The sequence below is a fragment of the Rheinheimera sp. SA_1 genome (genome assembly GCF_001669775.1).
GTDB lineage: Bacteria > Pseudomonadota > Gammaproteobacteria > Enterobacterales > Alteromonadaceae > Pararheinheimera.
In genome coordinates, this window is sequence record NZ_LXWK01000018.1 from 1 (window position 1) to 57,671 (window position 57,671).

The 57,671-nt window shown below is 50.5% G+C and carries 53 protein-coding genes (1 of these 53 running past the window's edge); 28 read left to right on the forward strand and 25 right to left on the reverse strand.

Features of this window, described 5'->3' with window-relative positions; genetic code table 11:
• Window positions 1–729 (forward strand): ImmA/IrrE family metallo-endopeptidase (locus A5320_RS17760; RefSeq protein WP_068068219.1); only part of this gene is annotated, 729 nt, incomplete at its 5' end.
• Window positions 730–948: 219 nt separating this feature from the next.
• On the opposite strand, the gene A5320_RS17765 is transcribed toward A5320_RS17760, so the two are convergent.
• Window positions 949–2,301 (reverse strand): DUF1501 domain-containing protein, encoded by a 1,353-nt coding sequence (locus A5320_RS17765; protein WP_068068221.1) that lies wholly within the window; start codon window positions 2,299–2,301, stop codon window positions 949–951.
• Window positions 2,302–2,314: 13 nt separating this feature from the next.
• On the reverse strand, window positions 2,315–4,255 hold the full coding sequence (locus A5320_RS17770) for a DUF1800 domain-containing protein (protein WP_197490174.1): 1,941 nt from the start codon (window positions 4,253–4,255) through the stop codon (window positions 2,315–2,317).
• Between the two features lie 254 nt (window positions 4,256–4,509).
• Between A5320_RS17770 and A5320_RS17775 the strand changes: the two genes are divergently transcribed.
• Window positions 4,510–5,211: a VC0807 family protein gene (locus A5320_RS17775; protein WP_068068223.1), complete on the forward strand. Its 702-nt coding sequence runs from the start codon at window positions 4,510–4,512 to the stop codon at window positions 5,209–5,211.
• Window positions 5,212–5,400: 189 nt separating this feature from the next.
• A complete protein-coding gene (gene aqpZ / locus A5320_RS17780) occupies window positions 5,401–6,096 on the forward strand; it encodes an aquaporin Z (protein WP_068068226.1) in 696 nt (231 codons plus the stop codon).
• Between the two features lie 54 nt (window positions 6,097–6,150).
• On the opposite strand, the gene A5320_RS17785 is transcribed toward aqpZ, so the two are convergent.
• On the reverse strand, window positions 6,151–6,906 hold the full coding sequence (locus tag A5320_RS17785) for a substrate-binding periplasmic protein (RefSeq protein WP_082971872.1): 756 nt from the start codon (window positions 6,904–6,906) through the stop codon (window positions 6,151–6,153).
• A gap of 65 nt (window positions 6,907–6,971) precedes the next feature.
• Window positions 6,972–8,153 carry a cystathionine beta-lyase gene (locus tag A5320_RS17790; RefSeq protein WP_068068233.1) on the reverse strand — a complete coding sequence of 394 codons (1,182 nt, stop codon included), beginning with the start codon at window positions 8,151–8,153 and terminating at the stop codon, window positions 6,972–6,974.
• Window positions 8,154–8,343: 190 nt separating this feature from the next.
• On the opposite strand from A5320_RS17790, the gene A5320_RS17795 reads away from it, so the two are divergent.
• Window positions 8,344–9,099 carry a class I SAM-dependent DNA methyltransferase gene (locus A5320_RS17795; RefSeq protein ID WP_068068236.1) on the forward strand — a complete coding sequence of 252 codons (756 nt, stop codon included), beginning with the start codon at window positions 8,344–8,346 and terminating at the stop codon, window positions 9,097–9,099.
• A gap of 136 nt (window positions 9,100–9,235) precedes the next feature.
• Here A5320_RS17795 and A5320_RS17800 read toward each other — a convergent pair whose 3' ends face one another.
• Entirely contained in the window at window positions 9,236–10,018 is a 783-nt protein-coding gene (locus tag A5320_RS17800) for an EAL domain-containing protein (protein WP_068068239.1), read from the reverse strand.
• A 266-nt stretch (window positions 10,019–10,284) separates the two neighbouring features.
• Here A5320_RS17800 and A5320_RS17805 point away from each other — a divergent pair, with 266 nt between their 5' ends.
• The 8 genes from A5320_RS17805 (at window position 10,285) to A5320_RS17840 (ending at window position 17,320) form a co-directional block, all read left to right on the forward strand.
• Entirely contained in the window at window positions 10,285–10,821 is a 537-nt protein-coding gene (locus A5320_RS17805; RefSeq protein ID WP_197490175.1) for a YgjV family protein, read from the forward strand.
• A 106-nt stretch (window positions 10,822–10,927) separates the two neighbouring features.
• The gene (locus A5320_RS17810) at window positions 10,928–12,244 is read left to right on the forward strand and encodes a sphingomyelin phosphodiesterase (protein ID WP_082971874.1); all 1,317 of its coding nucleotides are present in this window, start codon (window positions 10,928–10,930) and stop codon (window positions 12,242–12,244) included.
• An 8-nt stretch (window positions 12,245–12,252) separates the two neighbouring features.
• Window positions 12,253–13,263, forward strand: coding sequence for a lipase secretion chaperone (locus A5320_RS17815; RefSeq protein WP_068068243.1), 1,011 nt, complete (start codon window positions 12,253–12,255; stop codon window positions 13,261–13,263).
• Window positions 13,264–13,498: 235 nt separating this feature from the next.
• Window positions 13,499–14,995 carry a 4-hydroxy-3-polyprenylbenzoate decarboxylase gene (gene ubiD, locus A5320_RS17820; protein WP_068068244.1) on the forward strand — a complete coding sequence of 499 codons (1,497 nt, stop codon included), beginning with the start codon at window positions 13,499–13,501 and terminating at the stop codon, window positions 14,993–14,995.
• On the forward strand, window positions 14,992–15,273 hold the full coding sequence (locus A5320_RS17825) for a 2Fe-2S iron-sulfur cluster-binding protein (protein ID WP_068068245.1): 282 nt from the start codon (window positions 14,992–14,994) through the stop codon (window positions 15,271–15,273). Before ubiD ends, A5320_RS17825 begins: the two co-directional genes overlap by 4 nt.
• 25 nt (window positions 15,274–15,298) lie before the next feature.
• Window positions 15,299–16,048 carry an NAD(P)H-flavin reductase gene (gene fre, locus A5320_RS17830; protein ID WP_068068250.1) on the forward strand — a complete coding sequence of 250 codons (750 nt, stop codon included), beginning with the start codon at window positions 15,299–15,301 and terminating at the stop codon, window positions 16,046–16,048.
• A gap of 152 nt (window positions 16,049–16,200) precedes the next feature.
• The gene (locus A5320_RS17835) at window positions 16,201–16,848 is read left to right on the forward strand and encodes an energy-coupling factor ABC transporter permease (protein ID WP_068068256.1); all 648 of its coding nucleotides are present in this window, start codon (window positions 16,201–16,203) and stop codon (window positions 16,846–16,848) included.
• Window positions 16,849–16,912: 64 nt separating this feature from the next.
• The gene (locus A5320_RS17840; RefSeq protein WP_068068259.1) at window positions 16,913–17,320 is read left to right on the forward strand and encodes an acyl-CoA thioesterase; all 408 of its coding nucleotides are present in this window, start codon (window positions 16,913–16,915) and stop codon (window positions 17,318–17,320) included.
• A 15-nt stretch (window positions 17,321–17,335) separates the two neighbouring features.
• Here the strand turns inward: A5320_RS17840 and A5320_RS17845 are convergent, their stop codons facing one another.
• On the reverse strand, window positions 17,336–17,731 hold the full coding sequence (locus A5320_RS17845) for a DUF1761 domain-containing protein (RefSeq protein WP_068068262.1): 396 nt from the start codon (window positions 17,729–17,731) through the stop codon (window positions 17,336–17,338).
• 127 nt (window positions 17,732–17,858) lie between these two features.
• Window positions 17,859–19,253: a pre-peptidase C-terminal domain-containing protein gene (locus A5320_RS17850; protein WP_068068268.1), complete on the reverse strand. Its 1,395-nt coding sequence runs from the start codon at window positions 19,251–19,253 to the stop codon at window positions 17,859–17,861.
• Window positions 19,254–19,845: 592 nt separating this feature from the next.
• Here A5320_RS17850 and A5320_RS17855 point away from each other — a divergent pair.
• The gene (locus A5320_RS17855) at window positions 19,846–21,159 is read left to right on the forward strand and encodes an energy transducer TonB (protein WP_068068271.1); all 1,314 of its coding nucleotides are present in this window, start codon (window positions 19,846–19,848) and stop codon (window positions 21,157–21,159) included.
• A 108-nt stretch (window positions 21,160–21,267) separates the two neighbouring features.
• On the opposite strand, the gene A5320_RS17860 is transcribed toward A5320_RS17855, so the two are convergent.
• The 8 genes from A5320_RS17860 to cyaY form a co-directional block, all read right to left on the reverse strand.
• The gene (locus tag A5320_RS17860; RefSeq protein ID WP_082971875.1) at window positions 21,268–21,816 is read right to left on the reverse strand and encodes a DNA-deoxyinosine glycosylase; all 549 of its coding nucleotides are present in this window, start codon (window positions 21,814–21,816) and stop codon (window positions 21,268–21,270) included.
• 4 nt (window positions 21,817–21,820) lie between these two features.
• The gene (locus A5320_RS17865; protein WP_068068274.1) at window positions 21,821–22,924 is read right to left on the reverse strand and encodes a heme biosynthesis HemY N-terminal domain-containing protein; all 1,104 of its coding nucleotides are present in this window, start codon (window positions 22,922–22,924) and stop codon (window positions 21,821–21,823) included.
• Window positions 22,921–24,042: a uroporphyrinogen-III C-methyltransferase gene (locus tag A5320_RS17870; RefSeq protein WP_068068277.1), complete on the reverse strand. Its 1,122-nt coding sequence runs from the start codon at window positions 24,040–24,042 to the stop codon at window positions 22,921–22,923. The genes A5320_RS17865 and A5320_RS17870 overlap by 4 nt, the downstream gene beginning before the upstream one ends.
• Window positions 24,014–24,799, reverse strand: a complete 786-nt coding sequence (locus A5320_RS17875; protein ID WP_068068280.1) for a uroporphyrinogen-III synthase — start codon at window positions 24,797–24,799, stop codon at window positions 24,014–24,016. Before A5320_RS17875 ends, A5320_RS17870 begins: the two co-directional genes overlap by 29 nt.
• Before the next feature lie 3 nt (window positions 24,800–24,802).
• Window positions 24,803–25,735 carry a hydroxymethylbilane synthase gene (hemC, locus tag A5320_RS17880; RefSeq protein WP_068068283.1) on the reverse strand — a complete coding sequence of 311 codons (933 nt, stop codon included), beginning with the start codon at window positions 25,733–25,735 and terminating at the stop codon, window positions 24,803–24,805.
• Between the two features lie 273 nt (window positions 25,736–26,008).
• A complete protein-coding gene (locus A5320_RS17885) occupies window positions 26,009–26,785 on the reverse strand; it encodes a DUF2914 domain-containing protein (protein ID WP_068068285.1) in 777 nt (258 codons plus the stop codon).
• Between the two features lie 111 nt (window positions 26,786–26,896).
• On the reverse strand, window positions 26,897–27,577 hold the full coding sequence (locus A5320_RS17890; protein ID WP_068068287.1) for an alpha/beta hydrolase: 681 nt from the start codon (window positions 27,575–27,577) through the stop codon (window positions 26,897–26,899).
• 103 nt (window positions 27,578–27,680) lie between these two features.
• Window positions 27,681–27,998, reverse strand: coding sequence for an iron donor protein CyaY (cyaY, locus tag A5320_RS17895; RefSeq protein WP_068068289.1), 318 nt, complete (start codon window positions 27,996–27,998; stop codon window positions 27,681–27,683).
• 84 nt (window positions 27,999–28,082) lie between these two features.
• On the opposite strand from cyaY, the gene lptM reads away from it, so the two are divergent.
• From lptM to A5320_RS17945, 11 genes are all read left to right on the forward strand, one after another.
• Entirely contained in the window at window positions 28,083–28,337 is a 255-nt protein-coding gene (gene lptM / locus A5320_RS17900) for an LPS translocon maturation chaperone LptM (RefSeq protein WP_197490176.1), read from the forward strand.
• A 5-nt stretch (window positions 28,338–28,342) separates the two neighbouring features.
• Window positions 28,343–29,596 carry a diaminopimelate decarboxylase gene (lysA, locus tag A5320_RS17905; RefSeq protein ID WP_068068293.1) on the forward strand — a complete coding sequence of 418 codons (1,254 nt, stop codon included), beginning with the start codon at window positions 28,343–28,345 and terminating at the stop codon, window positions 29,594–29,596.
• Window positions 29,597–29,617: 21 nt separating this feature from the next.
• Window positions 29,618–30,448: a diaminopimelate epimerase gene (gene dapF, locus A5320_RS17910; RefSeq protein ID WP_068068296.1), complete on the forward strand. Its 831-nt coding sequence runs from the start codon at window positions 29,618–29,620 to the stop codon at window positions 30,446–30,448.
• 182 nt (window positions 30,449–30,630) lie between these two features.
• On the forward strand, window positions 30,631–31,320 hold the full coding sequence (locus tag A5320_RS17915) for a DUF484 family protein (RefSeq protein WP_231916775.1): 690 nt from the start codon (window positions 30,631–30,633) through the stop codon (window positions 31,318–31,320).
• Window positions 31,307–32,242 carry a tyrosine recombinase XerC gene (gene xerC, locus A5320_RS17920; RefSeq protein WP_068068299.1) on the forward strand — a complete coding sequence of 312 codons (936 nt, stop codon included), beginning with the start codon at window positions 31,307–31,309 and terminating at the stop codon, window positions 32,240–32,242. Before A5320_RS17915 ends, xerC begins: the two co-directional genes overlap by 14 nt.
• Window positions 32,243–32,349: 107 nt before the next feature.
• The gene (locus A5320_RS17925; RefSeq protein ID WP_082971876.1) at window positions 32,350–34,332 is read left to right on the forward strand and encodes an alpha/beta hydrolase family protein; all 1,983 of its coding nucleotides are present in this window, start codon (window positions 32,350–32,352) and stop codon (window positions 34,330–34,332) included.
• 203 nt (window positions 34,333–34,535) lie between these two features.
• A complete protein-coding gene (locus tag A5320_RS17930; protein ID WP_082971877.1) occupies window positions 34,536–35,603 on the forward strand; it encodes an alpha/beta hydrolase family protein in 1,068 nt (355 codons plus the stop codon).
• 269 nt (window positions 35,604–35,872) lie between these two features.
• The gene (locus A5320_RS22175; protein WP_197490177.1) at window positions 35,873–36,049 is read left to right on the forward strand and encodes a hypothetical protein; all 177 of its coding nucleotides are present in this window, start codon (window positions 35,873–35,875) and stop codon (window positions 36,047–36,049) included.
• Window positions 36,036–37,121, forward strand: a complete 1,086-nt coding sequence (locus A5320_RS17935) for a UDP-glucose--hexose-1-phosphate uridylyltransferase (RefSeq protein ID WP_068068302.1) — start codon at window positions 36,036–36,038, stop codon at window positions 37,119–37,121. Before A5320_RS22175 ends, A5320_RS17935 begins: the two co-directional genes overlap by 14 nt.
• Window positions 37,111–38,253 (forward strand): galactokinase, encoded by a 1,143-nt coding sequence (gene galK, locus A5320_RS17940; RefSeq protein ID WP_068068305.1) that lies wholly within the window; start codon window positions 37,111–37,113, stop codon window positions 38,251–38,253. Before A5320_RS17935 ends, galK begins: the two co-directional genes overlap by 11 nt.
• A gap of 88 nt (window positions 38,254–38,341) precedes the next feature.
• The gene (locus A5320_RS17945; protein ID WP_068068307.1) at window positions 38,342–39,715 is read left to right on the forward strand and encodes an alpha/beta hydrolase family protein; all 1,374 of its coding nucleotides are present in this window, start codon (window positions 38,342–38,344) and stop codon (window positions 39,713–39,715) included.
• 109 nt (window positions 39,716–39,824) lie between these two features.
• On the opposite strand, the gene A5320_RS17950 is transcribed toward A5320_RS17945, so the two are convergent.
• A complete protein-coding gene (locus A5320_RS17950; RefSeq protein WP_068068310.1) occupies window positions 39,825–40,751 on the reverse strand; it encodes an SMP-30/gluconolactonase/LRE family protein in 927 nt (308 codons plus the stop codon).
• A 219-nt stretch (window positions 40,752–40,970) separates the two neighbouring features.
• On the opposite strand from A5320_RS17950, the gene glpK reads away from it, so the two are divergent.
• The gene (gene glpK, locus A5320_RS17955; protein ID WP_068068314.1) at window positions 40,971–42,452 is read left to right on the forward strand and encodes a glycerol kinase GlpK; all 1,482 of its coding nucleotides are present in this window, start codon (window positions 40,971–40,973) and stop codon (window positions 42,450–42,452) included.
• A gap of 181 nt (window positions 42,453–42,633) precedes the next feature.
• Here glpK and A5320_RS17960 read toward each other — a convergent pair whose 3' ends face one another.
• Both A5320_RS17960 and A5320_RS17965 read right to left on the reverse strand, forming a co-directional pair.
• On the reverse strand, window positions 42,634–43,128 hold the full coding sequence (locus A5320_RS17960; protein ID WP_068068315.1) for a hypothetical protein: 495 nt from the start codon (window positions 43,126–43,128) through the stop codon (window positions 42,634–42,636).
• A 31-nt stretch (window positions 43,129–43,159) separates the two neighbouring features.
• Window positions 43,160–43,867, reverse strand: a complete 708-nt coding sequence (locus A5320_RS17965) for a hypothetical protein (RefSeq protein WP_157606026.1) — start codon at window positions 43,865–43,867, stop codon at window positions 43,160–43,162.
• 426 nt (window positions 43,868–44,293) lie between these two features.
• On the opposite strand from A5320_RS17965, the gene glpD reads away from it, so the two are divergent.
• A complete protein-coding gene (gene glpD, locus A5320_RS17970) occupies window positions 44,294–45,892 on the forward strand; it encodes a glycerol-3-phosphate dehydrogenase (RefSeq protein WP_082971878.1) in 1,599 nt (532 codons plus the stop codon).
• A gap of 43 nt (window positions 45,893–45,935) precedes the next feature.
• Here glpD and A5320_RS17975 read toward each other — a convergent pair whose 3' ends face one another.
• Both A5320_RS17975 and A5320_RS17980 read right to left on the reverse strand, forming a co-directional pair.
• Complete coding sequence (locus A5320_RS17975) at window positions 45,936–46,949, reverse strand: 2-dehydro-3-deoxygalactonokinase (RefSeq protein ID WP_068068319.1); 1,014 nt, start codon at window positions 46,947–46,949, stop codon at window positions 45,936–45,938.
• Between the two features lie 3 nt (window positions 46,950–46,952).
• Window positions 46,953–47,711 (reverse strand): SDR family NAD(P)-dependent oxidoreductase, encoded by a 759-nt coding sequence (locus tag A5320_RS17980; protein WP_068068321.1) that lies wholly within the window; start codon window positions 47,709–47,711, stop codon window positions 46,953–46,955.
• A gap of 214 nt (window positions 47,712–47,925) precedes the next feature.
• Here A5320_RS17980 and A5320_RS17985 point away from each other — a divergent pair, with 214 nt between their 5' ends.
• Window positions 47,926–48,627: a FadR/GntR family transcriptional regulator gene (locus A5320_RS17985; RefSeq protein WP_068068324.1), complete on the forward strand. Its 702-nt coding sequence runs from the start codon at window positions 47,926–47,928 to the stop codon at window positions 48,625–48,627.
• 85 nt (window positions 48,628–48,712) lie between these two features.
• Here A5320_RS17985 and A5320_RS17990 read toward each other — a convergent pair whose 3' ends face one another.
• Complete coding sequence (locus A5320_RS17990; protein WP_068068326.1) at window positions 48,713–50,851, reverse strand: alpha-galactosidase; 2,139 nt, start codon at window positions 50,849–50,851, stop codon at window positions 48,713–48,715.
• Between the two features lie 212 nt (window positions 50,852–51,063).
• Here A5320_RS17990 and A5320_RS17995 point away from each other — a divergent pair, with 212 nt between their 5' ends.
• Window positions 51,064–53,055, forward strand: a complete 1,992-nt coding sequence (locus A5320_RS17995; protein WP_068068330.1) for a beta-galactosidase — start codon at window positions 51,064–51,066, stop codon at window positions 53,053–53,055.
• A gap of 89 nt (window positions 53,056–53,144) precedes the next feature.
• Here A5320_RS17995 and A5320_RS18000 read toward each other — a convergent pair whose 3' ends face one another.
• The 4 genes from A5320_RS18000 to A5320_RS18015 all read right to left on the reverse strand — a co-directional run.
• Complete coding sequence (locus A5320_RS18000) at window positions 53,145–53,879, reverse strand: hypothetical protein (RefSeq protein WP_068068333.1); 735 nt, start codon at window positions 53,877–53,879, stop codon at window positions 53,145–53,147.
• A gap of 173 nt (window positions 53,880–54,052) precedes the next feature.
• Window positions 54,053–55,507, reverse strand: coding sequence for an SLC5 family protein (locus tag A5320_RS18005; protein WP_068068335.1), 1,455 nt, complete (start codon window positions 55,505–55,507; stop codon window positions 54,053–54,055).
• Window positions 55,508–55,545: 38 nt separating this feature from the next.
• Window positions 55,546–56,331 (reverse strand): SapC family protein, encoded by a 786-nt coding sequence (locus A5320_RS18010; protein WP_082971880.1) that lies wholly within the window; start codon window positions 56,329–56,331, stop codon window positions 55,546–55,548.
• A gap of 3 nt (window positions 56,332–56,334) precedes the next feature.
• Window positions 56,335–57,671, reverse strand: partial view of a tryptophan halogenase family protein gene (locus tag A5320_RS18015; RefSeq protein WP_068068337.1) — the 3' portion only. The gene runs 232 nt beyond the window's last position; the window shows 1,337 of its 1,569 coding nt (coding positions 233–1,569); its start codon lies beyond the right edge, outside the window — the gene reads right to left on this strand; the stop codon is at window positions 56,335–56,337.

The window sequence follows — 57,671 nt, forward strand, 5'->3', positions numbered from 1 at the left end:
CCTCATATAGTAGCTCCGGTTCCTGTAGAGGAAATTGCTCTAAGTACTGGTATTTTAAAAATCCAGCCCTTGCCGGATGTTTGCGAAAATATTGAAGGGATACTCCTGCCTGATAAAGAAAAGTCTTGTGGAGTAATATTTTTTAACGATAAACGTCCGATAGGACGGCAAAGATTTAGTATCGGACATGAATTGGGTCATTTTCTTATACCTAGCCATGCCGGTGAGCAACGAGAGTGTTCATCAGTTGACCTCAGCAGGTATGACGGTAATGAGGAATCTGAAGCTAATGAGTTTGCGAAAAGACTACTCTTGCCAGAACATCTTTTACTCCCCGAACTTAAAGATAAAGTGCTCGATATAACTTTGCTCAATCAACTTGCAGATCTATTCCAGATGAGTTTTGAGGCAACGGCTAATGCAGTTATTCCGCTGAGTAATGAGGCCGTCGCAATAGTTTTTATCAAAGACCGAAAAGTTAGATACAATTGGCGAAACTTCAGACACTTCAAACATAAGCTAAAGGTAAATAAAAACGATGATTTGCCCGAAAGCTACCAAGTATTTGCTTTAAAGCAAAACTCTACTTCCGATTTTGTTGAATTGGCGGTTCATGATTGGCTAAACGTTAATATGGGACTCCAATCGACATATTCACTTCATGGGCAAACTTTTGTTCAAGAAAATGGCTTCTCAACAATTTTGCTGAAGATAACTTCGCCAAGCTAATCCACGACAACATTTTGTGACTCTAACTCCTGAACTTGCTATCTAACGGATTCGGAGAAAGTTTGCTGTTCATTTTATAGATTCTGAGAATACTCCGTGAATCACCAATTCTCATAATTCACGGAGCAGCTTAGATTAAGAGTCCAACTGATTTCACCATTTACGAGATCCCACAGCCACCTCATCCGCAGCACCACTGGTTTTTCCAAAGGTCAAAAGTTATCTGAAAAGCGGCAACACCGAAGCATCAAAAGCCGACAACGCCGGAAAAATTTGCCGGCGTTGGCTGTCCGACAAGCCAAACCAGCTGGCTAAACTGGCAAACAGCTGCACATTGGCGGTGGTTGGGATCATCCGCCCACCACCAACATCGAAATCGGAGCCGAGCCGCTGCTGCAGTAACTGACCGTAGATATCGCCACCTTGCACTGCGCCGCCCAGCACCAGCTGATTGCCGGCCCAGCCGTGATCGGTGCCATCGCCATTGGACGATAAAGTGCGGCCAAAATCGGACATGGTAAAAGTTGTGACTTGATCGGCGACCCCTAACTCAGAGGTCGCGGCGGCAAAGCTGGCCAATGCAGCACTTAGCTGACTAAGCAGCGCCGGATGCACGGTATTTTGATCATCGTGTGTATCAAAACCGCCCATACCGACAAAAAACACCTGCCGGCCGACGCCAAGTGTCGCCTGAACACTGATCAGCCTCGCCACCATCTGGAGCTGCTGCGCCAGATTGTTGTCCGGGGCAAATACCGTTTGCAGTGTTGGCGCCTGCGTCAGCGCATCCGCGATGATCAAACTACGTGCCTGCGCCGCACTGTTCGACTGCGCATACAGGTTCGCCAGCGGCTGCGTTTGTGGTGCCAGTAACGCCGTTTGCAGATTTTTCAACAGCGTTGCCCGGCTGCCGGCGCCATTATGCGCAGTTAAACCGGACACACCTTTGGCCGACATGCCAAAGGGCTGAAGTAACTGGCCACGTTGCCATAAGTTGGTGCCGGATAAACTGATGCAGCTGCTGAACTCAGGATTGGTCTGCAGCAATTCCAGCATCTGTGCGCCCCAGCCACGATCGAGACTTAGCGGCTCCTGCCCGCGCATCCAGGTCGCTTGTTGATCATTATGCGAATACAGATTTTTCGGCAATAGCGCTTTGCCTTGCTGAACTTCCAACTTACTGGTGGGTTGCTGCAGCGCACCAACGCCACTGATCAGCGCCAATTGTTGGGTGGCAAAAAGTGGCTGCAACGGCGCCAGTGCCGGATGGAAACCAATGCCATCGGCCACTGCGGTTAGCGGACTGATCGGCAAAGCCCCTGTCACCGCCAGACTTTGCCGCGCTTGTACATAAGCCGTCAGGCTATCGCCAGCCAGCGGCACCAGCATATTGGCCGAATCATTTCCGCCAAACAAAAATACACAAACCAATGCTTTATAACCGCTCACTGGTGTCGATTGTGCCGCCAGCGCTTTGCTCATCGCCGTCAATTGCAATGTCGACAGCGCCGCCAGTCCGAGGCCGCCCTGCAGTGCCCGTTTTAATAAGTCGCGTCTGGATAGTTGATCCATATCGGGTTCCGCCTTAACGCTGCACCGCGTATTGCGGCGAAATCAGGATGAAATACAACAGAGCAGCCGCTTGTTGCTCAGCACTTTGGTTGCTGAGCCCGGCAGCCAGTTCAGTCAGGATTTGCCGTAATTGTAATGGCATATCGCCAGCCAGTAACAACAAGGCATAGTGGTCCAGCAGCGCTGTCAGCCCTTGCTGGCGCAGCAGATCGGCATAAGGTTTAAACCGTCCCAACATCTGGTATTGCCCGGGCGTGGTCACCGCTTCAAAAATGCTTTGGTAGGTTTGGTTGTACAGATGGTTTTGCAGATTCAGCGCGTTGCTGTCGGTGACAATTTGCTGCTCTGGCGCCACTAAAGCCAGCTGCTGTAAATCGGTGGTCGGCGCATAGTCCGGGCGAAAGAAATTAAAGACTGACGGCGATTGCAGCGGCGCCTGCGCATGGCTGTCGGCCAGATTAAACGTGAACACTCGCCCGCTTGGCGCTGCGGACTGTAATAACCGCCAGAGGTGGCTGGTTTTAAGCAGCGGCTCGCGTAATTTACCAAAACTGCTGTTTTGCAACGAATCGGCGCTGCGCGCTTCTTCATCGAGCAAAATGGCGGTCACCACCGCCGTTAAATCGCCACGCTGCCCCTGGCCATTATCGGCAAATACTGCGCTGACCCGCCCGACATAAGCGGGCGTTGGGTTGGAAGTGACCAGCCGCTGGATCAGCTGTTTACTGATAAAAGGCCCGACATTGGCATGCCCGGCCAGATTATCCAGCGCCTGGGTTAAATCTTGTTGTGCACTTTGTCCTGCCGGTAAAACTGTGTTATTCAGCAGTTTTTTCTCGCCGGTGGCATGGAAGTCAGCAAAAGCGATCATTGGGTTGATGTAATCCGGCCGCGGCCGGTCAAACCGCACTGTACCAGCGCTGGTCCAGCCGGTGAACACATGGGCAAAACCTTCAATAATGCTTTGATCGTAACTTGGGATAGTTTGGCCGTTGTTGTCGAGTCTGGGTTTACCGTCCGGTTCCAGCTGCACCAGGCCGATGGTAAACAGCTGCATCACTTCGCGGGCATAGTTTTCATCGGGTCTGATATTACGCGTTACATCTGGTTTTTCGTTGCCAAGGTGGCTTAGATACACCCCCATCACCGGCGATAACGTGACTTGCTCCAATAACTGCCGGTAGCTGCTATTGGTGCCGCTGCCATAGCGCAGTAACAGGTCGTAATAATTTGCCAGTCCAACCGGCTGATTATTCAGGCCATTGCCTTGATCCGACACTACCATTATTTCCGACCAGGCAAACGCCAGTCTTTGCCGTAATTGATCCGGTGCCGTCAGGGCGATACGCCACCAGGCCTCCAGTCTGCTGATTGGTGCCGGCCGGTCCTGGCCTGGTGGGTTTTGCAGCTTGTCGGCATGGGTTGTGATTGGCAGCGCTAGTTGTTGCGCTATCCATTGCTCAGCGCTGATGTTGCTGGCCTGGGTGATATCGGCGGCTGTTGGTCCGAAACTGGCTTGTTGCAGCAATCTGGCCGCTTCAGATGCGGTCATCGGCAAGGGCTTTATTGTGACCTGCACCGTATCGCGGGCGCTCAAGCCTGCAGCATCGGTGACTTCCAGCTGAAAACTAAAAATGGTACTGCGAAAAAGCTCGGGGGCGGTAAACTCAGCGCCGGCCAGTGTGCTATTGCTGATACTGACCACAGGCCCGCTTTGTTGGCTCCAGCGATATTGTAAAACGCCAGCATCAATCGCACTGCCGTTCAGCTGTATTTTTGCTTTGGCAATGGTCTGAATATCAGCCCCAGCTGAGACAACGGGCGGCTGATTAGCCGTCACCGGCGAAGCTGCTATCGGCGCTGCTTCGCCACCACAAGCGGTTAACACCAGTAGCAACGGCCACCAAGATCTGCTGCGTCTGTGCTTCCGGGCGCTATTTATCTGCATGGACATAGTCACTCCACTGTCGATTACCACTGCTGTCACCAATTGCTGCTGCCATTAACCCCTGCTGTCATTAACCATAGTGAAGTTGCCGCACAATCTCCAAACACCGAGAGTAAAGGTTTGGTAAAGTTGCCGTCAGTAACAAAATTGGCCGAGATAAATTCATCGCCTTTCTGGCCAGCTGCAATCGCATTATGGTAAAACTAGCGGTATCAACGAGGGCGAAATGTCAGCTGTTATTGGCCTGACCCAGGAAAAAGATGAATACCACCACACAACCTGCCGAGAAAAAATCCAACGGTTTACTTGGCAATCTACTTTTTAACATTGTGCTGCCAGTTATTATTCTTAGTAAATTCAGTACTGAAGAGTACCTTGGCCCAGTTTGGGGCTTAGTGGTCGCTTTGGCTTTTCCGGTCGGTTTTGGTCTGTGGGAGCTACTCAAATCCGGCAAAGTGAATTTCTTTTCTGTGGTCGGTATTATCAGCGTGCTGCTGACCGGCGGTATGAGTTTGCTGCAACTCGACCCCAAATATATCGCGATTAAAGAAGCGGCGGTGCCAGGCATTATTGGTTTATTGGTGTGGTTTAGTCAGCACAGTAAATTTCATCTGATTAAAACCTTATTGGAAAACGCCCAGCTGCTGAATATGGCAAAACTGCAGCAGGTGCTGGAAAGCAAACAGTTGGTGCCGCAATTCGAGCATAAATTAGATGTCACTAACCAAATGTTGGCCGGATCGTTTTTTCTGTCATCAGTGCTGAATTATTTACTGGCGAAATGGATTTTAGTCAGTCCGCCCGGTACCCCGGCTTACAACGAAGAACTGGGCACCATGACTGCTCTCAGTTACCCGGTGATCGCCCTGCCCAGTATGGTGCTGATGATGGCGGCGATGTGGTATTTATTCACGCAAATCAGCAAGCTCACCGGCGAAGATATCGACAATTTCCTGCAATAAAATAATCGGGGTCAGAGTCAATTGTTAACAGAAATCTGTTAACAATTGACTCTGACCCCGAATGTTATTCTCTGACCTCAATTATTCCATTCATTTAAGCTCCGCCCCCTTTTTTATTCATAATTTTCTGCTTCACTGAAATTGCACACAACAGTGGTGTGTTTCATAAAAAAGCTGAAGGAATCAATAATGAATAAATATGGCGCTGAGTTTTTTGGGACTTTCTGGTTAGTGTTAGGCGGTTGTGGTAGTGCAGTGTTGGCCGCGGCCTTTCCGGAACTAGGCATTGGTTTACTTGGGGTATCACTGGCGTTTGGTCTGACTGTGTTAACGATGGCTTATGCGATTGGCCATATTTCCGGTTGTCATTTAAACCCGGCCGTTTCGATTGGTTTATGGGCCGGCGGTCGGTTTGAAGCGAAAGAATTGCTGCCTTATATCGTGTCGCAAGTGCTGGGCGGTTTGGCCGCCGGTGCCGTGTTGTACATGATTGCCAGCGGTAAAGCTGGTTTTGATGTCAGTGCCGGTTTTGCCTCAAATGGTTTTGGTGAACATTCGCCTGGCGGTTACAGCATGCAGGCAGCGCTGATTTGCGAAGTGGTGATGACAATGATGTTTCTGGTAGTCATTTTAGGCTCCACCGATAAACGTGCCCCAAAAGGCATGGCACCTATAGCCATCGGTTTATGTTTAACCCTGATCCACCTGATCAGCATTCCAGTCACTAACACTTCTGTTAACCCGGCGCGTAGTACCGGTGTGGCAATGTTTGTCGGTGACTGGGCGGTGGCGCAACTCTGGTTGTTCTGGGTTGCACCTATCGTTGGTGCCGTACTTGGGGCCGTGGTGTATCGGGTGATTGGCAAAGAAACGACATCAACATAATGAACGGCTGAGGCTGTGGTCAGAGTGCAATTCTGACCGCAGCCTCAACATAGGTCAGGGCTGTCGCTGATTACGCAGACTTTGATTGATCTGCTCAACACAAGCTGCATCAACGGTTTTTTTACTTAGCATCAGATGAATATCTGCCCGGTATAACTCAAACGGCAACACGACCAGTTGCTGATACATTGGCTGCTCCTCAAACCTTAACCGCACTGAAACCTGGTCGGCCAGGGTAAAATCCGCCCTTTGATTTAACACTAATGCCATCCGCTGCTCAGCATCAAAAATGGGCACAGAACGCTGCTGCACCGGTTGCTGTAATTTAAGCTGTTCGAATTCGGCGCCATAAAAACCTTTTGGATTAAAAGTGCCAATCAGTTTGCGGCGGGCTAAATCAAAAAATGCCGTTTTGGTGGTGACTTCAGGATAACGTTGCACCACCAAAGGGTGCACAATCACCACATTGGCTTCATGGCGGTAGGGTTTACTGAACCAGGCGAATTTGGCGCGTTCATCGGTATAAGAAGCGCCAAATAACAAATCAACTTTGCCAGATGCTAAATCATTGAGTGCCCGCGATTCCGGCATGCTGAGCAATTGCAGCTCACTGCCAAGATCCTTCAGTACCTTGCGGATTAACTCAATATCTGTGCCGGTGACCCCCTCATCGGTCACCACAATATAGGGTAACCAGCTGCTGTTATAAGGCAATCGGATCTGCGCCGGACACTGCGCCAACAAGGCAGAACTGCCGCAGCAGCACAGCAGCAATCCGCATCTTAACAACCACTTCCTGCCTGATCCCATGCTTTTTCACCTTGGTAACCCACTGTGGATCACTATAGCTGAAGCATTGGCTTGCTGCAGCAGGCTTATTGCGCAGCCAAAGCCTGGTTAAAACGGCTAAATGCCAGCGCTAAATCAGCGATTAAATCGGCCGGATCTTCCAGACCAATATGCAAGCGGATCAACGGGCCACTATATGGCCAAACTGTCGCGGTGCGAAGCGCCTGCACATTCAGATTGGCGATGATCAAACTCTCATAACCGCCCCAGGAAAAGCCCATTTTAAAATGCTGCATGCCTTCGATAAAAGCGGCAACTGCGTTGGCATCGCCCTGATGTAACACAAAAGAAAACAAACCATTGCTGCCGGAAAAATCACGGACAAATTCGGCATGGCCCGGGTTTTCGGCTAAAGCCGGATGACGGATATGCGCCACTTCCGGCCGTTGTTGCAGCCACTGCACCACTTCCAGCGCGTTCTGCTGATGTTGTTTTAACCGCACGCCAAGCGTACGTAGGCCACGGGCTGCCAGATAAACATCGTCGGCAGAGGCACAATACCCCATCAGATAACCGGCTTCGCGAAGCGTAGGCCAATGTTTGGCATTGGCGCTGGCGGTACCCAGCATTGCATCCGAATGGCCAACGATGTATTTAGTCGCGGCCTGAATCGAGATATCCACGCCATGCTCAAACGGCCGGAACAACAACGGCGACGCCCAGGTGTTATCGAGCATCACCACGATATCGTGTTGTTTCGCCACAGCGCAAATGGCCGGGACGTCCTGCACTTCCATGGTGAGCGAACCTGGTGATTCAAGGAAAATTACTTTGGTATTGGGTTTGATCAGTGCAGCAATACCAGCGCCGATCAGCGGGTCGTAATAAGTGGTTTCAATACCGAGTTTTTTCAAAAGCTTATCGCAGAGACCGCGGGTCGGTTCATAAGCATTGTCGACCATCAGCAAATGATCACCAGTTTTCAGAAATGCCAGCAAAGCACCGCTGATCGCCGCCGCACCACAAGGATACAAAGCGCAACCACTGCCGCCTTCGAGCTCACAAATAGCATCGCTGAACGCAAAATGGGTCTGAGTGCCACGCCGGCCATAATAAGGCACCTGATCACCACGATGAATAGTGGCGTGTTTCAGCTCGGCCATGGTGTCAAACACAATAGTCGATGCCCGCACCACCGGCACGTTGACGCTGTAACCGGTCCATTTTTTACTACGACCGGCATGGATAATTTTACTTGCGATTTTCATGGGTAAACCTCAGACATCCAGATGGCTTTATTCTAGCGAGACTCGACAACGTTGTCGCCTGTTATAACAGCAATCAAGCACATCATTCTGCAGCTTATTAGACTTAAAGTATCTCCAGGCTTCGTTTGTACATCAGCCTCAGTTAAAATACCTGCCCGGCGTCAACCCCCCCCCCCAAAGAGCGGCACTCATGTCTTTTAATGCCTTATACACTGATTTATCAAGTTATTACGATTTGATGTGTGCCGACATCGATTACCAGACCCAAAGCCAGGGCGCGATCCGGCTGCAGCAGTTTTTTGGCAATGGCGGAATTCAGCATCTGGATTTAGCCTGTGGCACCGGCCCGCATATTGAACATTTTCTGGCAGCGGGTTTTCAGTGTACCGGGCTGGATCTGAACCAACCGATGCTGGATTTAGCCCAGCAACGTTGCCCACAAGCCCGGTTTTTACAGCAAAACATCTGCGATTTTCAGCTCGAACAGGCGGTCGATTTCATCACTTGTTTTTTATATTCGCTGCATTATGCCGGTGATACCTCAGGCTTAACATCTTGTATTCGACAGGTGCTGGCCGCGTTAAAACCTGGCGGCGTGTTTTGCTTTAATGCAGTGGATAAAGACCTGATTGATAACAACGCCAAAGTCCGTCACAGCACCAGACAGATAACCAAAGATGAGCAACACGACTTTATCTTTGAATCGGGCTGGTTTTATTCTGGCCATGGTGACAAGCAATCACTCAATCTGAGCATTGCCAAAACCAGCCAGGGCGTAACGCAACAGTGGCAGGATCAACATCCGATGGTCGCGGTCAATTTTGCGCAGCTGCGGGCACTATTGGAACCGGCTTTTGAAGTGATTATGCTGGAGCATGATTATGAAAAAATAGTGCCCTGGGACCAGACATCCGGTAATGCATTATTTGTTTGTATTAAAAGGTGATGAGTTTTTACTTTAAATATCAACATGCAACGGGCATCAACAGCCTATACGCTTCTACCAACACCAGCAGCCAAAAATTGCGCGAAGGTATTCACCGCTTACTCGGATGGGATACTGGCTTTTTACTAAAACGCCCTCATTCAATCGGTTCATTCAGACACAACATCGTGGCTGCTGTTGCCAGATATTCGAGTTGTGGTTTGGCAAAATAATACCCCTGAAAAAACCGGATCCCCATCGCTGCCAGGTAATCCAGCTCGGCGCGGGTTTCAACCCCTTCAGCCAGCACCTGGGTATTCACTTCCAGACACAACTGCAAAATGTCCTGCACTACTTTTTGTTTGGCCGGGAATTGTTCAATATCGCGGATCAGCGCCATGTCCAGTTTCAACACTTGCGGTTTTAACGCATCCAGCCAGGATAAATCGGCATAACCAGCGCCAAAATCGTCGATAGCAGTTATAAAACCACGTTTGGCGTAACTGTCAAAAATCCGCATTAACTTCACCCGATCGACAATTTGCTCGGTCTCGGTCACTTCAAACATGATTTTATGAATATCAAAACCGAACATATCAGCCGCTTCAATGGTGGCACGGATACAGGTTTCCGGGTTGTACACAGCATTGGGCATAAAATTGATGCTGAGCATTTTATCCAGCCCAAGTTTGGCGGCGGTTTCGATGGCTTTGACCCGGCACGACTGATCAAAAAAGTACTTGTTCTGATCGTTAATCCGCTCAAACACCCAACCGGCACCTTCACCATTCGGGCCGCGCACCAGGGCTTCATAACCGACAATCTGTCGGCTCTGCCAGTTGATAATCGGCTGAAACGCCATTCTGATGTCAAAACCAAGCGCCTGACCACTCAGACAATCCATACAACTTTGTTGTTTGATCCGATCTGGAAATTCCATGCTGAACCTCTTGTTACCGACAATGGTAGTGTGGCGAATGTACAGTGACATTGCCAGCACAACAGGGACAAAGGCTAGAGAAAAATTGTCAGTTCGCAGCAAAGATGTCGCCAAAATTGCATAGCAGTGCAACGCATGCCACCACAAGGCGCCGTGCCACAGCACCAACTACGGAACAAACCGGCAATCGGCTGCCTTAGCGCTGGGTTTGTCGCCGATAGTTGCTTACACTCGACATCTGCTTGTCTACGGATTGGTTTCGCACAGTGCCAGAACTGACTTTGCCTTTTGTGTTATCACAGCTGCTGGCTTTATCCGCCTTCGCCGCTGGCATTTGTGCTTTTCAACTGAAACAACGCCAGCCGATGTTGTTGTGCTGGTTTTTATCCGCAGCACTGAACGCCAGTCATTTTTTGGTGTTAGGCCAACTTGCTGCCGGGCTGTTTGTTGGTGTTACCGCCATCCGTTTTTTGGTTGCAGCTTATTATCCTAAACCGATATTGATGTGGTTGTTTTTGGTGCTGTCGACGCTACTGCTGTGGCTGGCCTACCAAACTCCGCTGCAACTGCTGCCCTTTCTGGCCGCCATCGTCGGCACCATTGGCAGCTTTCAGAAAAAAGTGCTGCTGGTGCGAAGTTGCATGGCCATCGGCGCTTGCGCCTGGATTTGCCACAATATTCTGGTGGGTTCGCCAGTTGCGGTAATAATGGAACTGGCGTTTTTAGCGAGTAATCTGGTCGGATTTTTGCGCCAAAGGCGAAAGGATCAAGCGCAGCAACCAGCTCAGTCAAACCCAAAGTAGTCGTAAGCACAGCATAAAATTCTGCTAAAAGTTCATCTTAAACAAATAAATCTGAAACAAAAAAAAACCATAAATAACAAGTATTTTCTGGCTGATGGTGTTTGTGATGAAAAAAATAATTTTGGGGATGGTCGCGTTGCTGCTGGTATCCAAAGCGGCTCAGGCAGACAGTTATGTCTATATTACCAATTCAACGGCAGAACATGTGGCGGTTGATGTGAAGCATTTCAGCAGTGGCTCATTATTGACGGCAGGTAGCCAATGGCGACAGGAAGCCACTGCGATCCCACCTTATGCCACACGCCGGGTCCTGGCGTTTAACCGCAATCAGGGCGTGAAACGCAATCAGAGTTATACCTTTGAAACAGCGCTGACCGCCAATGGTTCGACCGTGGTTGCTATGCAAAAAATGGTCGGCACCTGGGTTGGCAGCAACATTGATCATAGTGCGCGTGCTGACGATTTTCAGGCCCCATGGCGCAACGACCGGCAAATTGCCCGCCACCAGACCAGTTATCAGTTAAAACCCACCACCGTTGGTTTTAAAGCCAGTTACACCGGTGGTTATGACGATTTTTACTACACCATTAGTCACAACACCCAATCGGAAACTCTGGCCAGCGCCAATGCGCTAAAAGTATTGTCCTATAACATTTATGCGCTGCCGCTGGTGGCCTCGGATATCGAAGCACGATTGCAGGAATTACCTGCCCACTTGCGGGGTTATGATGTGATCCTGTTACAAGAAGCGTTCTCGGCCGATTCGCCGGCGATGCTGCGTGCGCTGCTTAGCGAATACCCTTATCAGACCACTATTTTGCGCAAACCACTGGATGGCGTGAATGTTTACAATGGCGGAGTTGCTATTGTCAGCCGTTATCCAATTGGCCGTACTGAGCAGGTGGTGTTCCCGGATTGTACCGGCACCGACTGTTTTGCCGACAAAGGCTTTGTCTACGCCGAAGTGATTAAACAAGGCCGTGCTTATCAGGTGCTGGCAACGCATGCCGCCAGTTTTGATTCCGACGAAGCCCGGCAAATGCGCCAGTCGCAGTTCCGGCTGATGCGGCAGTTTGTAGAGCAGAAGAACTTTTCCATCGCCGATACCGTACTTTATGGCGGCGATTTTAACGTGAATAAGCTGAAATTTGCCGACGATTATCAGGCAATGCAGCAAAACCTCAATGCCACAGTACCTGTTGCCACCGGTTATACCGCCTCAACTTTTGATCCCAGAGTCAATTACTACGCAGCGAAATATGACACGGTGGAATATCTCGATTATGTGGTGTTTAGCAAAGCGCACCGGCAACCTTCATTCAGCCGGAACGAGGTCAGAGTGCCAAGAACCACCGTCGATGCGCTGTGGCAGCGCTGGGATTTATCCGACCATTTTCCGGTACTAGGTGAGTTTCGCGAGTAATTGCTTTGATGAAAAATAAACTTGTGGTGGCCGGACTGACGCTGCTGGCGGTGAGCGCGATGTTCTGGTGGCAACCGCCGGCAGCCGGTGACCTGGCAACGGACGTTCAGGTGCTGGCTCCCGCTCCTGCACCTGCTCCCGCCGCGCAGCATCAACCAGCCACAACGGTTACTCCAGTCGCAGGTCAGATGCAGGGCGCAGCCACAATGGCCTTATTGCCAGAAGAGGAATCCTTGGTTTCAACCCGGGAACGCAAGGCGGAACAACTGCGGCAGCAAGTCAGCGAGTACCGCCGCCTGCGTCAGGCACAACCTGGTAATCTGCAAGCCTGGCTCGACCGCTTGTGGCAACAATGTCAGGATATCGACGTCAGCCAATGCCAGCCATTGGCCGATTTAGCCAGCGAACTAAGTAGCGCAGAACTGGCTGAATTACAGCGATTGCTGAAAAATTATCAACAGTATCAACAACAACTTAGCCAGCTGACGATGTCCTCCGATTTAAACTCATTACAACGTTTTGAGCAGGTAAAAACCTTACGTCAGCAGCTGTTCGGCGCATTGACAGAAACCCTGTTTGGCCAGGAACATCAGTACGCTGCTTATCAGTTTGCGGTACAGGATCTGCAAGTCAACGAAGCGCCAAATTTATCGGTTTCGCAGCGTCTGGACAAACTGGCACAACTGCAACAACAACTTCGCGGCGCTGAACCTGGCTTGATCAGTCCGGATTCGGCCTATCAGCAAGCATTGTTGTTACTGAAGGATTTACCACCAAGCGAGCGCGCCGATTGGCAACAACAATTGCGTACCCGTTACTTTGGCAAAGATGCCGCTGCGGTGGAGGCTTTTGAAGCGCTGCAGCAACAGCAACAAGTCCAGATGCAGGCCTATCAGGCAGAACTACAGCAACTGGAGCGGCACTTCGCGATGCTGAAAACGCAACAAGACGACGCCAGCTGGCAACAACAATATGCGCAGGCTCTGACGGTGCTGCGCTTGAAGCATTTTACTAATTGATGGTGTTGCGATTGCAGCCTGCGTAACCTGAAGCAATACAATGCCAAGCGGGTTGACGATTAACAACCATGCAGCACACCCAGACAACAACAGTTATTCAGCAGTACCGATCGCTTCCGCTCCCTCAACCGTACAGAGCAGCATGGCAAGCGCTGGCTGGCCATGTATAATGCCAGCATTCTACCCAATTCAAGTTTGCTGCAGGCTGACAGTCGTCAAAAAACTTTGGAAGCTCATGAAATATAAAGATTTGCGTGATTTTATCGCCCAGCTGGAACAACGGGGTTTATTGACCCGCATCAAGCAGGAAATCGACCCGGTGCTGGAAATGACCGAAATTGCCGATCGCACGCTGCGTGCCGGTGGCCCTGCCTTATTATTCGAAAATCCAAAAGGTTTTGATATTCCGGTACTGGCCAATTTATTTGGTACGCCGGAGCGGGTGGCGCTGGGCATGGGTCAACCTGATGTCAGTGCTTTGCGCGAAGTGGGTAAATTGCTGGCTTTTTTAAAAGAGCCGGAGCCACCAAAAGGCTTAAAAGATGCCTGGGACAAATTACCGATTTTTAAGCAAGTGCTGAATATGGCGGCCAAAGTGGTGAAAAAGGCCCCTTGCCAGCAAATCGTATTACAAGGCGACCAGGTTGATTTAACCAAACTGCCGGTGATGACCTGCTGGCCGGGCGATGCCGCGCCGCTGATCACCTGGGGTTTAACTGTGACTCGTGGCCCCCATAAAGAACGGCAAAACCTCGGTATTTACCGCCAGCAGGTGCTGGGTAAAAACAAAGTCATAATGCGTTGGTTGTCGCATCGCGGCGGTGCTTTAGATTTTCTGGAATGGCAAAAAGCCCATCCGGGCGAGCGCTTCCCGGTGGCGGTGGCTTTAGGTGCTGACCCGGCGACGATTTTGGGCGCAGTCACGCCGGTGCCGGATACCTTATCTGAATACGCTTTTGCCGGTTTACTGCGTGGTGATAACACCGAAGTGGTGAAATGTTTAAGCAACGACTTACAAGTACCGGCCAGCGCTGAATTTGTACTGGAAGGTTATCTGGAACCGGGCGAAATGGCGCCGGAAGGCCCCTACGGCGACCACACTGGTTATTACAACGAAGTCGATTCGTTCCCGGTGTTGACGGTAACCCACATTACCCATCGCGAAAACCCAATTTATCACAGCACTTACACCGGCCGACCGCCAGATGAGCCTGCTATTTTGGGTGTGGCGCTGAATGAAGTCTTTGTGCCGATTTTGCAAAAACAATTTCCGGAAATTGTCGATTTTTATCTGCCGCCTGAAGGTTGTTCGTACCGGCTTGCGGTCGTGACCATGAAAAAACAATATCCGGGTCATGCCAAACGGGTGATGATGGGTGTCTGGTCGTTCTTGCGCCAGTTTATGTATACCAAGTTTGTGATTGTCTGCGACGATGACGTCAATGCCCGTGACTGGCAAGACGTGATTTGGGCGATCACCACCCGGATGGATCCGGCGCGCGATACCACTTTAATTGAAAACACGCCGATTGATTATCTGGATTTTGCTTCGCCGGTGTCGGGTTTAGGCTCCAAAATGGGCATGGACGCGACCAATAAATGGCCAGGCGAAACCAGCCGCGAATGGGGTGTGCCGATAGAAATGACGCCGGCGGTGAAACAAAAAATTGATGACATCTGGGATGAACTGGGTATCGAACTGCCTATTTCAAGCAAAGGCTTATTAAGATGAGCAGCCATCGGGTGACAGTTTTGCCAAGTGGCGTTACCTTTGAGGTGACCGCCGGCCAAACTATCCTCGATGCAGCCCTGGCGCAGGGCATCGACTTTCCTTTTCGCTGCCGACAAGGGGTTTGTACCTCGTGCGTCTGCAAACTGAAAAGTGGCACTGTGCACTATCTGCCACCAGAGCCAGTCGCAGATATCGACAAAACTATGAATTTTACCTACTGTTGTCTGGCGTATCCGGATAGCGATTTGGTATTACAGCATCCATTTATTCGCGGCTGATGCCGCCAGCACAAGAACTGAACTCATGACTGAAGCTCAACAAAAAGCCGCCTCGAACAAAGTATTATGTACTGTCAGTCGCATCGTGCCTTTGACGCCAACTGTGCAGCAAGTCATTCTGACCCCCAAAGCACCGGTGGAATTTAAAGCCGGGCAATATCTGCAAATTTACTTGTCCGATACCGATAAAAGACCCTTTTCTATCGCCTGCGCACCGGGTTTTACCTTTGAAGGTCAGCCAGCACTGGAATTACAAATTGGCGGAGCCGTGACCGACGCTTACGCTAGTCAGGCGCTGGCGCATTTAACCGAGCATTTGAATGCTGGCTCTGAAGTGCTGGTACAAGTGGGCTTAGGCGAAGCATTCTGGCGCGAAGAAAGCCCAAGACCGATTATTCTGCTGGCCGGAGGCACCGGATTTTCATATGTGCACAGTATCGCCAGCGCTATTGCCAATGCTGACGTGAAAAGGCCGGTGCAACTGTACTGGGGTTTACGCCATCCACAGGCCGGTTATGCCGAAGCGGAACTGGCTGCCTGGCAAGCCGCCCATCCGGAATATCAGCTGCACATTGTAGTGCAGGAACCCGGCGCTGACTGGCAAGGCCGCACCGGTTTTGTCCATCAGGCGGTACTGGACGATCATGCTGATTTGGCAGGGTTTGATATTTATATCGCTGGACCATTTGCCATGGTCGGTGTGGTGCGGGATGCGTTTCTGGAGAAAGGTGCGGTGCGGGTACAGATGTATGCGGATGCATTTGCCTGGTTATAGCCGGGTCATGTCTCGGTGATGTGGTTTAGTTGTGCTGGATCTCGCCATCGTCAGCCTGAATGACGCTGGTGATCCCCACGCCAAAATGGCGTGTTTGGCAATGCGATGCCCGATGTAATATTCAAACCGACCGCAGATGAAGGTTTTATCTCATGTCGATGCTGCAACTCATTTGCTTTAGCAGTTGGGTCCTGCTGCTGTTCTGGCAGTTTCCCCGCAATTTTTGGCCAAAACTTCGTGTCGAAAGTGGCTATCAGCACCTGGTATTTGCCACCACCTTATTACTCGGGATCCTCTGGAGCATTCAAGCCGGCATCCATGATGGACTAAAACTGCATTTCCTGCTGCTGACCACTTTAGTGCTGTGCCATGGCTGGCGTATTGCTATCTGGTTATGTCTGCTGCCGACGCTGTTTCTGGTATTTATCGGTAAACTGGCGCTGGCCGATGCAGGTTTATTTGCCATTAGTCATTATGTCGTACCAGGGCTTTTTAGTTACCTGGTGTTTTTACTCAGTTACCGCTACCTGCAACGCCATTTGTTTGTATACATTTTTGTCGCTGGCTTTTTGGCCGCAGCCCTGACCATTTGCCTGCAGTTACTGCTCAGTTCTGTGTTGTTTTATCTGGATGGTCGGTATGACTGGCAGACTATCAACGCCAACTATCTGCTTTTTTCTCTGTTGATTTGGTTCCCGGAAGCCTTACTGAATGGCGCGGCGATCACCCTGATGGCGATTTACCGCCCCGACTGGCTACGTACCTTTTATGATCGGGAATATCTGTCGCCGGAGCGTTGAACCTTGCTGCTGCTCCTGATTTCGGTCACAATCAATGAAACAGGTCTTACCAGAGAGAACAGTCATGCCGCATCTGACCCAGATTAAAGTCCGTGGTTACCATTTAGATATATATCAACACGTCAACAACGCCCGTTATCTGGAATTTCTGGAAGAGGCGCGCTGGAGCTATCTGGAAGATGGTGGTGATGTGGAGTTTTTCGCCAAAATGCGGCTGGCCTGGGTGATTGTGAACATCAATATCAATTACCGCCACGCAGCGACCAATGGCCAGACACTACAAATTGCTACCCAGTTCAGCAAAGTGGGTGGCAAAAGCGCCGTGATCCATCAGGTGATTAGTGTGGCAGGCAGCGACACTGTGGTCGCTGACGCCGATATTACCTTTGTTTGCCTGGACCAAAAAACCGGCAAAGCGGTCCCTATTGAAGGTGAACTACAGCAGCGCTTGGCCAAACATCTGACCGACTAATATCTATGTCTGAAATTAGTGCCAAAGCCCAAAGATCAAGCCATACAAGGTAAATTGCACTGTGCAGTAACCGCCGTTGATCCAGAATAACGTCATGGAACGACGTTCAAACAAATAACAAACGCCAAAACTGGCGGCGATCCAACAGAACCCGGCGGCAAAACCGGCACCAACCCCCAGCATTAAACTGGGCGCGGGGCCTAAAAACAGCGCAAACACCGCAGCGCTCAACAAATTTAACAACAGCGCACCGCCAAAAATCACTTTCATATTGCCTTGCTGCAGCTGTTGCTCGGTGAGCCCAACTTCCTGCATCCATCGATTGCCGAACAACACCGGGCTGTACCACAAACCGCCGAGCATAAATGCCGAAATTGCCGCAACCACGACTGCTAAATAATTGATGTCCATCTGGTTATCCTTCGAGTTATGTCAAATGACCCAAAGAATATAGCTAAGGATTTATCGAAATAAAACTGCCGAAAAATTCAGCAGCAGACCAATCCTGGCCTACTGCTGCGTTCAACTAAAGCGGTGTTCAGTAAGGGGAAGCCGGAATGTAAAAACTCGTACTGCGGCCATCAATACTTAAGCGGGTTGGCGCGATGCTCGTGGTATTGTTGGAAAGGTTATAGCTGTCGCCTGGCAGCAATTTGTAACGCAGTAAATCGGTGATCCGTACCGGTTGACCGCAGACAATCTGGGTGTATTGCGTTTGTGCATCAGCGCGCAATACATAGACTTCGCTGGCACCGTCAACGACGCCAACACCGTTTGCTGTGACAAACAACGACGTCGCTTCAGACACCGCAATCACCCGGCCACTGGCACCTAATTTAGCCTGGAATACTGCTGAACGGCCCATCCGATCGCGTTGGCGGAAATGGGTGTCGGTGATGGTATTGGCCAGCAGCGGGAAGTTGAGGAAGTTGGTGCTGATATTGATGGTGTTATGGCAATAATTGGTCACCACTTCACTACTGACCGCGCCTGCCACGCCATCCGGATCATACACAAACTTACCCAGTACATGGTTACCGGCCGAGGTTCCGCCCACCACACCACCTTTGCCGTAGACATGCTCCAGCGCCGTAGCCACTTTGGTCCCTTGCCAGGCGTTTAAATACGCCGACTGGTCACCACCGGCAATAAACACCGCTTCCGCCGCTTTAATTGCCCATTCCACATAAGCGGAATTAGCTTTGGTGGTGGTATCGATAATTAAGGTTTCGACCGATGCAGCATTGGTCAGTCCTTGCAGATAACTGTTGTAGGCATTGGTGCCAGAGGTACGTAGCACAACGACATTACCGCCTTTAATTTGCGGGCTGACACGCAGACTAAATGCCGCGTCCACATCAGCACCACCGCCCATCAATAACAATGAACCTTGCCCGGACGTTAACGTCGGGCAATTGTCAGTGCTGGCACCGGTTAAATAAGTAGTTAAACCAGAAGGTTTGGCAGGTCGGCTGCCATAACTGCAACTGGTGGTTGGCGGCGGTTCAGTGCCACCACCGCCGGTCGCGCCCTGGAATGTCACTTTGAGTTGATAATTGCCAGTGCCGCTGTAGCGGCTGACTTTGACATAGTGCTTACCAGCTGCCGCCGCATTGTAAGTAGCGGTTTCCGGATTACTGCTGCTTTGGCCAGACAAGATATAACTACCGCTGCTGCGATACAGATAAAAATCAAAATCGGCATTACTGCCGTGACTTAATTGCACTGTGATATTACCGGTGCTGGTACTGTCAAAACTGTACCAATCAACATCACTGCTACTGCCAATGGCGCCAGTGACTTGCTGATTACTGCAAAGGCCGCTATCAGCGGTGCCTTCAGTGTTGTTGCTCTCGGATTCTTGTAACAGACAGGCCTGCGCATTGCTTGACAGCAATAACGCAACAGCGCCTAAAAGGATGTTTGCTTTCATTTTTGTGATCCTGCTTTATTGTAGTTTTAAAAGTTTTTTAAATGTTGGTGGCATTCATCCGTCATCCTTGAAGCTGCAGAAACTGCGGTTTCAGGGACATGGGTTATAGCCAGTGTGGTCACATCACGTCCGGGTGATACAAAAAGCATCCTGCAAGTTTTTTAGTAGTCAGACCCGCAAAAGCCTGAACACCAAAATTGGGGAATGTCGAAGGGGAAGCTACTCGTCGAACCACTCAGAGAGGTGGTAATCGGCAGCAACACAATGCAGATTGGCAGGCTTGGGTGACTGCGCTAATGATTTGTCGATGTGCTGATTACTCAGAATCGTCATTTCAAACCTGCATAAAATTGCTGAATTAGTGAACATTAATATGATGCGGAGGCGGTGCGCTGTCAATCAGGCAAATTCGGAAAAAATGTAAACATAAAAATAATTATTTGCAATAAAATGGCAATTTATTTAGGCTATTCATCTCATCACGCTAATGGAACCCGCGTTTTCGATACGCATGTTCGATCACCCCAAGCGTCAAACAATGGGTTCGATACCCAAATATCTTTGAGTTGTCAGCTATCTAAAAGGGATTTTTATGCTTCGCAAAATACTACTCACTGCATTGGTACTCCATCACACTGCCGCTTGCGCCAACTTTCTAACCGGATTGCAGGCGTACGAGAAAAAAGACTACGCCACGGCGCAATATGAGTTCTCAGCATTACTGCCCATCGCCAATGAGCAGGCGGCATTTAATCTGGCGGCAATGGCTTTTAACGGCGAAGGCCAAGTGGAGAATAAGGCCAAAGCGCTGGCTTATTTTGAACTGGCCGCCACTCTTGGTCATCCGGACGCTGCAGCGATGGTCGCCAAAATGAAACCGGCTCTAAACGCTGAACAAGCCGCGACTGCTGCAGGATTACTCGCGAAATTACAGCAAAGCGTCGTGATCAGTGACGTTGAACCAGAAACAGAAAATAAACCGGACCTACAAGCGATAGAACGGGTTTCACCAAAGTATCCCCAGAATGCAGCCCGCAAAGGACAATTTGGTTATGTAAATATCCGTTATGTGGTCGACGAGCAAGGTGGAGTGATCGCTGTCGATACCTTAGATTCGTTCCCCGAAAATGTATTTGAAAAAGAAGCGATGGCAGCAGTAAAGCAGTGGCGTTATCAACCGACGGGTAAAAAACAGCTTGGTTCGGTAAAAATGACTTTTACCATGGGGCCACTCCAGCAAAAATCACTGGAAAGATGGCTGAAAAAATATCAGATCTGGGCATATGCTGCAGCGGGATCTCCGCAGCACCAGGAAGCGCTTGGTAGTCTGTTACATTTGGCATACAACAATTCAAATGTCGGCTTAGATAATGATGAACAAGCCGCTTTTGATGCCAATAAATTGCCTGCTGTACTCTTTGCCAAAAATTCAAATATTCCCAGTGCAACGATTGAACACTTTCATGGTTATGCCAAAGTCGAAGTTAATGACGAAGGAATTGTCACCAAAATTCTCGAAGCTAAGTATCAGCGAAGCAAATCAGCCGAGGAAATTTTGCTGAATAAACCACTGCCTAATACACGAAAGGCTGGGGTATACGGCTTGAGCAGTCAGATAGATGAAAAAGTATCGATCCATCAATTTGTTCCAGCCAACCCACTCTACCAATACAAATATTGGTGGAAAACAGCCGCCAAAAATGGGGATTTAAGAGCACAGCGCTTCTTGGCCGCGACGAATAAACAATGGGAAGACTACCTACTGAGCAAAGACGATCCCCAGGTACAAACCTGGGTTGGCGCCCGCATGCTGCTCGATGGCGACGCGGCATCCGGCAGAGCATTACTGGCAAAAGCTCAACAACAAAATTATCCGCTGGCACTGGAATTAAAAGATACGTTGTAAGAACCAGCGCAATCCTAGTTAACAACAGCCAGCTGCTATTCAGGCCTGGCTGTTATTTTTCCAAAAAACTATTCGCAGCCAATTCGAATTTGGGATCTGTTATCAGCACTATGCTTCCCAAAGCGCCAGCTTCTCAGCAAAACTGAGGCTGGCATGCGCCGGGCTGGTCGAAGGTAATTCGCGAATGAGGATCTTCGGATCGGGCCAGCAGTCTGGCAACTGCCGCTGATATTGCCGGAAACTTTGTGCAGCTTTGCCGCCATTAAGCCAGATTTGTTGTAAATCAGGGAGTTGCTGACAAAGTTCCAGCAACGGATTAAAACGAATACTACTGCCGACAATGGCGCTGTCGAGACTGCCCGCACGCTGGCAGCTGCCGATCACATCCCACATCGCCACCTGTGCCGCCAGCGCCTGCTGACAACGGCTAGGGTAAGCCAGACTGGCATCAATACCAAACAGCTGCTCGAGTAGTGGCCAGAACTGATTGCGCGGGTGACCATAATATTGTTGGCTGTCCAAGGACGCCTGACCCGGCATACTGCCGAGGATCAGGATTTTTGCAGTTGGCTGGTACAAAGGCGCCAGGCCTTGTAGCGCTGGTAGCTGTGGTAACGACAAAGGTAATTCGGTCACCGCAGCACTATTTTTAGCCATACCATTAGCCTTTGGTAGTAATACCAATAGCCACGAGTTCTGGTTGATACTGCAGCGCTTTTTGCCAGCTGGCAGCAGCTTGTTCGGCCTCGCCTTCTTGCGCCGCGCAATAACTTAACATCGCATATAAATAGGCGTTGTTGCTATGATCGCGTAACCAGTGCTGAATTTGCTTACGCAGCTGCAGTACGGAGCGCCCCAGCGGGATCTGCTGGATCACATTCCAGGCCAATGGCAAATCAGCCAGCGCCAGCGTTTCCAGCAGCAGTTTTTCGGCTTGCTCAGCCTGGCCACTGACCGCCAAAGCCCAGACTTTACCCAAAGTTGCCGCGACCGATTTGCGTTCTTTGGCACTTAAGTTTTGCCAATAACTGGCTTGTTCATCAAACAATCCTTGTTGCGCCAGCGCACTAATCGCTTGCGGATAAACCTGATAACGATGCTGCGCCCATAGAACCTTACTAAACCACTGATATTTCAGCGCTTGTGGTACTTGTTCCAACAAGGTTTGCCACTGACCGGCCTGCTGCAACGCTGCCAGATAACTGCGGCCTAACGGCTGATTTTTAGGCTCCGCCGCAATTTTAGGCGTTAACACCGCGACTGCTTTTAATGCATCACCTTGCGCCAGCCATAAATCTGCCAGCAACAAACTGCTGTCCGCATCATCTGGATCCAACTCAGCCGCACGTTGATTGGCTTTGGCAAATTCACCGGCCCGCAGCGCACTGTAACTGGCCATGGTCAGTCGGGCTTTGTCCCAAAGTGGTTCAGATTTGGCAATTTCAAACAATTGATGAGCGTTTTGCCAATCCTGGCGGGCAAACGCCAGTACACCTTGTTGCAGCGCCTGGCGGGCACGCCGCTCTTTGCGCGAACGTAAAAAACTAAAGCTGATGCGCGGCAAATGGAATAGGCGTTTTAATAACCACCACAGCCCCCACCACACCAGACCAGCTCCCAGCAGCACCAGAATGAGGCCGACAAAAGTGGCTTCAATAGTGACGCCGGCGACCACGATCATCACATAACCCGGGTGATTGGCCAGCACCGGTCCGAGCAGCATCGCAAGCCCGAGCACAATGACAAATAAGGCCAGCCGGATCATAACGCCAGCTCCGCAGCAGCAGTACCCTGACGATAAGCTTCAAACAGTTGTGGGCTTTTCAGTGGCGCCAGCAACGGTAAACTGACCTGTAATGCGGATAACGCAATTAAATCATCAGCCATCAGCTGCACCGCAGGTTCAGTGGCGGCAAAATAACGTTGCAGGCTGTCCGCACTTTGCTGAATAGCCGCAGCATACACCGCCTGGTTGTGTTGCATCGCTGCCAGTTCTGCCAGCAATAATTGTTGGGTTAAGGTATTGCGCACGCTGATTTGTTGTTCAGCCGTCAAACTGACGCCATCTTCCGGCAAGCTGGCACGTACCTGCACCAGACCACGCCAGAAATTCCCCCAATACAGCTGTAAATTTGACTGCCAGTCGGCAGCATCGTCAGTGACTTCTTCCTCCGACTGATTATCCATCGCCCGCTCCGATTGACGCAGTGGCAAAGTCTGGCTTTGCTGGCGCAAATTCGATAACGTCAGGTGTAACTGGTGCATATCCGGTGTATTGAGCTCTGACAACATATGTTTGTCCTGGCTGATGGCTTCGCGCACCGCCACCAGACTGGCATCCTGCATTTGTTTTAATCGTTGATCGGCTAAATCAAGCACCTGCGCTACGCCGCTGACATTTTGTTCCAGAAACAGCTTTTGCTCGGCTAACCGCAGGAAATATTCCACTTCCAACAGCTGCCAGCCTTTGACGTTGCCACTTTGCTGTTCCAGCTGCAGCTGTAATTTATTCAGTTCCAGCTGGTTTTTTTCCGCCTGTTGCTGCGCTTTGCTGTCCCAATTGGCGACCACATCAACCAGTTGTTGCTGCATTTCCTGCTGCAATTCCAGCTGTTTGCTCTGAAACAAAGTAGTTTGGGTTTGTTGTTGATTGGATAAGGCTTGTTGCTGCTGTTGCAGCGCCGCCAATTGCGGTTGCCAAATATAGAAAAACCAGCCGACCAGTACCGCACTGCCAAGGGCCACTAACAATGAAATCACGGCTAATACAGTCGAACCGGCAGTGCGGGGACGCACGGCAGCCGATGGGGTTACCGGTGGAACTTTAGCTTCATTGGCCGGACGAATAACCTCGTTATTCAGCGCTGGACTGAGCTCGCTCATGGAATTTCCTTCTTAACTGGCAAATGGCGTCCAACAACGCCTGGTCATTGGCACTGGCGGCCAGAACAATGTTGGTCGCCGGGATCCCCATCGCGACAGCAGTTTCTGCCATACGCTGGCTGACCATAATCCATTGTCGTTGTTGCAACCAGGGTAACGCAACGTCGGGCAAAGAGGTCAACAGCAGGGATAAAATTTCATTACTGGTCACTACGATACATTGTATTTGCTGCGCACGCCACTGGTCAGACAAGCGCTGACCATCTAACGGCAACGGTACTCTTTTGTAACTTTGCACATAAGTGACTTTAGCACCACGCGCCAACAAACCTTGTTTAATCAGTTCTCGCCCGCCATTACCGCGGATAATCACAATATCGCGCTCAAACACATCCTGTAATTGCGGTAACGCCAGCACCCCTTCACTGCGTTGATCGGCTGGCGCCACGACCGGATGACCACAACTGCGCTCCAGCGCCGAGGCGGTGGTCGCACCGACGGCCAGCAAGGGCTGCGTCAGACTTTTTAAATCGAATTGTTGTTCCAGGCAAGTCACCGCCGAGACACTGACAAAAATAATCAGCTCAGCGCTTTGTAGATGTAGCAGATCACGATGACGCAGCGGCATCAGCTGGGTGGTGATCAGTGGCTGATAGACATAACCAATAGCCAGCTCATCCAGCCCGGCCAGCAGATTATCGGCTTTCCCGGCAGGTCGGGTGATCAGCACACCAAAATCATTGGCTGGCAGGTTCATAGGCTACTCGGACGCCTGATAAACAGCGGCCAGAATGACGTCGGCGCCCATAGACAGCAGTTGCTCTGCTAATTTGACACCAAGGGCTTCGCCGTCAATCGCCGGGCCATGTGCTTCGGCTTGTAAAATATGTTTACCATCAAGCTGCCCCACCAAACCACGCAGCCAAAGCTGGTCGCCCTGGTGAACGGCAAAAGCGCCAATCGGCACCTGGCAGCCCCCTTGCAGACGACGGTTCATCGCACGCTCGGCCAATACCGCTTGTCGGGTTGGCAGATGTTCCAGCGGTGCTAACCATTGCTGAACTTGCAGATCGTCACTGCGACATTCAATGCCGACTGCGCCCTGGCCATTGGCGGGCAGGCTTTTCTCAACGTCAATAAAAGTGGCGATCCGCGCTTCAAAACCCAACCGGATCAAACCGGCAGCGGCCAGAATAATGGCATCGTATTCGCCCTGATCCAGCTTGTTTAAACGGGTGTTGACGTTGCCACGCAAATCGCGGATTTGTAAATCGGGACGTAGTGCTTTTAACTGGCACTGGCGACGTAAACTGGAAGTGCCTACCACAGCGCCATGCGGCAGTGCATCGAGGGAAACATATTGATTGGAGACAAAAGCGTCACGCGGATCTTCGCGCTCGCAGATGGTTTGTAGTTGTAAACCTTCGGGAAATTCTACCGGCACATCTTTCATGCTATGCACGGCGATATCAGCACGGCCTTCCAGAATGGCGGTTTCGAGTTCTTTGACAAACAAACCTTTGCCGCCGATTTTGGCTAAAGGGGTATCCAGAATTTTGTCGCCCTGAGTCGACATCGGGACTAATTCAACGTCTAGCTGTGGATGAAAATGCTGTAAGCGGGCTTTGACATACTCCGCTTGCCACAAAGCGAGAGCGCTTTTGCGGGTGGCAATCCGAATTCGTTGCGTCATGATAAGAACCTGTTTTTGAAGACTGGACCAGTCGCGGCCTGTCACGCCCTCCGGTCAAAAACTGGCGCTATTATACCCAAACAACCTGAAGAAGCGAGTTTCAAGTAGATTGGGTGTATACCCTTCATCCTTGAAGATTCGGGGTTGTTGGCCGCCTTCACTCGCCCTAGTCACATAGACAGCTATGCTCCTAGGGTCTCGCTCAGTTGCCGCCTACCCGAATCTTCAATGATTTTGGGTGTATACCCAACTTTAATGATGAAGGTAATAGAATTATTGATATTGAAAGTCGTGTTGATACAACACATTTTGCTGCTGATCAACAATTTCGACCCGCCAGCTACCCAGTTGATCCGGCAGCAACCACTTCTCGCTGTAGGTTCGCCAGGGTGAATCTTCAATCGTCAGCAGCGCTTCGGTTTGCACTTGTCCGGCAAAAGACCAACGATGAATAAGTTGCTGACCGGCATATCCCTGCAGTTCAGTAAACAAATACAAACGTTGAATGTGTTGCTTCGCCACCAGCGTGTCAATGGCGGCACCGGGTTCTAATTGTTCCATGGTCGCAGCCAGCACAATCCGGCTAAAACCTTTGGGCAATTTGCGACCGGTGATCGGCATCTCTGCCGATGGTGGTGGTGTTAATTGCCTGGACGCAGTTTCAGCCACTGCCTTCGCGGCTGTTGGCTCTGCTGCTACTTGCTCAGTCACTACATTTTGTCGCATAACTGACGGTGTGGATGTCGGCTCCTGAGCAGTGCTGCGGTTTTGCGACAGTTCTTCCACGCCGGGACTTTCCGCCAATTCTTCAGTCGCCACCGCGGCAACGTCACTCGCCGGATGATAATCAGCAGCGACAGCAGGCGGCACTTTGCCGACAAATTGCTGCCACAAAAGATAACCAGCCGCAGTTAGCAGCACCAATAACAATAAACCCAAAGTCACTTTCAGTTTAGACAGGCGAGCCGGTGGTGCCGTGATGGGCAACACCACGGGTTGCGCCGCATGCAGCTTAACTTTCACAGTGAGTTTGGCAGCCTGTTCCGTCACAGCACACTCTCTTTAAAAATAACGTTCAAAATAGCAATACAACCAGCTTTCACATGCCCAGTTCGTTCAATCCATTGCCTGCAAACTTCTGTCACCGTCGTACGAGTCTTACTAAACGCTGGTTCCAACTAACAATTGTTGTTGGATAAAGCGGCTGAGATCTGCCACTTCCTGCGCGCACACACTGTGTTCCATCCGGTAATCCTGCCAGCGCACATTAAAACCGGCATATTTTAAAGCGTTAAAAGCCAGCTGGCCAGCCTGCATTGGTACCACCGGATCGGCAGTCCCGTGCGCCACCAGCACCGGCGTTGTTTTATTCAGCGTGGTCATTTCAGTTTTTAAGCTGTCCGGTAATGCCATATAAGTCGACAACGCCATCACCCCGGCGATTTTGTACGGCAGTCTTGGTAATAAATGTAGCGCAATGACCCCGCCCTGACTAAAACCAGCGAGGATAATTTTTTCCGCTGGAATACCACTGGCAATCACTTTATCCAGTAGATTCTGCACCAGCAGCGCTGATTGTCTGACACCGGCTTCGTCAGCGCGGTTTTGTAAATCCCAGGTTTTAATGTCGTACCAGGCGCGCATCACCATGCCGTTATTGATGGTGACGCGTTGCTCTGGCGCATGCGGGAACAAAAACCGGATACCATGACCGGCAGGTAACCGCAGTTCCGGCACTATCGGCGCAAAACCATGGCCGGAATCGCCAAGACCATGTAACCACACCACAGCCGCTTTGACTTCACCACTGGCTGGAACATCAACAAAAGGTAACTGATTCATTGCTTTACTCTAATTTCATTCAAATTTTAACCGCCACAGCAGCAGCGAATGTGCGCAGCTGTGTGCAGAGGCGGATAGAATTCGTATTGGTTTGAAGTTGCTTTTAATGTTCAAGATTGACCGGCACACCAGCTTGTTTTGACGCTGCATCATTCAGCAACTGCCAGAACTCACTACCAGTGCGGTTATCCATCCACTGCCCATCACGGTATTCAAAATGGTGGCCATTAAATTTGGTCGCCACCCACAGCTGATGCAAAGGTGGTTGTTTATTAATGATTATTTTACTGCGATCAGGAAAGGTAATGCTCAGCAAGCCACCGTGGCTTTCATAATCGAGATCCAAATCCAGTTTTTCAATGGCTTCTTCCACTGCCAGCAAAACACTATCGGTCAACTCATCATATTCTACGTCATTCATCGGCTTCACCTGTTTGCTTTTGCTGCTAAGGATGCGATTATAGAGCGCTCAAAAATTAAAGAAACAGAAACGATGAAAGCTGTGATGCAAACTCTGTTCGTACTGATGCTGGCCAGCCTTGGGCTGACCGGTTGTGGTCAAAAAGGTGATTTATTTTTGCCGACAACTCCACCACCGGTGGCGACTCCGGCCGAACCCGCGGCTAAACCGGCGCCAAAAGCTATAGATCAACAGCCCGAACCAACACAGCCTGAACAACAGCAGCCTACAACAGCCGGGACTGCCTCGCCCGATACATCACAACAAGCACAACACAGCAATCGCGACACAAAAAGGTAACGCCGGTGGATTATTTTAATTATCAGGGGCCGCAGTTACAGGCCGAACAAGTCAGTTTAGCTGCCATCGCCAGCCAGTTCGGCACCCCGACTTATGTCTATTCCCGCGCCACGTTAGAGCGCCATTATCATGCTTTCACCGAAGCAGCTGGCAAGCAGCCGCATCTGGTGTGCTACGCCGTTAAAGCCAACAGCAATATCGCTTTATTAAATCTGCTGGCTCGTTTGGGCAGCGGTTTTGATATCGTGTCTGAAGGTGAATTACGCCGCGTGCTGCAAGCAGGTGGCAACCCAGCCAAAGTGGTTTTTTCTGGCGTCGGTAAGTCTGAAGCTGAAATTGAGTTTGCGCTGCATACCGGCATCAAGTGTTTTAATGTCGAGTCCGAGCCTGAATTACACCGGATTGCTGCAGTCGCCGCGCGACTTGGCAAAGTGGCACCCATTTCTATTCGGGTGAACCCGGATATTGACGCCAAAACCCATCCGTATATTTCAACGGGCCTCAAAGCCAATAAATTTGGTATCGACATCAACCATGCGCTGTCGATTTATCAACAAGCAGCGGCGTATCCGCAGTTAAAAGTCTGTGGTGTCGATTGTCACATTGGCTCACAACTGACTGAAACTCAGCCATTTTTAGATGCACTGGATAAATTACTGCTGCTGATCGACAAGCTGGCCGCAGCTGGTATTGTGCTGTCGCATATCGACATCGGCGGAGGTCTTGGCGTGACTTATCTAGATGAAACGCCACCGCATCCAGCCGAATACGCCGCCGAAGTGGTAAAACGGCTGGCTGCTTATCCACATTTAACATTGTTGTTTGAACCAGGCCGCGCCATTATGGCCAATGCTGGTGTGTTGTTGACCAAAGTTGAATATTTAAAACCGGGGCAGGAAAAGAATTTCGCCATTGTCGACGCTGCGATGAACGATTTAATCCGGCCGGCGCTCTATAGCGCCTGGATGAATATTGTGCCGGCGCAGTTGAAACCTGAACTTACAGCGCAAACCTATGATGTGGTAGGTCCGGTGTGTGAAACCGGCGATTTCCTCGGTAAAGATCGCGCTTTAGCGATAGAACCAGGAGATTTACTGGTGGTGCGTTCGGCCGGAGCCTATGGTTTTACCATGAGTTCCAACTACAACAGCCGTTTACGCGCTGCTGAAGTACTGGTCGATGGCGATCAAGTGCATCTGGTACGGCAACGGGAACAATGGCAAGACTTATGGCGCGGCGAACAGCTGCTGCCCGCTTAACCAACAATAGATAAGGTTGGCATGTTATTACAGTTTTCTAAAATGCACGGGCTTGGCAACGATTTTATGGTGGTTGATGCCGTCAGCCAGAACGTGTTTCTGACCAAAGAGCAGATCAAGCAACTGGCCGATCGCAATTTTGGTGTCGGTTTTGATCAGTTACTGATGGTCGAACCGCCTTATGATCCGGATCTGGATTTTCACTACCGCATTTTTAACTCCGATGGTTCGGAAGTAGAACAGTGCGGCAATGGTGCCCGTTGTTTTGCCAAGTTTGTCCGCACCAAAGGCTTGACCAACAAGTACAAAATCAACGTCAGCACTAAATCTGGCAAAATTGTGCTTTATATCGAGCAAGACGGTCAGGTCACGGTCAACATGGGTATTCCGCAATTTGAACCGGCGAAAGTGCCGTTTAAAGCGCAAAAGCAGGAAATTAACTACATTCTGCACGCCGAAAACGCCACCACTTTGTGTGGTGTGGTGTCGATGGGCAATCCGCATGCGGTAATTACTGTCGATGATGTCGACGTCGCGCCCGTCTTAAACTGGGGCCCGGAATTTGAACTGCATGAGCGTTTTCCGGAGCGCGCCAATATTGGTTTTATGCAAGTGCTGAATCAGGGCCATATCAAACTTAGAGTATGGGAACGTGGTGCAGGCGAAACTTTAGCTTGTGGCACCGGAGCTTGTGCCGCAGCGGTCGTTGGTCAGATGCAAAAAACACTGGGGCCAAACGTCAGGGTTGATTTACCTGGCGGAACCTTGCATATTCGTTGGAACGGCCCTGGCCAACCGGTGAAAATGACCGGTCCGGCCGAGCATGTCTATGATGGGCAGCTGGTCTTGTGAATGAAGGCTTTGTGAATGAAGGCGTTGTATACCCTAAATCATTGAAGATTTGGGTAGGCGACGAGAAAGTGAGACTGGAGCGCCAGCCCGGCCCGGAGCATAGTTGTCCTATGTGACTGGGGCGAACGAGCGAAGGCAACAACCCCGAATCTTCAAGGATGACGGGTATAAATGAAGGTGGCATGAGCGAAGGTGTAATGACAGATCTGCCGGAATTAAAAGAAGAAGAAAAAGCCGTGCTGCACGATCAGTTCGTGTACCAGTATTTGCTGGAACATCCGGCGTTTTTTCAGCATCATCCGGAATTACTCAATCGTTTACGTTTACCTCACGCCCAGCGTGGCGCGGTGTCGTTAGTGGAACGTCAGCTGGAAATGCAACGTGAGCGGATCCGTGGCATGGAAGAAGACATCACCCGGCTGATGAGCATTGCCCGCCAGAACGAACATATCTTCTTTGCATTGAACCAGTTACATCTTGATTTATTGTCGGCGCGTCAGCGTACCGATATCACCATCGCGCTCAGCACCTTTGCCAACCGCATGCCGCATGTGCATGCCTGTACCTTGCTCGATTTTAACCATGAAGCGATGGGCGATAATTTCAGTGGTTTGCAGCTGGTACTGCAGCACCGCTTGCAACACCGCAGTTATTATTTTGGCCGGTTAAACAAAGACGAAATGGCCACCCTATTTCCATCCAACATTCATTCAGTGGCGTTGTTGCAAATCAGTCAGGGTGATAAACCACTGGCATTACTGGCCTTTGGCAGCGAACTGGACGACCATTTCCAGCCGAGCATGGACACTTTGTTTATCGACCATATCGCCAGGTTGTTAGCCGTGGTGTTACCACGTTATGACCAGCGCTGACCTTCATCCCAACAACGACTCCAGCCCCGACGCCCTGGCGGCTTTTACGCCCTGGCTGAGCCAATTTCTGGCCTACCTGAAATTTGAACGCGCCTACAGCAACCAGACTTTATCGACCTATCAGCAACAACTCGACAGTGTGGCGCGGCAGTTGGCGGCAAAACACAGCCACTGGCGCGAATTAACCCAACTGCATTTGCAGCAGCATTTATTGTCTTGTCGCGCCAGCTTAAAACCGCGCAGCCTGGCGCTGCGCGCTGCCGCCTTGCGTAGTTTTTATCGTTATTTGCAGCAGCAAAAGCTGATTGACCACAACCCGGCTTTGTATTTAAAAGTTCCGAAGTTTGATAAACCGCTGCCGAAAAATCTCGATGTTGATCAAATGCATAAGCTGCTGGATTTGCCAAAGGAAGACGAACTAGCCTGTCGCGATCAGGCCATTCTGGAGCTGTTTTACAGTTCAGGCTTACGGCTGGAAGAACTGGTGAGCGCCAATGTTGCCGACATTAACTGGAGCGAAAAACTGATCCGGGTACGCGGTAAAGGTAACAAAGAACGGGTGCTGCCTATAGGTCGGCTGGCCGTCACAGCGCTACAGCGTTGGTTGCAAATCCGGCCGGATTTTATTGGCAGCGAACCCGAAGCGTTGTTTTTAAGCCGGCAGAAACTGCGGATTTCCGCCCGGCATGTCCGCAATCGGGTGAAATTATGGGCGAAGCGTCAGGGCATGGATCAAAACGTCCACCCACATATGCTGCGCCACTCTTTTGCCAGTCATCTGCTGGAATCGAGTGGTGATTTACGCGCGGTGCAGGAACTGCTTGGCCACGCCAACTTAAGCACTACCCAAGTCTACACCCACCTTGATTTTCAGCATCTGGCCAAGGTTTATGATGCCGCCCACCCCCGGGCAAAAAAATAGCCATCCCCTTCATTGTTATATTGCATCAGCCAAGTTAAATAAATTGATTGTTAACGCAACTTTGTTGCGTTATGTTTTAGCCATATTTTCAAAAGGATTTGATTTGTATGTGTAATTTCCGTTTAAAAAAGTCACTTACCGCGCCAATGTCTCTGCTTGTTTTATCTTTATTCAGCACGCTGCTGTTACCATCCGTTCAGGCAAACGACAACTGGCCGGCGCTGTTGGCACAGAATCCAAGCTTTTTTGACTTCACTATTTCCCCGGATGGCAAACATCTGGCGGCAAAAATCTTTCGCGATGGCAGACGCACCCTGGTGTTTTTCGACAGCGCGACGATGCAAACCGTAGGCTCTGCCAGCATGGGAGGAATGAAGGAAGTAGGTGAATATCATTGGGTCAATAATGAGCGGGTGGTATTTCAACTGGTTGAATCAAAAGCCTGGGAAAAACAACCTTTGTATTATGGCGAACTGTTTGGCGTGAATATAGACGGTAGTCGCAGTCAATTGCTCTTTGGTTACCAGGCTGGCGACGAGAAAGCCGGTTCACGCCTTAAAGTCCGTGAATCCCGTAGAGCCTGGGCCGAATTTATTGACACGGAGCTGGATGAAGACGACCAGATCCTGATTATGAGTACACCGGCAGATAAAGTAGGCGCCAAGACGGCAGAAATCCTGAAAATAAACGTCTATACCGGTCAAACCATCGGCCAAGGCAAAGTGCCGGTATCCTACGCCAACGTTTTAGTCGACAGTGATGGCAAGCCACGGGTGGTCACCGGTACCAACAAAAAAGATGAAACCGAAGTGTATATTCGATCATTAGCAGCAAAAGAGTGGACAGAACTGCCGCAACAGCTATTTGGCTCCACATTTGCACCAATTGCCGTGACCAAAGACAATAAATCACTGTATGTATTTGATAACAAAGGGCAAGATAAAACAGGCGTCTTTAAGTTAGATCTAGCCAGTGGCAACTATGAAGCTGTGTATACCGACCCGTTGGTTGATGTGACGATGGTCAGCAGAACGGCAGATTTACGTTCTGTTTATGGTTTACGGGTCGATGATGGTTTTCCGGCCTATGCATTACTGACCTCGGCGTTTGAGGAAGCTAAAGTGTTTAAAAAACTGTTGGCGGCCTTTCCCAGTGAACAAGTGACCATTACCAGCAGCACCAAAGATGGCAAAAAGTGGTTGGCAGCCGTCAGTTCTGACATAAATCCTGGCACTTATTATCTGTATGATCATGAAAAGGTGTCGTTAACCAAGCTTGCTGACCGCAACCCGCATCTGACCGGTAAAACCATGGCGATGATGGAACCGATCAAATTTCCCTCTTTTGACGGCAAAGAAATTCACGGTTACCTGACGCTGACCGAACAACAGTCCGCAACCAAACCGATGGTGGTGTTGGTGCATGGCGGTCCGCACGGTGTGCGCGATCATTGGGGTTTTGACTCAGAAGTACAGTTGCTGGCGAAATCTGGTTATAACGTATTACAGGTCAACTATCGCGGTTCTGATGGTTATGGTGCTGAGTACAAAGCCGCTGGTTATCGTCAATGGGGTGACGCCATTCAAAAAGATATCATTGCCGGTACCGAATGGGCGATTGCACAAGGGCACGGCAAAGCAGGTAATGTCTGTATTATGGGCGGTTCTTTTGGCGGATATTCCGTGGTGCAAGCTGCCACCATCAAACCAGATCTGTATCGTTGTGGTGTTGCGGTCGCAGGTATTTACGATTTAGCCTTGATGTCAAAACTGGGCGATATTCCACGTTTGGGATATGGCAAAGCATATTTACAAAAGGTGATTGGCGATGATCCAGCACAACTTGCGGCTTTCTCGCCGGTGAACCGGATTGAGCAACTAAAAGCGCATTTGCTCATTGCGCACGGCAGACACGATGAACGGGCGCCGATGGAACATGCCACCGCGTTAACAGAGGCGCTGGACAAAGCCGGCAAACCTTACGAGTGGCTGGAGTTTACCGATGAAACCCATGGTTTTTACTCCGAAAGCAATCAGCAGCTTTATTTCACCAAAGTGCAGCAATATCTGGCGCAGCACCTAACGAAATAAGTGAAAATTTTGTCTGGTGCGGCAGTTTCGTCTGGAAATGCCGCACATCATTCTTTGTTCCCACCGCCATTTTTTTCCGCCCTCCCTTCTACAAACTATTGCGGCAGCTAATCATTTTGTGACTTTCGGCACTATGGACGATGCCGTAAAACGCTCAGACTTCAACTACAGCAACCTCTGCTTTTCAACTTCCAAGGACGACGATGAAATTATTTACTGTACTAACCGGCCTGTTCATCAGCACTTTTATGCTTACACCATCTTGGTTTACCCCTGCATGGGCTGGCGGCGTGTCGACCGCCCAAGTTACGACTCATCCAACGTCTGCTGTGCAAGTCACCGAACTTGATTTATATGACAACAAACGCCAGCGGCCGGTGAAAATTACCCTCTGGTATCCGGCACAAGCAAGCTGTGAAGACGCCAGAATTTGTCTGGCGCAACACACCAAGCTGGATAAAGCCGTGGTGTTTTCGCATGGTGCGATGGGTGCTGCCAAAGGTTATAGCTGGATTGGTAAAATGTTCGCTGCACAGGGTTATGTCACTGTTGGGGTCAATCATTATGGAGAATCCTGGGTCTATGGCCAGGAACATGTCAATCCAGCGGCAGCACTGCAGTTTTGGGAAAGGCCGGTGGATATCAGTTTTGTGCTGGATGTGCTGCAAAGCAATCTGCTGCCTGCAACGAAGGCAACTCCAGCAACGCCACAACGGATATTTAACCGTGACATCGCCTGGGATCAAATCATTGCCGTCGGCCATTCTTCTGGTGGCGCCACTGTTTTAACCATGGCTGGCAGCAAGCTAGCCTTTGCTGATGCCGCAACTTACTGCGCCACCGCAGCAGCTGCGGCCGACAGAAGCTGTCATTATCTGAAGTTTCAGACCGAAGCCAATACCAAGGGTTATAACCCAGAGCAGAATTTTTTCGATGCGCGGATTAAAAGTGTGATTGCGCTGGATCCGGCACTCGGCCACGCCACCACAGCACAAAGCTTGCAGGCAATGACTATTCCGGTGTTGGTTATTGGCTCTACCCAAAACGATTTTTTACCTTATGCCCGGCATGCCGGTTATTACGCTGCCACCATCCCGGCGGCAACAAGCCTGGTATTTGCAGCGGGTGAAGGCCATTTTGTCTACCTCGACCGCTGCAAACATCAATTTCAGGCCATGGGCGTTGCACTTTGTACCGACCGGCCCGGCATCGACCGCACGCTGGTGCATCAGAAAGCTGGCGCGGCGATGCTGAAATTTATTCAGGGTTGAATTCTCGTTGTCGTGAAAGCAGCCTGAACTTGTGTTCAGCTGCTTTGCCTCCTTAATACACTCACCACTGCGAGCACGACTTTAAAAGCTCAACCAAAACACCGTTCTCTGTCCAGCCTGCCCTTTTGCTCACCTTTATCTTCATCAACGCTGATCTTTCAGGCGCTGTAAATTCTGCATTTCAGATCTTGTAATCAATCAATGTCAATAGTAGTATTTATCATATAAATATCACTATTAGGTTATTGGCGGTTGGAAAGGATGGTTGCATGAAAGTTCTGGTTACCGGTGGGGTGGGTTATATCGGCAGTCACACTTGGATTGCCTGGTTGCCGAAGGCGATCAGACTGGTCATTTTTGAAAACCGCAGCAGCGTCCAAATGCTGATAGCCAATTATCCGCAAGGTCTTGATTTTAAGACGGAGTCTGCCGATGAATCACACTAAAGCTGGAACTACTTTGCCCAATGAATTACCGCTGACCCAAACGCACCGCCGGAAAAATCCGTTATCTGGTGATTGGGTGCTGGTGTCGCCTCACCGTAATAACCGCCCCTGGCTCGGTGCAACCGAAGCACTGGCTGAAGATCAGTTACCGCAACATGATCCGGCTTGCCCTTTATGCCCACGCAACACCAGAGCCAATGGTGAAACCAACCCGGATTATGCATTTACCCATGTGTTTGTGAACGATTTTGGTGCTTTAACCCCGGGATCTGCCGAGTTTGCAGCAAGCCAGGATGCACTGTTCAACTACAGCGCCGCCCCAGGTGAATGCCGGGTGATTTGTTTCTCACCGGATCACAATAAAACCTTGCCGGAAATGTCGTTACCAGAACTTTCTGCAGTGATCAGTACCTGGCAACAGCATTATCAGCAACTGAGTCAGCGCTACGCCTGTGTGCAGGTGTTTGAAAATAAAGGCGCCATCATGGGCTGCTCGCAACCGCATCCACATGGCCAAATTTGGGCACATGCGCATTTGTCGACCGAAATCACCCGGGAAGACGAGCAGCAACGGGCGTATTTTCAGCAACATGGCCGGGCATTACTCGCCGACTATACCGAGCGGGAAAGCTTTGATGGCAGCAGAACCGTGTTTGAAAACCAGCATTGGCTGGTGGTGGTGCCGTTTTGGGCCGCCTGGCCCTTTGAAACGTTGCTGTTGCCCAAAGACAATTTACAGGCACTGCACGAGCTTGATAGTGCACAAAACGCTGCGCTGGCCGAAGCATTAAAGGTGCTTACCACCAAATACGACAATCTGTTTCGCTGTAGTTTTCCTTACTCAATGGGCTGGCACAATGCGCCGGCCGGGCTTGGCGAACCCCAATTGCACTGGCGTTTACACGCGCATTTTTATCCGCCGTTGCTACGTTCGGCCACGGTCAAAAAACATATGGTGGGTTATGAGATGCTGGCCGAGAGTCAGCGCGATCTGACACCGGAAACCGCAGCCGCTATTTTACGCGCCGCGCCGACCCTGCATTACAAACAAGGAACCCCTGATGACGTATGAATTTTTACAACAGCAGTTTCAGGCACTGTATCAGCGTCCGGCACAAGGCATGGCCAGCGCTCCGGGTCGGGTCAATCTGATTGGTGAATTTACTGATTACAATCAAGGCTTTGTATTTCCTTGTTCACTGAATTTCCGCACTGTGGTGCTGTTTTGTCCGCGTTCGGATCAGCAGTTGGTCGTGCATTCGGTGAATTATCCGGGCGAGCATGACTCTTTTGCACTGGACCAACCGGTTGTGGCGGGACCTTCACAGTGGGGTAACTATATCCGCGCTATGGTGTATGTGCTGCAAGGTGCTGGTCTGCAACTTGGCGGCGCCGATTTGTTAGTCAGTAGCAATGTGCCGCAAGGTGCCGGGTTATCGTCATCAGCAGCGCTGGAAGTGGCGATTGGCGGCGCTTTTAATCAGCTGAATACGCTGGGTTTGTCACTACAACAAATTGCCTTGTTTGGCCAACAGGCCGAAAACGATTTTATGGATTGTCAGTGCGGCATTATGGACCAATTGATTTCGGCCAAGGGTGAACAAGACCATGCGCTGCTGATTGATTGCCGCGATTTACAAACCACAGCTGTGCCCCTGCCCGCTGATTTAAAGCTGGTGATTATTAACTCCAATTATCCGCGCAAGCTAGTCGATAGTGAATACAATCAGCGCCGTATCGATTGTGAGCAGGCGGCGAAAAAGATGGGGCTGCACAGTCTGCGTGATGCCACTATGACGTTACTGGAAGCAACCAAACCCTTGTTAACTGACACCGAATTTCGCCGCGCCCGCCATGTGATCAGCGAAAACAACCGGGTGCTGGCGATGCAACAAGCCCTGATCAGCAACGATATGGCGGCACTCAGTAGGTTAATGCGCGCCTCACATTTATCATTGCGGGATGATTTTGAAGTGACGGTACCGCCGGTTGATGGCTTGGTGGATATTTGCCGCGAAACGCTGGGAGATGACATCGCGGTGCGAATGACCGGCGGTGGCTTTGGTGGCGCTATTGTTTGTTTATGCCGGGCAGAACATGTGCCTGTACTACGCGAAGCGGTGGCGAACACCTATCAACAGCGTTTTGCGCTACAAGCAGATTTTTATCTGTGTAGTGCCGGTGGCGGACTGCTGATTGAATGATTGAATGATTGAATGATTGAATGATTGAATGAACTGACCACTACGAATAAATGACTGACAAGCGATTGATAACAATAAGGAATACAGCATGAGCGCTTTCACATCCACCTTCGGTCGCCGCCCTGGCCTGGCATTTAATTCACTGTTGGCGCTTAGTCTGCTGCTGGCTAGCAGCACGCTGGCCGCTTCGTCAAAGCAAACAGTGCCCGAGCAACTTTATCCGCCACTTTCTGCAGAAGTACTGCCAGAGCTGGCAGCCGCCGGTCGTTTTTCGGTCGGGGTGAAAACGGTGCAAGTCACAGATCCGGCACGGTTTGACCCGCTCACTCAAGGTCCAAAAGCCCGTAGTCTAACGCTGGAAATTTGGTATCCGGCAGCAAAAAATCCGACCAAACCCCTGACCTCTTATCAAAATCAGAGCCGCAGTGGCGTGCCATTTAGTCTGCAGGCCGCCGCCATGCGCGATGTGCCGGTGCTGAACAATATCGCCGAAAAATACCCCTTAGTGGTGTTGTCGCATGGTTACACCGGCTATCGCACCATTATGTTTTATCTGGCCGAGCATCTGGCAGCTCAGGGTTACATTGTGGTCGGCATCGACCACACCGATTCGACCAACGCTGAAGTTGATATGAAAACCGCGCCTTTTGCCGGTTTTGTCAGCACTTTGCTCAATCGATCACGCGATCAGCAATTTGTGCTGGAGCATTTGCGCCGTGAGCCTGCACTCACCGGTTCACAACTGGATGGCAGCAAAGCGGCGGTGATTGGTTATTCGATGGGCGGTTTTGGCGCGCTCAGCACCATTGGCGCTTGTTACGATTTTAATCCGATGACGACGGCTGCTTTTACCGGTCTCAAAGATCCGGCGCAGCTTGCTGCGATGCAGCAGTTACTCAATAGTTGTGCCGGTGGCCAGTATCCGGCCACAGCTGCATCAGCGCAAACCCCGCTACAGCCAGATCCAGCCTGGCAAGCCGCTATCGCGCTGGCGCCCTGGGGTGGCCAGCATCAGTTATTTTCTGCAGCTTCTGTGGCAGCACTAAAAGTACCAGTGTTGTATGTCGCGGGTGATTTGGACGATGTTTCAGGCTACGCTGGGATCGAAGCCCTTTATCAACAAACTGGCAGCAAAGCGAAGTATCTGCTGACTTACCACAATGCCCGGCACAACATAGCACCGCACCCGGCTCCAGCCGTTGCCAGCAGTAGCGAACTGGATGTGGGCCATTATCATGAGCCGGCCTGGTCAGTGCGGACGTTAAACGAAGTGAACAAACATTTTGCGCTGGCGATGCTGGACTGCCATGTGAAACTGCAAATCGCACGTTGTGCATATTTGGATTTACCGGCCAGCCCTGATCAAAGACCTATCGCTGGCAAAACACCGGATACCTGGCGTGGCTTTGACAATCGTTATGCCACCGGCATGTCATGGCAGCAAGGCGCTGCCAAGCCATAAAGAGCGCAGCTAAGCAATAAAGAGCAAAGCTAAGCCTTCAATGCTGTTGGCTCCGGCAGTTAACACGGATGATTTCAAAGCAGCGGCTGGATTTCTATCGAAGCCGCTTTTACAACAACCACTGCGGCGATAAATTGCAGTGGTTTTCAAGCACTCCCTGAACACCATGCAGCTGATAAATAAACAAATTTCCTGCAAGCGGCTGCTGTGCAAGTTGCGCTTCGGATAACCCCAGCCTGGATGAAGTGATAAATAACAAATCCAGATTGGGGCCACCAATGGCCACGCTGGACGGTTGGGATACCGGAAGACTTAATTCCAGATCGATACTGCCATCGGGCCGGTATCGCAGCACTTTTCCCGCGCCCCAATGCGCATTCCATAAATAACCAGCCGCATCAATAGTTGAACCATCCGGATGCGCGTTGTCCGGCGTTTGCGCAAATATCGAGGGATCACCCACACTACCTGTCGCAACGTCGTATGGATATTGGTTGATTTGATGTTTGGGCGAATCGGCATGGTATAAAGTGCGGCCATCCAGGCTCCAGCATAAGCCGTTGGAAATACACAAACTGCCAATTACTTGCTGCGCCTGGCCTGTTGGCTCTAACCGATACAAAGCGGCCTGAGTGTCAGAAATTGCAGCGTTTTCGACCATAGTCCCGGCCCAGAATTCACCCTGACGATTGACGCGGCCATCATTAAAACGGTGTCCGGCCAGATGTAATTCGGGTTGGCTGAGCCATTTCAGTGCTTTGGTCTGTGGGTTGTAGAGGGCAAAACCTTCGGCAAAAGCGGCAATAAGCTGGAAATCCTGTGGTGGCCCATCCTGCAAAAACGCAAAACTGCCAATTCGCTGCGGCAAGGCAAAGACGCTGAATTCGGCACTGGCAAGACTATATCGCTGCAACAAAGCCGCTTCAATATCAATCCAGTAAATGGCCTGTTCGGCATGATGCCACAGCACATTTTCGCCGAGAATATTTTGCGACGCTATGCTGGTTAACAGCGCACCAACGGCAGCATTGTTCACCTTTCCCAGTCCTTTTCCCGAAACAGCAGATGGCCGAGCTTATCATAGCGTTGCCTGAAATCAGACAAAATTTACGTTGGTTGCACCAACACCAACCGCTACTCGCCCGCTGTTGGTGCATTCGTCGCCACAGCACGGCTTTTTAGCAAAAATTCAGTTGCCAAAGCACATTTTTCCCGTCAATCTAACTATATTATAAGATATATATGAATTATAAACATGAAAACGCGTTATTTGCTTTCGATTGATCAAGGCACGACCAGCTCCAGAGCTGTGGTTTTTTCCGTTGATGGCAAACCGGTCGCTTGTGTCCACGAAGAATTTACCCAGCATTATCCGGACAACGGCTGGGTGGAACATGATCCAGCCGACATCTGGCGTACAGTGCTCAGCACCTGCAAACAAGCCTTGGCGCAGCTGCAGCTCTGCGCCGCTGATATTATTGCGATTGGGATTACCAACCAGCGCGAAACCACGTTGGTGTGGGACAGAGCCACCGGCGAGCCGTTATATAACGCCATTGTCTGGCAGGACCGGCGCACCACCGCTTATTGTGAATCGCTGTACAGCGAACATACCGAAGCCTTAATCACGGCAAAAACCGGTCTGCTGCTGGACCCGTATTTTTCCGCCAGTAAAATCCGCTGGATTTTAGACCAGGTACCAGGCGCCCGGGCTCGTGCCGAGCGTGGTGAATTAGCCTTTGGTACCGTTGATACTTTCTTATTGTGGAAACTGACGCAGGGCCAGGTGCACCGTACCGACGCAACCAATGCTTCCCGCACCATGTTATTTAATATTCATAGTCAGCAGTGGGACGATGAATTACTGCAACTGTTTGATATTCCAGCATCGATGCTGCCGGAAGTGCTGGATTCTTCCGCCGATTTTGGTATGACTGCCGCAGAATTACTGGGCGGTGCGATACCGGTGTATGGCATGGCCGGCGATCAGCAGGCGGCGCTGTTTGGCCACGCATGTTTTGAGCAAGGCATGGCCAAAAGTACCTACGGCACCGGCTGCTTTCTGATGCTCAACACCGGCGATCTGCCGTTAAAATCAGCCAACAGGCTGCTAACCACCGTAGCTTATCGGCTGAACGGCCAAGTGACCTACGCCATCGAAGGCAGTATTTTTATGGCTGGCGCCACCATGCAATGGATAGTCGAAGGGTTGAAATTATTGCGTCATGCCGGTGAAAGCGAGGCGATGGTGAAAGATGTACCGCTGGATCATGGCGTGTTTTTAGTGCCGTCATTTACCGGCCTTGGCGCGCCTTACTGGGATCCAAACGCCCGCGGCGCGATTTTAGGGTTAACCCGCGATTCGGGCATCAGCACCATTGTCGCCGCGGCTTTGCAGTCCGTGGGTTACCAGACCAAAGATTTACAAAAAGCGATGGAACGCGATGGTTTAAGGCCTAAGGTGCTGCGGGTAGATGGGGGTATGGTCAAGAACAACTGGGTGCTGAGTTTTCTGGCCGACATTTTAGGCGCCGTCGTCGAACGGCCACAAATTATTGAAACCACTGCACTTGGTGCTGCTTATCTGGCTGGATTGCATGCTGGTGTTTACCACTCCACCAGCGAACTCGCCGCCATGTGGCACTGCGAACGCCGCTTTGAACCCAGCATCTGCACTGAACAGCGCAATCATTTATACGCGCAGTGGCAACATGCGGTGGCGCAAGTACGGCTTTGAAGGTGGGGTATTGCATGATGAAAGCGCTTTGCTTATCCACCCTAAAAAATAATATTAATCAATATGTTAAACAGAGAACCTTCAACACTGCGATGAGTCAGTGCGCCCAATGTTCACCCGGTTAAGCCCTCGGTGTGAAGTAAATGTCGCCGCCAGTGCACTTTGCTGGCGATAAAATTTTTTAGGTTTTTACCCAACGATATAAAAAAATATTGATACCACAAATCGCCAACAAGCCAAAAGCGGCAGGCCAAATCAACATACTTGAGGCGTGATTCCTATCGAAAAAAGTGGCTGAAGGCATTTTTGATTTACCAAATTCAGAGACTAGAACATCTTTAATATATGGGCATCGCCGCAACTGAAAATGGTGCAAGGAAGCCTTCAGAATATTAGGTTCAATACGTTTGCCAAAGAAAACTGAAGCAGAGTGCGTCGATTTTATATAAACATACTCCCCAATCTCGCCTTTCCAAACTCCAGATACACGGTATTTAGCCGTATTGTTATCCAGCATCTCGATCTTCGGTCCGAGCGCTATGACGACATCAGCTTCCTCGTACAACTTCCCGACATAACTCGCTTCAAGACCTTCAAATTTTGCAATTTCACATTCAGTGACAGAAGCAAACAAGCATGGAATAAAAATCACTAATGCCAATAATGGTATTTTCATAGGTGCCTAATGGCTCGCGCTGGCTTGCATGTCACCTTCTGACGAGCCTCATAGTTGAAGCAGTGACTGTACCAGCCTGACTGTAACTCTCTTCTCTGGAAATTGTATTCGTATCTATAAACTCAAAGGCGAGTGAATGTTGATGATTTTTCTGCTGGCTTTCAAGATTGGTAGCGTCCTGAAACACGAATGACAAGGCATTACCTTTTAAATTGTGGTCAAGTTTTAACCTTGGCTGATTGCCTTGAGGACAGTAATGGGTAGCAAGCAACTTATCTCCGTCTAAATGATATAGCGTTAGCGAATGGGACACCCCTTTGTTGATCCAATTTTCAATTAACACGCTCCCCTTGGCCGTGATTTCAAATGAAATATAGAAATTTTCGCCATCACTACCTTCCTTTTTCCACTCCCCAACTAACGTTTTCAACTTGTTAAATGAACTTGCTGATACCGCCACAGCATCCGCGTGTACAGAGATTGAAAATAAAATAAGGAAAAAAAGACAAAAAGTTTTCATAAGTTCAGTTCCATATAACAGATAACGCCGTACGCGTATGAGCGAACTTGTGAGTGTCTTTGGCCCCGAATGCCGCACTTTTTGATTGCGGTTTTCAGCCTCTCGACTCACAGTGAATTTGATCACTGTACCTTTATGGTCAACTTCACCGCGATATTCAAGCCACTGCGGGAACTGGCTACGGAATTTATTTCCGATAGTTTCTGAAAATTCATCCATTTCCGAAACCTTGCCTGATCTAAGCCTGTACAGCGTATTTTCAGCGGACAAAAAAACCGCAAGTTCCAAATCCAACTGCATTTTTTATGAATTAAAGTCATAAGAAGTTAATCTTGAATCCACATTAAATCAACCGCCCCCAAAATCCGCCAGAAGCTGCAAGCGTAATAACGGTTACGTGCCCGCACAGCCTCCTTCAAAAAACTTAATCGAAAAACGGTAGCTAAAAACATAAATTTTGGGTGATTGCTGAATTGTTTAAACATGACGGTATTCGGTGTGCGGAGCCAGTCTCACGCGCCCCCACTCTCTGGCCTTACCACTACTTTTTTACCACCTTCTACCCAAATGCCGCTTGTCAGTAAAGCAGGATCGCCATATCATGAGATATATATTATTTGTCTGATTTATTAATTGGTGATGGCGATGAGCGAAACTGCGCAAATCTATGATGTACTGGTGGTTGGGGGTGGCATCAACGGTACGGGTATTGCGGCGGATTGTGCGGGCCGGGGGCTGGATGTGTTGTTGTGTGAGCAGCAGGATCTGGCGTCTGCGACATCGTCCAACAGCAGTAAATTGATCCATGGTGGTTTGCGTTATTTAGAACATTACGAGTTCCGGCTGGTGAAAGAAGCGCTGGCCGAACGGGAAGTGCTGTTAAAAAATGCGCCGCATATTATGTGGCCGATGATTTTCCGCCTGCCGCACCAGCCGCATTTACGCCCGGCCTGGCTAATCCGTACCGGGTTGTTTTTATATGACCATCTGGCAAAACGGGTCACTTTACCGGCGTCGCGGGGCATTCGTTTTGGCGCGGACAGCCCGCTGCAAAGCCATATTAAAAAAGGTTTTGAATATGCCGATGGCTGGGTGGATGATTCCAGACTGGTGGTCAGCAATGCGCTGGCAGCAGCGCAGTATGGGACAAAAATTGCTACCCGCACCCGTTGTATTCAAGCGCGGCGCCAGCAAGATCACTGGCTGGTGACCTTACAACCGGCACAGCAAGCCGCTTATCAGATTAAAACCCGCGCTATCGTCAATGCCGGCGGCCCCTGGGTTGCCAAGTTATTTGATGAAGCATTGGAAGACAAATCGCCACAGAATGTGCGGCTGGTGAAAGGTAGTCATATTGTAGTGCCGCGCCTGCATACACAGCCGCACGCTTATATGTTGCAAAATCAGGATCAGCGCATTGTGTTTGTGATCCCGTTTGAAGATAACTTTACGCTGATTGGCACTACCGATGTCGAATATCACGGCGATCCGGCCAAGGTGCAGATAAGTGACGAAGAAATTTGTTATTTGCTGCAGATCAGCAACCACTATTTCAATAAACAACTGACCGCGTCTGATATCGTCAGCTCGTTTTCCGGAGTGCGGCCGTTATTGGATGATGAGTCGGCCAGCGCGCAAACTGTCACCCGCGATTACAAACTGGAACTGAGTACACAGCAGGGCAAGCTGCCATTGCTCTCGGTGTTCGGCGGCAAAATTACCACTTACCGTAAACTGGCCGAAGCGGCCACTGATAAACTAACTGAGTTTTTCCCGGGCGCCAGCGGTCGCTGGACTGCCAACCAACCGCTGCCAGGCGGCGATTTCAGTTCGGTTGAGGTACTTTCAGCAGAGCTTCGGGCGGCCTACCCCTGGTTGCCAGAACTACTGCTACGCCGCTACTTGCGCAGTTATGGCAGTCGCGCCCGGCTTTTCCTGCAACAAGCGGTAACTCTCGCTGATTTAGGGCAGGATTTTGGTCATGGCCTGTTTGCTGCCGAAGTGCGGTATTTAATGACCGAGGAATGGGCGCAAAGTGCTGAGGATATTCTGTGGCGACGCAGCAAACTCGGCTTGTATTTCAGCCCGGCGCAAACGGCGGTTTTGGCCGGATTTATCGCGCAGCAACCAGCGACAGCTGCGGTTACTACAGCTATTGCAACTGCCGTCGCAACTACCGCCACAGCCGCTGTTGCAACAACTGTTACATCAAATACTACGCCTGCCCTGGCGACAATTGGCTAATGCAGACTGCGCCAGATTAGATCAGCCTGCCGTCGAAACTGCTTCAAGCCACGTTCGGGCACAGCTTGCTGTTTTGCGCCTGCTGCTGAAACTGAAACACGGTCGCGAAACCGCGCAAGGTGCAGGCCGTGACGTCAGCCGTCGTTGCTTCGATACCAACCGCCTGCAGCACTTTGCTAAAACAGTCCTGCAGTGGATAACCACCAATCACCACCACACTGCTGTCGGCATTGAGCTGCCAGTCGGTGGCGTGCAATGCCGCGCGAACGTCACTGCCAATCAACATGCCTGACAGATAAGAGCAGGCCTGAGCGCCATTTTCACCGCCAAATAACTGCCGGGTGCGTACACTAAACAAACCATGCACCAGATTGCCGGCATCGGCCGTTAAAGTGAAGTCGCTGCCTTGGCTAAAGGCCGGCCAATCCAGTTGTTCTGACGAACAAGGCTGCTGGATAAGCACACTCTGGCGGCTTAATAAATCAAACAACTCGCCGGTCATCGCCGTCTTAAAATATTCAATCACCCCTTCACGCAGCAGCACCCATTTGGTATGAGTGCCGGGTAAACACAACAAATGCTCGCCCTGCCGAAACTGCGGGTTCAGCTGCAAAAAGCCGAGAATTTGCAGCTCTTCGCCACGCATAACGTCAAATTGCAGATTGGCCAGTCGACAACAAAGTCCAGGCATGATGGTCAGTTGCAGCTCTGCACAACTGAACTGAAAGCCAGTCCCCACAATTTGTTCCGGTACAATAGGGCAAGGCAAATAAGCCGTTTCATGCCAACCGATGCTGGAGCCAATTTGTCCGGCCAGCAGCACCGGCAGGTTGCCATATTCCGCCAGCCAGGGCGCAATCGCCTGTTGCAGCGTTTGGGCAAAATCGGTTTTTCTTTTTCCGACACCAGGCCCGGTGACTGTGCCCTGTAACAGCACTTGTTGAGCCGCATGAGCTTGTTGATCAAGTGGCGTTTGTTGATCGACTTGGATCTGGCACAAATAGGCCCGTAGATGGCTGGTACCCCAGTCCACTGCGATATAACGGCTATTGCTCAAACCTCAGGTCCTCCCACCATCCACACAGATGGCCTGCCCTGTGATCAATGCACTTTGATCGGATGCCAAAAACAACGCCAGATTGGCGACATCCTGTGGGGTAATAATTCGTTTCAGCACCGCTGAATCAAGCCATTTTTGCTGCTCTTCTGCGGTAAACCAGCTAGCGAGCTGGCGTTCGGTGGCGACCCAACCGGGTAAAATAGCATTTACCCGAATGCCGCTATCGCCATAATCTTTGGCCAGCGCTTTGGTCATGCCAATAATACCCGCCTTGGCGGTAACATAACCTGCCATCTGCTGTTGCCCGGTTAAAGCATTGATAGAACTGAAATTAATAATGCAACCTTGTTGGCGCGATTGCATCAGCGCAAAGGCCATTTGTGAAGCAAAAAATGCCGGATCCAGATTCACCTGCATACATTGCTGCCAATCCTGTGCTGTCACCTGCTCAGTTGGTTGCCGGCTGTCGTTCGCAACATTATTCACCAGCACATCCAGACCGCCGAGTTCAGCCGCCGCTTGTCGCATCGCTTGTTGTAACTGCCTGGGCTCACGTACATCAACCTGTTGAAACCATACATTGCTGTCAGAAAGTTCGGCCTGCAGTGCAGCCGCAGCTTCGGCATTAATATCAATAAAAGCCACCCTTGCCTGCTGCGCCGCAAAAGAGCGCACCATCGCCGCACCAATGCCGGTGGCTCCGCCGGTGATAAACACAATTTTCTGCTGAAGACTTGGGTAAAAGGTCGTTGCAGTCACCTGAAAGACTCCAATATTATCTGATTTAATCAGAAGGCTGCTGCGAAGATTACAGTGCAGTCAATACTATTGCACAGCAGCATTTAAGCCTTCTTCAGCGTATTTCCAATGTGGAAAATTGCTGTAATAAGCGACAGTTAAAAAAGTTATATCATATCTGTACGTATTTTAATATGATATATAATGTTAACAATCATTGATGAACCGTAGCCCTATGAGTAACCCTCCAATTCAGAATCTGACCCATCAGCTCACTTATGATTTAGGTTTAGCCATAGTGCAGGGCGTTTACCCTGTAGGTACCGGTTTACCCTCTGAAGCTGATTTATGCATTGAATACAATGTCAGTCGCAGTTCGACTCGCGAAGCGGTGAAAATGCTGTCGGCCAAAGGGCTGATTTCATCCAGACCCAAACAAGGTATCCGGGTTCTGCCGGAAAGCAGCTGGAATATGTTTGATACTGACGTGCTGAAGTGGATTTTAAGCAGCAAACCTTCGCTGGCCTTGCTAAAAGAATTTACCGAAGTGCGGGTAGCACTGGAACCCAAGGCGGCGGCATTGGCGTCGTTATCGGCGTCTTATCAGCAACTGGAAGTGATTGAAAAAGCCCTGGCCAGAATGGTTGATGCCGATCGCGGCCTCGACGATCCACTGGAAGCCGATATTGCTTTTCATACTGCGGTGCTGGCCGCCAGCAACAACAGATTTTTTCTGCAGCTGACTGAATTTATCAGCACAGCGCTGCGCGTGAGTATCCGTTACACCAATAAAATCAAAGGGGTGCCGGGCGCAGATGTACAAAAGCACGCCGAAATCCTTAACACTATCAAATCAAGAAACCCAGAGCGGGCGAAAAAAGCCGTCGAAGCCATTTTGGATGAAGCGCTGGAATTGATTGAATCCAGGTTGGAATAAACCACCCGGCCAAGTCTATTCATCTTTGACTTGTGGTGGATGGCGCTTCGCTCATCCACCCTGCAAAAACATATAAATCAATACGTTAAACCGACATTAACTCAAACACCAACGACGTTTGCGGGTGCACTATCGGCAATTGCATGCCAAATTGCTGCAAGGCTTCACCACTGAAAACCTGACCTTCAATCTGATCAAGGATTGAGGCCGAGTATTCTTTAAAACTGCCCCGCACTGGCCATACTAACTTGATCTGATAATGCAGTTCTGGATCCAACCCGATAAACCGATAACGAGGCGGCAAAGTGCGGGCGGTTTCGCGTACCGAGTTATAGGCAAACAGCGCTTTGGTTTTATCAACGCTCACCAAGCCAAAATTAATCGAATCACCATCACTATCCAGCCGGAATAAATCGGCGTTGTGAATAAAATCACGCTGCTGTTTATGCAGTGCTATCGCCGCGGTCAGCGCAGTCTTTTCAGCCGCCGTCAGTTCGCGCGGATCCATTTCAATACCCATGTGGCCAAACATTGCCACCGCCGCCCGCATCTCTAAACTCACCCGACGCCCGGTAATATGGCAATCCCGTGGCCCAACATGCGCGCCCATCACATCGGAGGGGAAGAAAAACGAACAGCCGCGCTGGATATTTAACCGGTCCAGTGCGTCGTTAGAATCGGACGTCCAAACCCTGTCGGTATGTGCCAGCACGCCGTAATCGACCCGTGCGCCACCGGATGAGCAACTTTCGATTTCCAGCCCAGGATGCGCGGCTTTGATCCGATCCACCAGCGCATACAGTGCCAGTGTTTGCTGATGCACCGCAGGTTTGCCCTGGAAATTGCCCGGATGGTTTAAATCGCGGTTAATGTCCCATTTGATATAACGGATCAGCGGGTATTCGCGCAGGATCGCGTCGATAGCACCAAATAAATAGTCAGTCACTTCAACACGGGTTAAATCCAGCACCAGCTGATTGCGAAACTTCATTTGCCCATTACCGGCGGTTTGTAGCACCCAGTCCGGATGAGCGCGGTATAAATCGCTGTCTGGATTGACCATTTCCGGTTCAAACCACAGGCCAAACTCCATCCCCAGTGCGTTGACATGGTCAATTAAGGGCGACAACCCATCCGGATACACGGTTTTATCGACAGTCCAGTCACCCAAACCGGCAAAATCACCACGCCGGCCTTTAAACCAGCCGTCATCCAGCACAAACCGCTCCACACCAAGCGCTGCCACTTCATCCGCCAAGGCTTTTAAGGTGGGCACATCATGCTGAAAATAAATGCCTTCCCAGGTGTTGTAGTGCACCGGCCTTGGCTTTTGGCGCTGCGCTTTACTCAGCAAATGCTCACGGACAAAACCATGGAAATTGCGCGATAAGGCACTAAAACCGGCATCCGACCATGACGCATATAATGTGGGGCTTTGGTAACTTTCGCTGCTTTGTAGCGTCAGCTCACTAGGCAGCAATAATTCACCCATCTGCACATAACTGCGTCCTTCGGCCAGTAATTCCACCCGGCTGCGGTGATTGCCCGACCAACCTAAATGAAAACCAAAACACTCGCCCTGTTGCTCACCGGTGTTTGTGCTGTGCACCAGCAGGCCCGGGAAATTATCATGCGAGGTTTTGCCCTTCCGGTTTTCCCGCACAAAGCTGCCTAAAAACAAATCGACGCTGCGGCGCTGAAATTCATTCGACCAGCGGCCTTCAAAACTGGTGAGCTGGGTTAAATGATCCGGCAGTAATAGCGTAGGCGCGGCACACCACTGTAGCTGTAATGGCTGCGTGGTTAAATTCCTTAAGGCAGTGGTCGCCTGCAACACATTGTGCACCGCATCGAGCTTTAACGAATGGCTGAGTTCAATGCCGCGCAGTGCATCCACACTGACAAATTCCACTTGCTGCGCCGATAACTGCCGCACTTCAGTCAGTTGCGGCCCGACCGACCAGGCTTGCTGATCATTCATAAGTTCCAGACCGGGCGCACCGGTAAAACCTTCGCCATTGAGCGGAGTCAGTGACACCGGCGCTTCAATCACCACCGAACATTTGGCTTCCTGGCGAGTGCTCAAAAGCGTCAGCATGGTCGCTTCCGTTGCAGCAGACAGCTTTTTGCCAAAATACAACAGTGCGGGCGTGCGGTGACGGCAATCGATGAATACACTCAGCGACTGGCTTTCCAGCCGGATATAAGAAGGGATGGCAGTCATCAATCAGTTCCTTTTCGCGTTCTGGATAATTTAGCTGCAGTCAGCCCACACAGCATTAGACAGTCAGCATAAATAATAATAGTATATATCATATAATTAATGTGCTAACAGATACAAGACCCGGCAGCAGCATTACAACCCTGCCAAAATGATGCCGCAACAAAGCGGTGGCGCTGAACACAAATTTGCGAGCTGATTGCGAGGAGAGAACGATGTTAGGTGTGTGTTATTACCCAGAGCACTGGCCGGAAACCATCTGGGCTGACGATGCCCGCGAAATGGCGGAGCTGGGTCTGAAGTATGTGCGGATCGGCGAATTTGCCTGGTCGAGATTAGAATCGTCACCGGGCGTATTTCAATTTGACTGGCTGGATCGCGCCATTGAGACTCTGGCTGGCGCCGGCTTAAAAGTCATTATGTGTACCCCAACCGCCACGCCGCCGAAGTGGCTGATTGATTTATACCCGGATATTTTACCGGTCGATATTAAAACCGGCACCGTGCGCGGTTTTGGCTCACGCCGCCACTGCGACTTTTCCAGTGAAAACTACCACCGTGAATCGATGCGCATTTCCGAAGTACTGGCCAAACGTTACGGCCAGCATCCGGCGATTTGTGGCTGGCAAACCGACAATGAAATTGCCTGTCACGACACCGCCCATAGCGGCAGCCACAACGCAAAAATGGCCTTCCAACGCTGGTGTGAAGCGCGTTATGGCGATGTTGATACCCTCAACAGCGCCTGGGGCAATGTATTTTGGTCGATGGAATATCAAACCTTTGGGCAAATTGAACTGCCGATATTAGCCGTCACCGAAACCAGCCCGGCGCATCAATTGGCCTACCGGCGTTTTAGCTCGGACATGGTGGTGAAGTTTCACGATGAAATGGTCGATATTATCCGTGCCCATGCGCCAAACCAGTTTGTGACGCACAACTTTATTCCAATGCACGACACCCAAACCGATAACTTTGCGCTCTCGAAAAAACTCGATTTTGTCAGCTACGACAACTACCCACTCGGTCGCACCGATTTGTTTTTTGCCGATGCCCCCACCGCACAATTTAAAAAATATATGCGCACCGGCCACCCGGATTTTTCCAGTTACGCCTTTGATCAAAGCCGCGGTATCAGCAAGCGAGGTTTCTGGGTGATGGAGCAACAACCTGGCCCGGTGAACTGGGCCCGACATAACCCACGGCCAGAAGCAGGCATGGTGCGGTTATGGTCCTGGCAGGCCTTTGCTCACGGTGCTGAAGCGGTCTGTTATTTCCGTTGGCGTCAGGTGCCGTTTGCGCAGGAGCAAATGCATGCGGGTATAAAAAGAACTGATAACTCGCGGGCAGCGGCGCATAAAGAAGTGGCGCAAGTGCGCGATGAGCTGAAGTTATTAGCACCTTTCACCGACCATTTCAGCGGCGATTTAGCCACGCTGCCATTACAGGCAAAAGTAGCCATTGTGATGACCACCGAGAATCAGTGGGTCACCGAAATTGAACGCCAGGGCGATAGTTTTAATCAGCATCAGGTCGAATTTAGCTGGTACAGCGCCTTGCGCCAGTTGGGTTTGGCGGTTGATTTTGTCTCGCCTGAGCATGATTTAACGCCTTACCAACTGGTGATAGCGCCATGCATGCCAATTGTCAGCCAGGATTTTGTCGACCGCTGTAAAGCGACTTCAGCAACTTTGGTGTTTGGCCCGCGCAGTGGCGCCAAAACGGCAGAACTGAGTGCAGTGCCCAATCTTGGCCCTGGTTTATTGCAGCAGTTGATTGATGTCAAAGTGCTGAGCACCGAAACCATCAGACCAGATTGTTATGCTGAGCTGCAGCTTGATGGCGACCAAACCAGCTACCAAAGCAGCCGCTGGCGCGAAGAATTGGCACCCGGTGCTAACGTTTTGATATTGGCGCGCGATGAATTCAAGCAACCTGCAGTAGTCCAGCAGGGTAATGTGGTGTATGTCGGCACCTTAAGTTGTGAAGAGTTTTTAATTGCGCTGTTCCGTCAGCTGGCTGAAAGCGTAGGATTGCCGATGTGGCAACTCGGCAGCGACCTTCGCACCATGCAACGTGGCCAGCTGCAGTTTGTGTTTAACTACGGCGCCACAATGCAGCAGTTTACCGCCCCGGAAAATGCAGAATTTGTCATCGGCAGCAGCAACTTGCAGCCTTATGACGTGGCGGTATTGCGGCTAAGTTAAAGAAGTAGATGTTGAGTGGATGGTGTGGGCGAGGATTGTAAAATAGTGGTGGAGGCGATTCGCTTATCCACCACCAACAAAAGAAAGTCTTACTGCTTACTCACATTCACCGGCATGCTCTTTAACGCCTGCTGCGCTGCTGCAGTTTTCAGTAGTTCCAGCAACATCGGGTCGGTTTGTGGATGAGCGGCCAGATATAACTGGATTTGCCGTACCACCTGGCGCGAGGCGAAAAACTGGGTTTGCCGCACTTTGAGATCGGTCAGCGATTGAAAATCCGGTTCAAACGCCAAGGTCAGCTGTGCCCGGTTAATCTGTAGCATTTTCCACTGAGCGTTGACATCTTTCACCAGGATCAAGTTTTGGTCAGGAACAAAACCCAGCTGCTGCAAGGTGCTGTCCATCACGCTACCAGCCACAGCTACAGCTACAGCGATAAAATCCTGCGGCGATTTGCCTTGTTGGATTTGCTCTATCACGGTGTGGTCGGCGGAAAAGTAGCGGTAGTCAGCATTGATGAGCGGCGCCAACCAGATAAACAAATGTTCGCGCGCCGGTAAGCGAGCCAGAGAGTAAATCAAGGTATTGGGCTGACTGCGGGCTAGTTCGAATGAACGCGCCCAGGGTAACACTTCGGTACGACAGGGCAATCCGGCGCTGCGCAAAATAGCCTCCACTTGTAAATAGGCTGAGCCAGCCACCACTTGGTGGTTCTTTACCACCTGATGAGGTGGTAAATCTTCGGTCAATACCCTGAGTCCACAAGCTTCGCTCTGTGCTGCCAGCAAAGCGCAAGCTAACACACTGAATATCCATTTCTTCATGAGTGCCTCCGGTTGAATATTTCAGTATAGCCAGCCAGAAAAAACACCACAGAACTTCAGGCTACTAATCGGAAAATCCTTTTTTGTGAGTCTGCCAGCCGTTAAAACTGACATAAAAAAAGCCAGTCACCGGGGGTGAACCGGTTACTGGCTAAACACACAACGCAGGAGAACTATTTTTCCAACACCGCCTCGAACCGGCCAGCCCAACGGGTTTGCTGGCCAAAGGCGAATTTGTTGAGTAGCAGCGCGAAGGCGACGCAGCTAAATAAGGTGACGGGCATCAGATGGATGTAATGCACAGTGGTATAAAAAGGCGAAAAACTAAACGTCAGCGAACCATACAGCAGCACACCAAAAATCACCGCGGCGATGGCTGCCCGGGCATCAACATTGGTAAACAGCAGGCCAACGATAAAAATCGACAGAATCGGCATACTCAGCAAACCGTTTAACTGCTGCAGCAAATTGATAATGCTGTCGGCTTGCTGATAAACCGGCACCAGCACTAAGGTCAGCACCGTTAAACCCAGCGTCACGTAACCGCTGAGCTTAAACACATTGGGGTTTTTCTCGAAATAAGCCTCGTGAATGTCACACACGTATAAGGCGGTCGCGGAATTCAGCAGGCTGTTGTAAGTCGAAAGTACCGCTGCCGCCATCGCTGCGGCGAAGACGCCACTAAGCCAGCCCGGCATTAAATCGCCGACAATCCTGCCGTATGCTGCATCGCCAATATCGCCATAAAGTTTATAGGAGACAATACCCGGCACCACCACGATCGCCGGCACCACCACAATACGGATAATGGCCGCAGCAAACACACCTTTTTGCGCTTCTTTGACATTCGGTGCCGCCATCGCGCGCTGCGTAATGGTTTGATTGGTACCCCAATAATACATCTGGATAAAGATCATCCCGGTCAGCAGCGTTTGCCAAGGCAGCGGCGAATCGGCATCGCCAATCAGCGTCAGTCGCTCCGCCGGAATACCAGAGAAATCAAAATCAATGGCGAACAACGCCAGCACGACCACCAGCACCGCCATACCCAGCACTAATACGCCATTATAAGTATCGGATACGGCCACTGCGCGCAAGCCACCAAAGAAGGCGTAGACAGCCCCCACCAAAGCGAAAATCAGCGCGATATACATCAGCGGAATATCCACTTTAAACATGGTTTGCATTAATAATGCACCGGAATAGACCACCGCCGGCATGTAAATAAAGGCATTGCCCAAGAAGAACAAACCGCCAATCACCGCACGGATGTGCTTGTTATGATAACGTTTTTCCAGAAGTTCAGTGGTGGTGGTGCATTGATAGCGGTAGTACACCGGAATAAATACTTTGGCCAGAATAATCAGACCAATCACCGCCGCCAGCTCCCACCACACCAGCAACATCATTTGATTGCCGTTCATGCCGACCAGCTGATCGGTGCTTAAATTGGTTAAGGTGATAGAACCCGCGACAAAAACCCAACTCAGGCCACCACCGGCCAGAAAATACTCTTTGTTCTGACTGTTTTCATCACGTTTTTGCCCGCGGCATTTCACATAAGTGAGGCCACCAATCAAGGCACTGACGATAATAAACACCGCCAGCTGAATCATGTTATCGGACATCTTGTACCCACAATAGTTATAATTTTAAAAACGAAGGCTCAGCCATGTGCGCTGCGGCTGATTTCCAGTTTGATACTTTTAAGCAGTTGGCTGCCAGGGTGCTGTCCGTTTGGCCGCTGCCCGTCGGGTTGAAGGTTATGCAATTGGATCAACCGGTTAAGCCTGGTAATCGACAACAACATCGCGTGTAATAACAACAGATAACCCTGTTGATGCAACTGCTGTAACTGTTCGGCGCTGAGTAGCTGCAGTTTGTCTTCATCGACGGTCGCCAGCCCTTTAATCAACTGGCTGCTACCATCGGCTTGCAACAAATGCAGGTCTAACTCTTTGATCAGGCCCAGCGCGTTCACTGTTTTTACAAACTGAAATGTCAGATATTCCTGTTGTAAGTCTTTATCCAGCATGGCTTTTTTCCGACGCAGATAATCCGATGGCTGGCCATTTTCAGTAAATAACGGCATCGCACCTGGTGCGGCCCCCTGTTGCAGCACCCTTGAATCATCTACCAGCATCAACTGTGATGGATCTGCCCCCAACAGCAGCGGATAAGTCTGCATGCAGACCGGCTGATAACTACCAAGCCATTGGCCTTGTTGCAGCCACAGATTCTGCGCCGGCGTCACGCTGTATAACCCCGACAATAACCATTGCCCGGTCTGCAGATGACGGCTGAAAAATACCGCAACATCGGCCATCACCTGGCTAATTTCGCCAAGCCGCACATTGAGCAAATGCTGCGACGCGGCATAGACCAACGCGGCATCAGCCGTCACAACAGTATCCAGGTGACTGGTAGCAGACAAAGGTATGCGCATGTCCATCAATTACCCCCGACTACCGGCTAACCAGCGGTTGATATAATCACGATGCGGCGGCAAAGTTTGCAGCATTTGCGCTGTCAGCTGCTGATTGCGGCGGATAATTTGCTGCGCCTGCGCCTGCTGCTGATACAAATAAGCCTGCGCCGTAAAGTCCGGTTTAAAACCCATGCCATACAACACGTATTGATAACTGGCCGCCGGAAACAACTCCAGCGCCCCATGAAAATCGGAAATCTGCGGCCCGCGGTGTCGCCACAGCTGTAAATCATCCAACAAACTTTGCGGAATAGTGGCCGGGTCCAGATGTGCCTGCCAATAAGGCTCTGGTCGTTTGGTCAACATATAATGCAATTTCAGAAAATCCAGGATCCGCTGCCAGCGATATAACATTTGCTGATTAAAACGACGCGCCACTAATGGCATGGTCGCTTGATCTGCCGGTAAGTTGTCGGCAACAAACCGCGCCGAAATTTCCACCAGCATAATGGCGGTGGCTTCCAGCGGCTCGACAAAACCGGCCGACATCCCAATCGCCACACAATTGTGTTGCCAGAATTTAGTGCGGTGGCCAGTCGCAAAACTGATTTTGCGGGCTGCAACGCCTTCGGCAGCCTTGCCGATGTAACGCCGCAAATTAAACTCAGCTTCATCGTCACTTAAATATTTCGCGGCATAGACATGCCCTACACCACGACGATGGGTCAGGCCAATATCCCAGATCCAACCGGCATTTTGGGCTGTGGCAATGGTATGGCAAGGAATAGGCGCATCCGGGCTGTCGTAAGGCACCTGCATCGCCAGCGCGCTATCGTTAAACAACAAATGATCAACAGATTCAAACGGCACGCCTAAGGTTTTGCCCAATAACAATGAAGCAAAACCGGTGCAGTCAATAAATAAATCGGCTTCGATAGGCATGGAACCATCGGTCAAATGCAAGGCTTTAATCTGACCATCGGCGGTTAATTCGCAGCGCTCAACGGTGCCAATACGCTGCTCGACACCCAGTTTGGTTTTACAGTGTTGTTTGAGTAAATCGGCAAATGCACCAGCATCCAGATGATACGCATAATTACATTGCCCCTGATATTCCCCCTCGGCCAACGACCGTGGAGCCAGCCCGGCTTCACAAATCTGATGCTGAAAATTGCTGTCAATCGCGAACTGACTGACATCGTCGACATAAGGCGCTAAATCAATTCGGCCGTAGCCCATCGGCACGGTAAAAGGATGGTAATAGAATTCTTTGTTGCAGTTGGTGTTACTGCTTGGATCACTGCGGTCTTGCGCATCAGATCGCACCCAATTGACAAATTTTCCGCCTTGTTTAAACACGGCAT

What these genes read in the sequence shown, in the direction of transcription:
- A5320_RS17765 (WP_068068221.1), bottom strand. Translation starts at nt 2,301, where the DNA reads ATGGATCAACTATCCAGACGCGACTTATTAAAACGGGCACTGCAGGGC.
- A5320_RS17770 (WP_197490174.1), bottom strand. Translation starts at nt 4,255, where the DNA reads ATGTCCATGCAGATAAATAGCGCCCGGAAGCACAGACGCAGCAGATCT.
- A5320_RS17775 (WP_068068223.1), top strand. Translation starts at nt 4,510, where the DNA reads ATGAATACCACCACACAACCTGCCGAGAAAAAATCCAACGGTTTACTT.
- aqpZ (WP_068068226.1), top strand. Translation starts at nt 5,401, where the DNA reads ATGAATAAATATGGCGCTGAGTTTTTTGGGACTTTCTGGTTAGTGTTA.
- A5320_RS17785 (WP_082971872.1), bottom strand. Translation starts at nt 6,906, where the DNA reads ATGGGATCAGGCAGGAAGTGGTTGTTAAGATGCGGATTGCTGCTGTGC.
- A5320_RS17790 (WP_068068233.1), bottom strand. Translation starts at nt 8,153, where the DNA reads ATGAAAATCGCAAGTAAAATTATCCATGCCGGTCGTAGTAAAAAATGG.
- A5320_RS17795 (WP_068068236.1), top strand. Translation starts at nt 8,344, where the DNA reads ATGTCTTTTAATGCCTTATACACTGATTTATCAAGTTATTACGATTTG.
- A5320_RS17800 (WP_068068239.1), bottom strand. Translation starts at nt 10,018, where the DNA reads ATGGAATTTCCAGATCGGATCAAACAACAAAGTTGTATGGATTGTCTG.
- A5320_RS17810 (WP_082971874.1), top strand. Translation starts at nt 10,928, where the DNA reads ATGAAAAAAATAATTTTGGGGATGGTCGCGTTGCTGCTGGTATCCAAA.
- A5320_RS17815 (WP_068068243.1), top strand. Translation starts at nt 12,253, where the DNA reads ATGAAAAATAAACTTGTGGTGGCCGGACTGACGCTGCTGGCGGTGAGC.
- ubiD (WP_068068244.1), top strand. Translation starts at nt 13,499, where the DNA reads ATGAAATATAAAGATTTGCGTGATTTTATCGCCCAGCTGGAACAACGG.
- A5320_RS17825 (WP_068068245.1), top strand. Translation starts at nt 14,992, where the DNA reads ATGAGCAGCCATCGGGTGACAGTTTTGCCAAGTGGCGTTACCTTTGAG.
- fre (WP_068068250.1), top strand. Translation starts at nt 15,299, where the DNA reads ATGACTGAAGCTCAACAAAAAGCCGCCTCGAACAAAGTATTATGTACT.
- A5320_RS17835 (WP_068068256.1), top strand. Translation starts at nt 16,201, where the DNA reads ATGTCGATGCTGCAACTCATTTGCTTTAGCAGTTGGGTCCTGCTGCTG.
- A5320_RS17840 (WP_068068259.1), top strand. Translation starts at nt 16,913, where the DNA reads ATGCCGCATCTGACCCAGATTAAAGTCCGTGGTTACCATTTAGATATA.
- A5320_RS17845 (WP_068068262.1), bottom strand. Translation starts at nt 17,731, where the DNA reads ATGGACATCAATTATTTAGCAGTCGTGGTTGCGGCAATTTCGGCATTT.
- A5320_RS17850 (WP_068068268.1), bottom strand. Translation starts at nt 19,253, where the DNA reads ATGAAAGCAAACATCCTTTTAGGCGCTGTTGCGTTATTGCTGTCAAGC.
- A5320_RS17855 (WP_068068271.1), top strand. Translation starts at nt 19,846, where the DNA reads ATGCTTCGCAAAATACTACTCACTGCATTGGTACTCCATCACACTGCC.
- A5320_RS17860 (WP_082971875.1), bottom strand. Translation starts at nt 21,816, where the DNA reads ATGGCTAAAAATAGTGCTGCGGTGACCGAATTACCTTTGTCGTTACCA.
- A5320_RS17865 (WP_068068274.1), bottom strand. Translation starts at nt 22,924, where the DNA reads ATGATCCGGCTGGCCTTATTTGTCATTGTGCTCGGGCTTGCGATGCTG.
- A5320_RS17870 (WP_068068277.1), bottom strand. Translation starts at nt 24,042, where the DNA reads ATGAGCGAGCTCAGTCCAGCGCTGAATAACGAGGTTATTCGTCCGGCC.
- A5320_RS17875 (WP_068068280.1), bottom strand. Translation starts at nt 24,799, where the DNA reads ATGAACCTGCCAGCCAATGATTTTGGTGTGCTGATCACCCGACCTGCC.
- hemC (WP_068068283.1), bottom strand. Translation starts at nt 25,735, where the DNA reads ATGACGCAACGAATTCGGATTGCCACCCGCAAAAGCGCTCTCGCTTTG.
- A5320_RS17890 (WP_068068287.1), bottom strand. Translation starts at nt 27,577, where the DNA reads ATGAATCAGTTACCTTTTGTTGATGTTCCAGCCAGTGGTGAAGTCAAA.
- cyaY (WP_068068289.1), bottom strand. Translation starts at nt 27,998, where the DNA reads ATGAATGACGTAGAATATGATGAGTTGACCGATAGTGTTTTGCTGGCA.
- lptM (WP_197490176.1), top strand. Translation starts at nt 28,083, where the DNA reads ATGCAAACTCTGTTCGTACTGATGCTGGCCAGCCTTGGGCTGACCGGT.
- dapF (WP_068068296.1), top strand. Translation starts at nt 29,618, where the DNA reads ATGTTATTACAGTTTTCTAAAATGCACGGGCTTGGCAACGATTTTATG.
- A5320_RS17915 (WP_231916775.1), top strand. Translation starts at nt 30,631, where the DNA reads ATGAGCGAAGGTGTAATGACAGATCTGCCGGAATTAAAAGAAGAAGAA.
- xerC (WP_068068299.1), top strand. Translation starts at nt 31,307, where the DNA reads ATGACCAGCGCTGACCTTCATCCCAACAACGACTCCAGCCCCGACGCC.
- A5320_RS17925 (WP_082971876.1), top strand. Translation starts at nt 32,350, where the DNA reads ATGTGTAATTTCCGTTTAAAAAAGTCACTTACCGCGCCAATGTCTCTG.
- A5320_RS17930 (WP_082971877.1), top strand. Translation starts at nt 34,536, where the DNA reads ATGAAATTATTTACTGTACTAACCGGCCTGTTCATCAGCACTTTTATG.
- A5320_RS22175 (WP_197490177.1), top strand. Translation starts at nt 35,873, where the DNA reads ATGAAAGTTCTGGTTACCGGTGGGGTGGGTTATATCGGCAGTCACACT.
- A5320_RS17935 (WP_068068302.1), top strand. Translation starts at nt 36,036, where the DNA reads ATGAATCACACTAAAGCTGGAACTACTTTGCCCAATGAATTACCGCTG.
- galK (WP_068068305.1), top strand. Translation starts at nt 37,111, where the DNA reads ATGACGTATGAATTTTTACAACAGCAGTTTCAGGCACTGTATCAGCGT.
- A5320_RS17945 (WP_068068307.1), top strand. Translation starts at nt 38,342, where the DNA reads ATGAGCGCTTTCACATCCACCTTCGGTCGCCGCCCTGGCCTGGCATTT.
- glpK (WP_068068314.1), top strand. Translation starts at nt 40,971, where the DNA reads ATGAAAACGCGTTATTTGCTTTCGATTGATCAAGGCACGACCAGCTCC.
- A5320_RS17960 (WP_068068315.1), bottom strand. Translation starts at nt 43,128, where the DNA reads ATGAAAATACCATTATTGGCATTAGTGATTTTTATTCCATGCTTGTTT.
- A5320_RS17965 (WP_157606026.1), bottom strand. Translation starts at nt 43,867, where the DNA reads ATGGATGAATTTTCAGAAACTATCGGAAATAAATTCCGTAGCCAGTTC.
- glpD (WP_082971878.1), top strand. Translation starts at nt 44,294, where the DNA reads ATGAGCGAAACTGCGCAAATCTATGATGTACTGGTGGTTGGGGGTGGC.
- A5320_RS17985 (WP_068068324.1), top strand. Translation starts at nt 47,926, where the DNA reads ATGAGTAACCCTCCAATTCAGAATCTGACCCATCAGCTCACTTATGAT.
- A5320_RS17990 (WP_068068326.1), bottom strand. Translation starts at nt 50,851, where the DNA reads ATGACTGCCATCCCTTCTTATATCCGGCTGGAAAGCCAGTCGCTGAGT.
- A5320_RS17995 (WP_068068330.1), top strand. Translation starts at nt 51,064, where the DNA reads ATGTTAGGTGTGTGTTATTACCCAGAGCACTGGCCGGAAACCATCTGG.
- A5320_RS18000 (WP_068068333.1), bottom strand. Translation starts at nt 53,879, where the DNA reads ATGAAGAAATGGATATTCAGTGTGTTAGCTTGCGCTTTGCTGGCAGCA.
- A5320_RS18005 (WP_068068335.1), bottom strand. Translation starts at nt 55,507, where the DNA reads ATGTCCGATAACATGATTCAGCTGGCGGTGTTTATTATCGTCAGTGCC.
- A5320_RS18010 (WP_082971880.1), bottom strand. Translation starts at nt 56,331, where the DNA reads ATGGACATGCGCATACCTTTGTCTGCTACCAGTCACCTGGATACTGTT.